Raw genomic sequence first — 41,780 nt, forward strand, 5'->3', positions numbered from 1 at the left:
GGCGAGGCCGGCGGAGCCTACGCGGTGCTCGGCCGGCGCTTGGCGGCCGAGCTGCGCCGCCGCGGCCTCGACGCGCGGGCGCTGCCGACCGCGGGCAGCGTGCAGAACCTCGCGCTGCTCGCCGGCGGACGCGCCGAGCTCGGGTTCGCGCTGGCCGACAGCGCCGACCTCGCCGTGCGGGCCGAGCACCGGCCGGTGGCGGCGCTGGCGCGGATGTACATGAACTACGTTCACCTCGTCGTGCCCGCGGGGTCCCCGGTCCGCGCGCCCGCCGGGCTGGCCGGACGGCGGGTGTCGACGGGGGCGGTGTCGTCGGGCACCGCCGTGACCGCCGGGCGGGTCCTGGCCGCGGCCCGGCTCGCCGTGCCCGCCCGCACGGTCGCGCTCGGCCTGGAGGCGTCCCTGCGGGCCCTGCTCGCGGGGGAGATCGCGGCGTTCTTCTGGTCGGGCGGCGTGCCGACCCCGGCCCTGGCCGCCTTCGCGCGGTCGACGCCGGTCCGCCTCCTCGCCCTGGACGGCCTCGTCCCGGCGCTGCGCCGCGCGCACGGCCCGGTGTACGAGGTCGCGGCCGTCCCGGCGGGCGAGTACGGGAGCACCGGCCCGGTCCCCACGGTCGGCACGCCGAGCCACCTGGTGTGCGCCGCGTCGCTGCCCGCCGCCGCGGCGTTCGCCGTCACGCGGATCCTGTTCGCCCGCCGGGACCGGCTCGAGGCCCCCGACGCGCCCGGCGGCCGCCTCGACCGGCGCTACGCGATCGGCACCGGCGCCGTCCCGCTGCACCCCGGCGCCGCCCGCTACTACCGCTCCGCCTACGGCTGACCCGCGTCCGCCCCGTCGCCGGAGGGCGGCCGCAGCCGCAGCTCGACGACGAGGCCCGCCGGGACGTTCGGCAGCAGCCGCAGGGAGCCGCCGCACGCGCGGGCGAGGTCGGCGGCGATCGCCAGGCCGAGCCCGCTGCCCGGGACGTTCGCGTGCCCGGGGCCGCGCCAGAACCGGCGGAGGGCGGCCGCGCGCCCCGCCTCGGGAAGGCCCGGCCCGTCGTCGGCGACGCGCAGCACGCATCCGTCCAGCCGCACCGTGACCGTCCCGCCCGCGGGGACGAACTTGTGCGCGTTGTCGAGGGCGGTGTCGGCGACGCGGGCGACGGCGCCGGGCACGGCGTGGACGCGGGCGGCCTCCGGCAGGCGCACCCGCAGGGTCAGGCCCATCGCGCCGAACACCTCCAGCCAGCCCGCCAGCCGGGGCCGCAGCTCGGCGGCCGCGTCCACGTCACGGGCGGCGAGGCCGGAGTCCACGCGCGCGAGCGTGAGCATCCCGTCCACCAGCGCGCCGAGGCGGTCGATCTCCGCCATCGCCTCCGCGTGCTCGGCGGCGCCGCCCGCGTCCAGGTGCGGCCGCAGGTTCTCCAGCCGCAGCGACAGGACGGCCAGCGGTGTGCGCAGCTCGTGGGAGGCGTCGGCGGCGAAGGCGCGCTGCCGCTCCAGGGCCGCCGACACCGCCTCGGCCATCGCGTCGAAGCGGGCGCGCAGCCGGCGCAGCTCGGCGGGCCCGGCGCCGGCGCCGACGCGCGCGTCCAGGCGGCCGCCCGCGATCGCTCGGGTGGCGCGGTCGAGCTCGGTGACCGGCCGCAGGATCCAGCGGGCCAGCCCCCGCGCGGCGAGCGTGGAGCAGCCGAGGACGGCGAGCCCGCCGAGCGCCAGCGCCGCCCAGACCAGGCCGATGTCGCGGCGGGCGCGGCCGGTCGGGGCGAGCAGCAGCACCGCCCCCGACACCTGCGCGTCCCGGCCGGACGGCTCGGCGACCAGCACCGCGCGGGGACCGAGCGGACCCAGCGGCGGCAGGTCCTCGGTCGTGCGGCCCGACAGGGCGGTGCGGGTGGCCGGGGCGTCGTCGACGTCCATGCGGCCCGCCTCGGCGACCAGCGCCCCGTCCCGGTCGCGGATCCGCACTGCCGCCCCGTACAGCTCGGCGTACCGGGTGATCTCCGGGAGCAGCGCGGCCCGGTCGCCCTCGCGCGCCGCCCGGTCGGCCAGCTCGGCGAAGCGCGTGGCGTCCGCGCGCCGGTCGAGCAGCAGCCGGGTCGCGCGGTGCGAGGCGTAGGCGAGCCCCAGCGGCACCGCCAGCGCCGCGACCACCAGGACGATCAGTACCGTGAACGTCGCGACGAGCCGCCGCCTCATCCGCCGCCGGCCCCGCCGCGCCCGCCGCCGAGCCGGTAGCCCGTCCCGCGGACCGTCTCCACGAGTTCCGGCCGGCCCGTCTTGGACCGGACGCCCGCCACGTGCACGTCCAGCGACCGCGACGCCGACAGCAGCGAGTCGCCCCACACCTCGTCGAGGATCTCCTCCCGTCCCCGCACGACGCCCGGTTCCCGCGCCAGCAGGGCCAGGACGTCGAACTCCCGGCGGGTCAGCGGCACGGCGCGCCCCGCGACGGTCACCGTCCGGGCGCCGAGGTCGATGCGGACGTCGCCGGCCGCCACGACGGGGGCGCGGTCGGGCAGCCGCCGGGTGCCGCGGCGGACCACCGCCTCCATCCGGGCCATCAGCTCCGCGGTCCGGAACGGCTTGACCAGGTAGTCGTCGGCGCCCGAGCGCAGGCCCCGCAGCACGTCCCGCTCCCCGGTCCGGGCGGTCAGCACGATGATCGGCACGGTGGACCGCCGGCGCACCCGGCGCAGCGCCTCCAGCCCGTCCATGTCGGGGAGCCCGAGGTCGAGCAGCACCACGTCGGCCCCGCCCGCCAGCCGGAGGGCGTCCACGGCCAGCGCCGCGCGCTCGACCCGGTGCCGGTGCCGGGTGAGCGCGGTGGCCAGCGCGCCCGCGAGCCGCTCGTCGTCCTCGACCAGGAGAACCCGCATGACGACCAGCCTAGGCGCGCACCGGGACATCGGCCGCCGTCCTCTCGCCGTCGGTCAGCGCCGCGTCCCGCGTCTCGCGCATGCCCAGGTAAACGGCGAGCGACACCGCCGCGCACCCCGCCACGTACCAGAAGAAGCCCGACTCGGCGCCGGCCTTCTTGAACCACAGCGCCACGTACTCGGCCGTCCCGCCGAACACGGCGTTGGCGATCGCGTACGGCAGCGCCACGCCCAGCGCCCGGACCCGGGTGGGGAACATCTCCGCCTTCACCACCGCGTTGATCGAGGTGTAGCCGGTGACGATGACCAGCCCGGCGAGCGCGGGCACGAGCGCCCCGCCGAACCCGGTGACGCTCCCGAGCGCCGTCATGAGCGGCACGGTGCCGACCGTCGCGCCGATGCCGAAGGCGATGAGCGGCGGGCGCCGCCCGATCCGGTCCGACAGGGCGCCCGCGAGCGGCTGGAGCAGCATGAACGCCGTCAGCGCGCAGAAGCTCACCAGGGACGCCGTGCTCTTGGGCAGGCCCGCGGTGTTGGACAGGTACTTGGTCAGGTACGTGGTGTAGGTGTAGTAGGCGATCGTCCCGCCCATCGTCAGCGCGATGACGAGGACGGCCTGCCGCCGGTGCGCGAGCAGCTCGCGGAGCGTGCCGCGGCCGCCGGCGTGCCCGTCCTGCTCCTCGTAGGCCGAGGTCTCCAGCAGGCGCCGCCGCAGATAGAAGATCACCGCCGCGCCGGCGGCGCCCACGGCGAAGGGGACGCGCCAGCCGTAGGACGTCAGCGCCTCCTCCGACATCGTCCGCTGCAGGACGATCTGCAGCCCGAGGCCCGCCAGCTGCCCGGCCGTCATCGACACGTACTGGAAGCTGGAGGCGAGTCCGCGCCGGCCCGGCGGCGCCGCCTCGGTCAGATAGGTGGCGCCGGCCGCGTACTCGCCGCCGACCGACAGCCCCTGCAGGAGCCGCGCCGCCAGCAGGACGAGCGCGCCGAGATAGCCCACCGCCCCATAGGTGGGCGCGACCGCGATGAGCAGCGCGCTCCCGGACATCAGCGACACCGTGAGCGTGAGCGCCGCCTTGCGCCCGCGCCGGTCGGCGTACCGCCCGAGAATCCAGCCCCCGACCGGGCGCATGAAGAACCCCACGGCGAAGATTCCCGCGGTGTTGAGCAGCCGCGCGGTGTCGTCGCCCTTCGGAAAGAACGCCGACGCGAAATAGGGGGCGAAACTGGCATAAACAAACCAGTCATACCACTCGACCATGTTGCCGATGGAGCCGCCGAACACGGCCCTCCACGGCATGCGGGCGGGAGACGTAGTCACGGGTGACCTCCTGCGTACGAGCCACGACAGCTCGGAGCCTCACCCGCGCCCAGCCCAGCGTCCACCCCAGAGCCCGGTTTCCTAACCTCCCGTTAAGCTCGGTCCCCAAAGCCGATCGGCAATGCGGAGATGAAGCCGCCAGGCCGACCCGGGGACCTGCTCACCTGGATTTATCGAGAGGAATTGCCTTTTCCGTGCCGGGAGCATCACCGGAAAGGTCGGGGAACTCCGAGAGACATGCGCCGGGCGGGCTGTGTGGAGGAGGCCGCCCGGCGTAGTCGTCGTTGGCGTTCGGGGTGGCGGTGGCGGCGCCGGTTCGCGTGCGTGGCCGGGTTGGCTATCGGAGCGCCGCTCCGGATATATTCGGAGCACTGCTCCGATAATGATCCACCCATGCTGAGAGGCGACGACGATGCCGACGACGATGAAGGCCATCCGGCTGCACGAGCACGGAGGCCCCGAGGTGCTGCGCCACGACGACGTCCCGGTTCCCGAGCCGAAGCCGGGGGAGGTGCTCGTTCGTGTTCACGCGGCCGGCGTCAACCCCCCGGACTGGTACCTGCGCGGCGGGCTGACCAACGTGCCCGCGAAGCTGAGGCCGAAGCTCGACCTGCCCGTGATTCCGGGGACGGACGTGTCCGGCGTCGTCGAGGCCGTCGCCGCGGACGTGGACGACTTCTCCGTCGGCGACGAGGTCTTCGGCCTCATCCGCTTCCCCGGCTTCCGGGGCGGCGGGTACGCCGAGTACGTGGCCGCGCCCGCGTCGGACCTCGCGCGCAAGCCGGCCGGCGTCGATCACGTGCACGCCGCCGGTGCGCCCATGGCCGGGCTGACCGCCTGGCAGTTCCTGATCGAGGTCGGGCACGATCACCCGTCGCCCTTCCAGGCGGCGCGGCACCGCCCGATGACGATCGAGCCCGGGACGAAGGTGCTCGTCAACGGTGCGGCGGGGGGCGTGGGGCACTTCGCGGTCCAGCTGGCGAAAGGGAAGGGCGCCCATGTCATCGCGGTGGCGTCGGGCGCGCACGAGTCGTTCCTGCGCGAGCTCGGCGTCGATGAGTTCATCGACTACACCAAGAGCCGTCCCGAGGAACTGGTCAGCGGCGCCGATCTCGTTCTCGACACCGTCGGCGGCCGTGAGAGCCGCCGTCTCCTGCGCGCGCTCAGGCGCGGCGGGGCCCTGTACCCGGTGTTCTTCGGCGAGTACGACGACGAGGAGAACGCGAAGCTGGGCGTGACGGTCTCGGGCGTCCAGGTCCGCTCGAACGGCGCGCAGCTCGCCGAGCTGGGGCGCCTGCTCGACACGGGCGAGGTCCGCGTCGCGATCGACGGGACGTTCCCGCTGGCCGACGCGCGGGTGGCGCACGAACGCGCGGCCCTGGGGCACATCCAGGGCAAGATCGTGCTCACGGTCGCCCGGTAAGGGTCCCCGACGCAGATCAACGGTTCGAGGTCGAGCCCCGCCGTTTCCCCTGGCACGACCGATACGGCCGGGGGAGGCGGCGCGTCCGCCCGCCCGGCCGCCCGGTGGGATCGGTCCGGAAGAGGTGCTCCCACGCGCCGGACCGGGACCGGCCATCGTGGATCTTCCGGTTTCGTCGGCGCGGGCGGTCCCCGTCCGGCTAGACAGGGGCCTCCGAGATCTTGAGGTGTGCGAGGAGCGACCTGTGATGTCCAATGCGTGGGAGAACGAGCTGGCCGGTGGGTTCGAGGCGTTGCTGGGACGGCCCCTCGGCGCGTACCCGGCGGAGGCGGAGTACGCCGTCTACTGCTGGGACGACGAGACGTCGGCCATGATGATGGAGAGCTTCCTCGGAGGGAGCCTCGACCTGGCGGCGATCGCGCGGGGCGAGCTGCCCGGAGGCGAGGGCGGCGGCGAGGGCGGCGGCGAGATGCCGTTCGGCTGGGATCAGTGGGACCTCGACCCCGGACGGTCGCTGTGGTTGTTCGACGAGGGCGCGTTCGAGCTGTTCGGCGCGGCGATCGGCGAGGAGTTGCGCGGCGTTTCCACCGTCCATGACGGGGCGTCGGCGGTCTCAGGGGCCGACTTCGCGCGCGTGCTCGCCGCGCATGGCGGCGAGCTGGAAGGGATCGAGGCCGGCGAGCTGGCGTTCCGGGGGCGGTGGCTGCAGCGCGCCCGCACCGACGGCACGCTGTTCGACGCGATGCGCACCGCGACGTGGACCATGGCCGGGCCCGAGCATCTCGCCTCCCTCAGCCCGGGAGCGGAGGTGGAACCGGAGCGGGACGAGGCCCTGGCCGGGGTCTCCGACGCGAGGCTTCGCGATCACCTGCGGATGCTGTGCCTGACGGCGCACTGGGCGCGCGGCGACGGCGCCTACTTCCTCGGTGCGGGCGAGTATCCGCCGGAGCTGCGGTGGATCGCCGACCAGCCGGGCCACGAGCCGGTGGCGGGGTGGGAGTTCGGAGAGGGGCAGGGGTCCTCGGGCGTCTTCGCTGTCAAGGCGCCGATCGGGCCTCAAAGCTGACGGACACGGTTCTGTCTGACGTCACATAGGTCCGGGGCCTTCCGCTCGGCCCGGCGCCGCCACCTGGGCGGGCTCGGTGCACGGGTGTCTCCGGCGCCGGGCTCGGGTGTGGGCACGAAAAAACCTACGTGGTAGTATGTCCTCCCCAGGTCAGGCAGAAATGAGTTCACATGCGCGAAGTCGTCATCGTCGATGCGGTCCGGTCCGCTGTCGGCAAGCGCAACGGCGGGCTGGCCCGCAAGCACTCGAACGAGCTGCTCGGCGACGTCCTCGCCGCGCTTCTCCAGCGAAACGGCCTCACCGGTGCCGAGGTCGACCACGTCGTCGGCGGATGCGTCCTCCAACTCGGCATGCAGGCCGCGAACGTCACGCGCAACGCGTGGCTCACCGCGGGCCTGCCGCTGGAGGTGCCGGCGGTGACGGTGAACGCCCAGTGCGGGTCGTCACAGGAGGCCCATCTGGTGGCGCAGGCCATGATCGCGGGTGGTCTCGCCGATGTCGCGATCGCCTGCGGCGTCGAGACGATGAGCCGGATCCCCCTCGGCAGCACCATTCCCGCGGACGGGTCGTACGGCGACCCCCGCGGCGGCAGGTACGCCGAGGTCTACGAACCCACGATCCAGTTCGAGGGGGCCGACCGCATCGCCGAGCGCTGGGGGCTGAGCCGCCGGGAGCTCGACGAGTTCGCGAAGAACTCTCAGGACCGGGCCGCGCTCGCGTGGGAGCGGGACCGTTTCGGTTCCCAGATCGTCCCCGTCGACGCCCCGGTCGCCGACGCGAACGGCGAGATCGTCGGAACGGCGACGATCACGCGGGACGAGGGGCTCCGGCCGACGACGCTCGAGGGCCTCGCCGGACTGAGGCTCAACCAGCCCGGCCGGACTCCGGCGAGCCTTCACACCGCCGGGAACTCGTCCCAGATCTCCGACGGGGCCAGTGCGGTGCTGCTGATGAGCAGGGAGAAGGCGGACCTTCTCGGGCTCCGCCCGCGGGCGCGCGTCGTCGACTCGGTCCTGGTCGGCTCCGATCCCGTCCTCATGCTCACCGGGCCGATTCCGGCGACCGCGAAGATCCTGGCGCGGACCGGGCTCGCGATGTCCGACATCGACGTCGTCGAGATCAACGAGGCGTTCGCCTCGGTCGCCTGCGCGTGGGCGAAGGAGTACGGCGCGGACATGGACCGGGTGAACGTCAACGGCGGAGCGATCGCCCTCGGCCATCCGCTCGGCGCGACCGGGACGGTCCTGATCACCAAGGCGCTCTACGAGCTCGAGCGCACCGGCGGCCGCCACGGGCTGATCACGATGTGCTGCGGCGGCGGGCTCGGCACGGGAACGATCCTCGAACGACTGCCCGAGGCCCGCCCGTGACCCCCACCGGCGCCGGATCGTCCGGCGTCAGCCTCAGGGGGGACGCGGCGTTCCCGCGGAACGCCCCCGACAGGGAAGGGACCCGATGATCGACACCACGCCGCGGCCTTGGATGACCGGCGACGCCGCCGACCTCTTCGAGATGGCCACGGACTTCTTCGACCGCGAGATCCCGGCGAACAGGGCGAAATGGGAAGCGCAGCACCAGGTCGACCGCGACTTCTGGCTCAAGTGCGGTGAGCTCGGCCTGCTGTGCGCGAGCGTCCCCGCCGAGTACGGCGGTGGCGGTGGCAGCTTCCTGCACCAGGCGACGATCCAGGAGGCCTACGCGCGTCTCGGCGACCGGTCGTGGGGCAACTCGATGCACAGCGGGGTCGTCGCCGACTACATCCACGAGTACGGGACGGAGGAGCAGCGGCGGCGCTGGCTGCCGAAGATGGCCACCGGTGAGCTCATCGGGGCCCTGGCCATGACCGAGCCGTCCGCCGGATCCGACCTGAAGGCGATTCGCACCCGGGCGGTGCGCACGGACCAGGGGTGGCGCGTCAGCGGGTCCAAGATCTTCATCACCAACGGCGGCAGCGCCGATCTCGTCGTCGTCGCCTGCTCCACCGACCCGTCGAAGGGCGCCAAGGGGATCTCCCTGATCGTCGTCGAGACCCGGGACGCGGCCGGCTTCACCCGGGGACAGCCCCTGGAGAAGATCGGTCAGCACGGCGCGGACACGAACGAGCTCTTCTTCGACGACGTCCTCGTTCCGGAGGAGAACCTCCTCGGCGCGGAGGGCGGCGGCTTCGCGATGATGATGCACAGGTTGCCGCAGGAGCGGCTGATCGTGGGCATCACCGCGGTCGCCGCGACCGAGCTGGCGCTCGCGGTCACCACGGATTACGTGAAGAACCGCGAGGCGTTCGGCGGCACCCTGATGGACAAGCAGCACATCCGCTTCGAGCTCGCCGAGTGCGCCACGCTCGCCACGGTCGCCCGCACCTTCCTCAACGAGTGCATGGCCACCCACCTGTCGACCGGGCTGGACCTCACCACGTCGGCGATGTGCAAGTGGTGGCTCACCGACGTCCAGTGCCAGGTGATCGACAAGTGCCTGCAGCTGCACGGCGGATACGGCTACATGACCGAGTACACGATCGCCCGGCTGTACGCCGACGCCCGGGCGCAGCGCATCTACGGCGGCACCAACGAGATCCAGAAGGAACTGATCGCCCGGTCCCTGTGACCCCGGCGAGAACGGCCGCCACGCAGCGGGACCGCGCCGTCCGGTGGGCGTGGTCCGGCATCGGAAACGATCGAAGGACTCCAGCATGACCGCCTCCGCGACCAGTGCCCCCCGGCACTTCGGCGACATCGACGCCTTCCGCGCCCGCGCCGGCGAGGAACTCGGCGTCGGCGAGTGGTTCGAGATCGATCAGGATCGCGTCGACGCCTTCGCCGAGACGACCGGGGACCATCAGTGGATCCACGTCGACCCCGCGCGGGCGGCCGAGGGTCCCTACGGCGCGCCGATCGCCCACGGCTACCTGACGCTGTCCCTGATCCCGGTCCTGGCCGGCCGGATCTTCACCGTCGGCGGCGTCCGGATGTCGATCAACTACGGGCTGAACAGGGTGCGCTTCCCGCAGCCGGTGACGGTCGGTTCCCGGATCCGGGCCCGCGCCGCCCTGGTCGGCGTCGAGGACACCGCCTCGGGCGTCCGGGCCGTCATCCGCTACACGATCGAGATCGACGGCCGGGACAAGCCGGCCTGCGTCGCCGAGCACGTCCGCCTCATGGTGCCGTGAGGGCCGCCGCCTGAGCCCGGCGCGCGCTCAGTCCTTCACCAGACGCACGACCGACACGAAAGAGGAGAGTCCATGGGTCGCTACGAGGGGCGGATCGCCCTCATCACCGGGGCCGCACGCGGCATCGGGTTCGGGATCGCCTCCCGCCTCGCCGCGGAGGGCGCGTCGGTCGCCGTGGTCGACCTCGACGCGGACGCGGCCGCCGAGGCCGCCGGCAGGCTGCCGGTGACCACGGGCGCGAAGGTCATCGACATCGCCGCCGACATCGGCGGGGGAGAGGCGGCCGAGGCGGCGGTCGCCCGGGCCGTGGCGGAGCTGGGCGGTCTCCACGTGCTGGTGAACAACGCCGGAGTGACCCGCGACAACCTGATCCACAAGATGACCGAGGACCAGTGGGACACGGTCATGGGCGTGCACCTCAAAGGCGCGTTCCTGATGTCCAGGGCGGCGCAGCGGCATTTCGTGGCGCAGCGGTACGGCAAGATCCTCAACCTCTCCAGCACCGCCGCGTTCGGCAGCCGCGGTCAGGCCAACTACTCGACCGCGAAGATGGGCGTGCAGGGCCTCACCCGCACGCTCGGCCTCGAGCTCGGCCCGTTCGGCGTCAACGTCAACGCGATCGCGCCCGGCTTCATCGCCACCGAGATGACCGACGGCGCCGCGCGCGGGCTCAAGCTGGGCGTCGAGGAGTACCGCCAGATCAGGGCCGAGCGGAACCCGGTCAGGCGCATCGGCTTCCCCGAGGACGTCGCGGCGGCGGCGGCGTTCCTGTGCAGTGACGAGGCGTCCTACATCACCGGGCAGACGCTGGTCGTCGACGGCGGCGGCAAGCTGTGAGCGGGGCTCCGGCCGGCACCTCGGAACGATCCTACGCAGTCGTATGCTCTATGCCCGGGAGGCCGGAATGCACTTCGCCCTTTCGGAGGATCAACGCGTCCTCCAGCACACGGCCGACGAGGTCACGGCGCGGGTGCTCGCGGACTCGCCGGTGGGGGACGCGCGCACGGACGGAGGCGCGCTGCGCGCCCGACTGTGGTCGACCCTGGTCGAGCTCGACCTCGTCGGGCTGCTGGTCCCCGAGCAGCAGGGCGGCGCGGGCGGTTCACTGACCGACGCCTGCGTCGTCGCCGAGGTGCTCGGCCGCCACATCGCGCCCGTCCCGTACGTCGGAACCGCCATCGCGGCGGCGGCGCTGCTCCGCTTCGCGGGCGGCCCGCGGGAGCCGCTCGCCCGTCTGTGCCGTGGCGAGGCGTACTCGGTCCTCCTCGGCGGACGGCTCCAGGATCCGGTCGGGACCGCCACCGTGGCGTTCGACTGGGTCGAGGGCGCTCGGGGCGTCGTGCTCTCCCCGGACGGGCTCGCCGCGGTGCACGACCTCCTGGACATCGACCCGCTCACGGACGTCGATCCGCTGCACCGCCTGTGCGGCGTGCGGCCCGTCCCGGCGGGCGCCGCCTCCGGTGAGGGGGCGCGCAGGGCGCGGGCGGCGGCGTGGACCGGAGCCGCGGCCCTCCTGACCGGTCTCGCCGACGGAGCGTTGCGCCAGGCGGCCGGCTACGCGCGGCAGCGCGAGCAGTACGACCGCCCGATCGGCTCGTTCCAGGCCGTGCAGCATCTCTGCGCCGACATGCTCGTCGACGTCGAGACCTCGCGCTCGATCACCTACGGCGCCTCCTGGGCGGCCGAACACGCCCCGATCGACGAGGCGGAGCGGGTGGCCGCGGCCGCCAAGGGCCATGCCGGCGCGGCCGCGATCAGGGTCTGCGAGAACGGCGTCCAGGTCCTCGGCGGGATCGGCGTGACCGAGGAGCACGATGCCCACCTCCGTTTGCGCAGTGCCCATCTGCACAACGCGGTATTCGGCAACACGGACGCGCCATTGATGCTGCTCGCCGGCCGCGTCCTCGACCAGGCATGAGGGCGATCACACATGGACCTTCGCGACTCCCCTGAAGAAGCCCGTTTCCGAGCACGGCTGCGCGCCTGGCTCGAGGAGAATCTGCCGTCCGAGCCGGAACCGGTCGTGCTCGCCGAGCGCTGGCCCTACATGCGCGAGTTCGGGCAGCTCCTGTACAGGAGCGGCTGGGTCGCCCTGTCGTATCCGAAGGAGGTCGGAGGCCAGGGGCTCGGGCCGATGGAGGAGGCGATCCTCAGCGAGGAGCTGGGCAGGGCCAACGCCCCCAGCCTGCTTCCGCTCGGTCACCTCGGGCGGCCCCTGCTCAGCCACGGCACCGAGGAGCAGCGGCGCCGTTACCTGCCGCCGCTGCTCGCCTCCGACGAGATCTGGTGCCAGGGGTTCTCGGAGCCGCAGGCGGGCTCCGACCTCGCCGCGCTGCGGACCCGTGCGGTCCGTGAGGACGGCGCGTGGGTGCTCAACGGGCACAAGACCTGGACGAGCTACGGCGCGTTCGCCGACTTCTGCCTGCTGCTCGCCCGGACGGATCCGGACGCCGTCCGGCACCGTGGAATCTCGGCGTTCATCGTTCCGCTGAGCACGCCGGGGGTGACCGTCCGCCCGATCGTGCTGGCCAACGGGGACGAGGAGTTCGCCGAGATCTTCCTGGACGACGTGCGCGTCCCGGCGGCGAACCTCCTCGGCCGGCCGAACGGGGGCTGGCGGATCGCCATGGACGTGGTGAACTACGAGAGGGGCGCCGTCGAGACCGGGTACCTGCCGAAGTTCGAGCGCTACCTCTCCGAGCTGGCCGCGGTCGTCAAGGCGCGGACGCCGGGCCCCGACCGGGCCACGCTGCGCGCGCTCGGCGAGTGCGCGGCCGCGCTGGAGACGCTGCGGATGCACTGCCTGCGCACCCTGAGCGAGCGCGTCTCGGGGGCGCCCCCCGGTCCGGAGAGCTCGGTGGACAAGCTGCTCATGACCGCGGTGGAGCAGAAGCTGATGGCGCTCGGCCTCAGCCTGCTGCCCGACGTCACCGCGCCGGGCCGCGCCGAGTGGTTCGACCGCTACCTCTACGGCCGTGCCGGCAGCATCTACGGCGGATCGGCCCAGATCCAGCGGAACATCCTCGCCGAGCGGCTGCTGGGCCTGCCGCGAAGCCCCGGATAGCCGGCGGGGCGCCGAGCGGCGGGGGCACCGGGGCGGACGGCCTCGGCCGGCGGTCCGGTGCCCGCGGTCAGGCGAGGACGCCGCGGACGGCGTACTCGGCCAGTTCCGCGGCGGTCCGCGATCGCTCGGCCGCGGTGTCCTTCGGCCCACCGGGGCGGAACCAGGTGTGCATCCAGTTCACGGTGCCCAGCATGGCCTTGACGAGGACGTTCACGTCGCCGCCGCGGAACACGCCGGTCTCGACGCCCTCCTTGACGACGGCCACGTAGTACGCCTCGAACTGCCGGCGCATCTTCAGGATCTGCGCCATCTGCTCGTCCTTGTTGCGGCCCTCGCTGGCGAGGTTCATCTCGATCTGGTACTGCGCCGGACCCATGTAGTTGGCCCGGTTCATGAGGTGCATCGCGTGGTGGTGCACCATCTCGCGCAGCTTCTGCTCCGGGCCGAGATCCTCCCGCTCGGCGGTCGGCCCGACCGCCTCCAGCGCCCACTCCAGCGCCTGCAGATGGATCCCGATGAACAGGTCGCCCTTGGTCCGGAAGTAGTGGTAGATCCGGCCCTTGGTGCAGCCGAGCACATCGGCCACATCGTCGATCGAGGTGGCCGAGTACCCCCGTTCCGAGAATGCCGTGGCCGCCGCGTCCAGGATCTCTCGCGCGCTCGCGTGCCGCTTGGAGTCCAGGTTCCCCGTACGTCCTTGGGCGAAGGTTCGCATGGCGACATACTACTCGGCCGGATGAAAGCGGAGGAGCGCCCGCCGTTTCCGCGGCCGTCATCTACCGGCCGTTCGCCGCCTCCCGCCAGCAGGGTAGGGCCAAGCGTGCGCGCGCCGCCTCCCCCACTCCCGTTTCCCGGCCGAAAGACGAGATCCGGCTGGTCCCGGGAACGGAAAAACCTACGTGGTAGTATGTTCGCGTGCGAACGCCGGACGAGGCTCGTCCGGCGCGGAGCATGTGAGGGGCGACTCGATGCGCGCTGACCATCCGCACACCGCGACGGGCGACCCGGGTCCGGGCGCGAGGAGATCCGGGCACGTCGACCCTGAGGCCGGAGTCGGCGGACTCCTCGAACTGGAACAGGTCGAGCCGCTCGTCTTCCGCGGCCGGGCCCACGCGGGCGAACGCGTCAGGTTGTACGGCGGCGAGGTCGCGGCCCAGGCGATGCTGGCGGCCGGCCGGACGGTGCCGCCGGGGCGGGCGCTCAACTCGCTCGGCGCCTACTTCCTTCTCCCGGGCGACTCCACGGTGCCCGTCACCTACGAGGTCGGGGTGGCGCGGGACGGGGGCACCTACAGCACCCGCACGGTGGAGGCGCGCCAGCCGGGCGGCCCGATCCTGCTGGCCACGGCGTCGTTCCAGAGTCCGGAGCGCGGGCTGGGTCATCAGGTGGCGCCTGATCCGGTACGGATGCCCGAGGATCTGCCGCCGCTGGAGGAGGCCCTGGCGTACGACCCGCCGACTCTGGCCTGGATCTCCGAGGTGACCGACAGGCTGCCCGTCGAGGTCCGGTTCCCCGACGGGGCCCTGCATCGTCCGGGCGCGAGCGGGCACATCGCCGCGCTGCGCGTGTGGCTGCGCACCCGGCACGCGCTCAAGGGCCCGCCGGACGTTCACGCCGCCGGTGTGGTCTACCTCTCCGACCTGCTGATGCTCGTGGCGAGCCTGCGACCGCATCCGCACCGCATCGCCGACGGGGACGTGTGGTTCGCCACGATCGGCCACTCGGTCGTCCTGCACGCACCGGCGCGCGCCGACGACTGGTTGCTCTACGAGGTCGAGAGCGACTGGGCGGGCGACGGGCGCTGCCTGACGCGCGGCCGGCTGTTCGACAGGGCCGGGAGCCTGTGCGCGAGCACGACCCAGGAGGCCGTCCTTCGCGTCCGCGAAGCGGGCTGAGCGGGGCCGGCGGCGGCCGGGGAGGCCGTTGACGTGCTACAACCTACTGAGTAGCATGTTTTTTTAGTGACGCACACCACTGCACCGACGTGCAGGACGCTCCGAGCCCAGGGCCTGCGCCCGGCCGGGTCAGACGTGCGGGTGAAGCGTCGCGAACACAGGTGCCGGGCGGACGACGCCCGGCGAGCCGAAAAGAGATGCCATGAGAACAACCCCCAGGGGCTCCGTCGCCGCACTCGCCACCGGCGCGCTCTGCCTCACGATGCTGGCCGCCTGCGGCGGCGACGGCGGGAACGCCGAGGCGAAGGGCGGCGCCGCCTCGTCGGGCGCGGCGAAGGCCGTGATCAGCGAGGCGGAGACGGCGTTCGCCGAGTACACCAGGCCGCGGCCAGCCTCCCCGGTCCCGCCGCTCCCGTCGCCGGCACCCGGCGGCAAGCGCCTGGCGGTGGTCACGTGCTCGCTTCCGGTGTGCGTCACCCTCACCCAGGGCGCCGAGGAGGCCGCGCGCAAGCTGGGGTGGAAGGTCTCGACGCTGCAGTCCAACAGCACGCCCCAGGGCTACGTCTCGGTGATGAACCAGGTGGCCGCGGACCCGCCGGACGCCCTCGCCTACATCCCGGCCGTGCCGGACTCCTCGATCCAGCCGCAGCTGGCCAAGCTCAAGGCCGCCGGTACGAAGATCTCGGAGATCGCCCCGCTCGGCGCCGGCCTGACGCCGGACGGTCCCGTCCGCGCCGTCGTGTTCGGCCAGAAGGACTCCGCGCTCACCGGAACGCTGATGGCCCAGTCGGTGGTGGCGGACGCGAACGGCCCGGCGAAGTCGGTGTTCGTCTGGGACCCGTCCTTCGTCGGGGCGTGGGGGCCGATCAAGGACGCCTACAAGAAGGTGATGAAGGAGGCCGGGGGTTCGGCCGGGATCCTGGACGTCTCGAACGCCAACATCGGCAAGACGGTCCCGGGCCAGATCGTCAGCTACCTCCAGGCCCACCCGGACACCAGGTACGTCGCGCTGGCGGTCGTCGACTACAACGCCGGGCTCGACGCCGCCCTCCGGGCCGCGGGCCTGGCCGGCAAGGTCAAGATCCTCAGCCGCGCCGCCGACGCGGCCTCGCTGAAGGCGATCCAGGCCGGGACCCAGTGGGCCTCGGTCGGGCTGGAGCTCGCCGCCGGCGGCTACCGCGCCGTCGACCAGCTGATCCGGCTGATGACGGGCGTGCCGCTCGGCGACCGGGCCGACGCCCCCGGATGGCAGCAGATCTACGTCAAGGGCAACGTGACCCAGACCAGCGACAAGCCCGAGCCGCCGGACTACGCGCGGACGTACTTCGCGGCTTGGCACGTGGGATGAGCGCGGCCGGCCCCCTCGCGCCGCGGGTCGTCCTGAGCCTCGGCTCGCTCTCCAAGACGTTCCCCGCCCAGAAGGCGCTGGACGACGTCGACCTGGAACTGCTGGCGGGGGAGGTGCACTGCCTGCTCGGGCAGAACGGTTCCGGCAAGTCGACCCTGATCAAGATCATCGCGGGCTATCACTCGGCGGATCCCGGGGCGACGGCCACCCTGAACGGCGCCCCGATGGCGCTCGGCGCCGCCGCGGCGCGCGATCGGGCGATGGCCTTCATCCACCAGGATCTCGGGCTGGTGCCCGAGCTGGACGCCGTCGACAACCTGGCGCTGGGCCAGCGGTACGCCGGCCGCTGGTGGCTGTCGGCCCGCCGCGAACGCCGTGCGGCGGCCCGGCTGCTGTCGGAGTTCGAGGTGGACCTCGACCCCGGCCGCCCGCTGGCCGCGGCCACCCCGGGCCAGCAGACGATGGTCGCCATCGTGCGGGCGGTGGCGGCGACCGACGGGGCGCCGGCCCTGCTGGTCCTGGACGAGCCCACCGCGTCGTTGCCGCAGCACCAGGTCGAGCAGCTGTTCGACCTGGTGCGCAAGCTCCGCGACCGCGGCACGGCGATCCTCTACGTGACGCATCGCCTCCGCGAGGTGTTCCAGATCGGGGACCGGGTCACGGTCCTGCGGGACGGACGGCGGATCACGACCCGGCCGGTCGACGGCGTCGGTGACGCCGACGAGCTCGTCCGGCTGATCATCGGCCGAACGCCGGCCGAGTTCTCGCCGCCCCTCCCGGCACCGGACTCGGAGGTGCTGCTGAGCGCGTCCGGCGTGTCCGGCGACCAGGTGGCCGACTTCTCCCTGGAGGCGCGGGCCGGTGAGATCGTCGGCGTCAGCGGCCTGATCGGCTCCGGATACGACCAGGCGCTCGGGCTGACCTTCGGCGCGCGCCGCCGGAGCGGCGGACAGGTGCGGCTGGGGGGCCGCGCTGTGCCGGCCCATCGGCCCGGCGCGGCGATCGCCGCCGGGATGGCCTACGCGCCGGCCGACCGGAAACGGCTCTCCACGATTCCCCAGTGGACCGCGCGCGAGAACGTCACCCTGCCTCGTCTTCCGGCCGCCGGGCCCGCGCGCTGGCTCGGCGGGCGGCTCGAACGACGCGAGGTCCGACCGTGGATCGAGCGGCTGGACGTGGTGCCGGCGGACCCCGACCGTCAGCTGGCCCTGCTGAGCGGGGGCAACCAGCAGAAGCTGGTGCTGGCGCGCTGGCTGCGCGTCGACGCCCAGGTCCTTCTCCTGGACGAGCCCACCAGCGGGGTCGACGCCGGCGCGAAGGCGTCGATCTACGAGGCGCTGGCCGGCATCGCGGCGCAGGGGCGGGCGGTGGTGCTGTCCTCCTCCGACGCCGAGGAGCTGTGCGCCGTGTGCGACCGGGTGCTGATCATGCGCCACGGCGTCGTCCGCGCCGAACTCGCCAAGGGCGACCTCTCGGTCGCGCGCATCGTCGGCGAGACGATCCGCGACTCCGCCGACGACACCCAGGAGGAGTGACACCCATGACCTTCGAACCCCAGGCCCTCACGACCGAGCCGAGCCCGCCGCCGGAGGACGGCGGCGCCGGGCGGCCGCGGGCGACCCGGCTCCTGCGCCTGGTCGCCGGCCGGGTGCAGGCGGCCCGCTACAGCGGGCTGCTGCTGTGCGCGGCGCTGATCGTCTTCTTCTCCCTCCAGCTGCCCGAGACGTTCCCGACGAGGGCCACGGTCACCGGCATCGCGGGCGACCAGTCGGTCACGCTGGTTCTCGCGCTGGGACTGCTGGTGACCCTGGCGATCGGCCAGTTCGACCTGTCGGCGGCCCAGAACCTCGGCATGTGCGCCATGATCTGCAGCGTCCTGATGGTGCGCCACCAGGTGAGTCCCGGCGTCGCCGTGCTGGTGACGCTGCTGATCGGACTGCTCGTCGGGCTGCTCAACGCGGTGTTCGTGGCGGTGATCGGCATCGACAGCCTGATCGCCACGCTGGGCATGAGCTCGGTGCTGCTCGCGGTCACCGAACAGGTCTCCAACTACCAGTTCGTCGGCCCGGTGCCCAGCGGGTTCCAGGACTTCGCGAACCACGAGATCCTCGGGTTGCCCAGCGTCGCCCTGTACGCCGTCGTGCTCGGCGTGCTCGCCTGGTACGTCCTCGAGCACACGCCCGTCGGACGCCGCGCGTTCGCGGTGGGGGCGAACCCGGACGCCTCCCGGCTCGCCGGTGTCCGGACCGTCCGGTACATCGCCGGCTCGTTCGTGGTGACGTCCCTGTTCGCCGCGGTCGGCGGAGTGCTCGTGACCGCGAAGATCGGCAATGTCGCCCCGACGCTCGGCCCGGCCTACCTGCTGCCGAGCTTCGCCGCCTGCTTCCTGGGCACGACCCAGCTCAAGCCGGGGCGGTTCAACGTCGGGGGCACCGTCATCGCGCTGCTGCTGCTCGCCATCGGCGTGAAGGGCCTGCAACTCAGGGGCGGTCAGTTGTGGGTGACCGACCTGTTCAACGGTGTCGCGCTGCTCGCCGCGGTGAGCGCCGCGGTCCTGAGCGGCAGGCTCCGTCCCAGGCTCAGGCGGCGCAAGCAGGCGCCCCGGGCCGAGGCCGCGCGGGCGCACTGACGAGCGGTACTGACGAGCGGGCGCGTGCCGCGGCCGCCGCCGGCGAGGACCGGCCCTTCACGCGCGATGCGCGTGAAGGGCCGGTGGCGTCCGTTACGCGCCGGTCCAGGCCGGTGCCCGCTTCTCGGCGAACGCCCTGGCCCCTTCCAGGGCGTCGGCGGAGGCGAGCACCGGCTCGACCAGCGCCCGCTGGGCGGCGAACGCCTCGGTGCTCGTGTGGTCGACCGACATCGCGACGATCTGCTTGCTGGCGCGGACCGCGAGCGGCGCGCCGGCCGCCACCGTCGCCGCGAGCCCGCGCGCCGCGGCCAGGGCGCCCGACGGCTCGGTGAGCAGGTTGACCAGCCCGTGCGCATGGGCCGTCTCCGCCGGCAGCGGCTCCCCGGTCAGCGCGAGTTGCATGGCCAGCCGGTAGGGGAGGGCCTTGGGCAGCCGCAGCAGGCCGCCCGCCCCCGCGACCAGGCCCCGCCTGACCTCGGGCAGGCCGAACCTCGCGTCCCGTGCCGCGACGATCAGGTCGGCGGCCAGGGCGAGCTCGAACCCGCCGGCGAGCGCCCAGCCCTCGACGGCCGCGATCAGCGGCTTGGCCGGCGGCCGCTCGGTGAGGCCGCCGAAGCCGCGGCCCGGGATGATCGGGATCTCCCCGCGGGTGAAGGCCTTGAGGTCCAGGCCGGCGCAGAAGGTGCCGCCCGCGCCCGTCAGGATCGCGACGGCGAGGTCGTCGCGCGCCTCGAACTCGTCGATCGCCGCCGCGATGCCCTCGGCCACGTCCAGGTCGACGGCGTTGCGGTCCTCCGGGCGGTTGATCGTGATGACGGCGATCCCGTCCGCGCACTCGAACGACACACTCATCGGGTTGCTCCATTTCCGCGCGCCGGTCGCCCGGCGCGCACGTCGTGCCGCCGTTCGGGGCGACGTCGTTGCAGAGCGACGCCGCCCCGAACGACGTCGCTCGGGGCGGAGCCGCCAGGGCGGGGCCGCTCAGCGCGTTCCGGTGAGCAGCGGCCACAGCCCGGGGGAGCCCGCGGACATCACGTCCCGCCCGAGGACTCCGGACCACTCCTCCTCGTTGCCCGCCTCGTCCCGCCAGGCCCACAGCCGGGTGGTGCTGTGCCGCAGGGAATGCTCCTCGGTGAACCCGATGGCGCCGTGGACCTGGTGCGCCAGCGAGGCGACCACACCGGCCATCTGACCCGCGACGACCTTGGCCGCGGCGACCGCCACGTCCGCGTCGCCCCCGGTGTCGTGGGCGAGCGCCGCGGCCTCCACGGCCACCGTGGCCAGCAGCACCTCGCCGGCCATCGCGGCCAGGTGCTGCTGAACGGCCTGGAACTTCGCGATCGGCCTGCCGAACTGCTCGCGCTCGCCCGCGTAGGCGAGGGCCAGTTCCAGCGCCCGGCGGGCGGCGCCGGCCATGAGCGCGGCGCGGGCGAGCGCGGCCCGGCCGCGGAACGCCGCCTCGGAGATCGGCGAGCCCGCGGGCACCTCGTGGACCCGGGACGGGGGAACGACGGCGTCGACCGCCAGGTCGTCGCGAGGCTCGCCGGCCAGGTTCGTCCCCTGCTCCGGCAGGAAGTCGCCGCGGCTCAGCAGAACCACGCGCCCGCCGTCGAGGACGGCGACGTGGTGGGCGTGCCGGGCCCAGGGCACGCGGGCGATCGTCCCGCGGACGGCGAGACCGCCCTCCTGCCGGTCCGTCCGCAGTCCGGGACCCGCGACCGCGGCGGTCATCGGACCGGAGGGCACCGTGGCGCCGCACCCGGCGATGAGCCAGCCGGCCAGCAGCGCGGTCTCGGCGAGCGGGACACCGGCCGAGGACTCGCCCAGCACCTTCAGCACGGCCACGGCGGCGGCGACGTCCCCGCCGGCGCCGCCGTGCTCCTCCGGCACCGAGATCGTGGTGACGCCGATCTGCTCCAGCGCGGTCCACAGCGCGGCGTTCCAGCCGCCGCCGGCGCAGGCCGTCACCGCGTCGAGGCCGCCCTGTGCGGCGCACGCCTCGCGCACGGTCTCCACGAGCGCCGAGATGATCTCGTTCATCGCACCCCCAGTTCCTTGGCGACGACGCCGCGCAAGATCTCGTTGGTCCCGCCCCGCAGGGTGAATCCGGGACCGTGCAGGATCGACTCGGCCAGCATCCGGGGCAGCGGCAGGCTCGACCCGGGGTCGGGAACGACCTGGCTCAGCAGCCGGACGGTGTCGGTGACGACGCTCTCGAACCGGGTACCGAGGTCCTTGACCACAGCGGCCTCCACGGCCGGTGCGGCGCCGGCCTCGAGCCGCCCGGCGACCGCGAGGGACAGCTGGCGCAGCGCCCACATCCGCCCGGCCACCGCGCCGACGCGCGCCGCGCCCGCCGGGTCGCCGTGCTCGGCCAGATGGCCGACGGCGGCGGCCAGCAGGGGGAAGGTCGACAGGATCCGCTCCGGGCCGCTGCGTTCCATCGCCAGCTCGCTGGTGACCTGCAGCCACCCCGACCCGGGCTCCCCGAGCACCCGGGCGTCGGGGACGAACACGTCGTCGAAGACGACCTCGTTGAAATGGTGCTCGCCGGTGAGCAGCAGGATCGGCCGGATGCGCACGGCGGGGTCGGGCAGCTCGATGATGAACTGGGTCAGCCCGGCGTGCCGGTCGGCCGTGCGGGGCTCGGTCCGGGCGAGGGCGATCATGGCGTGCGCCCGGTGCGCCCCGCTGGCCCAGACCTTCGTCCCGCCGAGCCGCCAGCCCCCCTCGACCCGCGTGCCGCGCGTGCGCACCGACGCCAGGTCGGAGCCGGTGTCGGGCTCGCTCATGCCGGCGGCGAAGAAGCACTCGCCACGGGCGATCCGGGGCAGGAACTCCTGTTTCTGCTCCTCGGTCCCGAACCTCAGCAGTCCCGGCCCGGACTGCCGGTCGGCGATCCAGTGCGCGGCCACCGGGGCTCCGGCCGCGAGCAGTTCCTCGGTGACGGCGAACCGCGCCAGCGCGCCGGAGGCCGACCCGCCGTAGCGCGCCGGGAAGGCCATGCCGATCCAGCCGCGCTCGCCCAGCCGCCGGCTGAACTCGTGGTCCCAGCCCCCGAGCCACTGGTCGCAGTGCGAGGCGATCCGGCCCGCCGACAGCTCGTCGGCCAGGAAGGCGCGCACGTCCGCCCGCAGGACGCCGAGTTCCTCCGGAAGCGTCACGGGCTCAAGGCCCCAGAGATCCTTCACTTGTCGCTCACTCTCCTCGGCGGGCGTTCAGCGCACTGCCCAGCGGCCCGTGTAGGCCGGGGGGTCGGTCTTGTCGAGGAAGGCCCGGTACGCGGCCGGGGCGTCCTCGGTGGCCAGGTTCACCGCCTGCGCCCGCGCTTCGTTGTCGATCGCGTCCCGCAGCGTCTGGGTGGTGCCCTGATGCAGCAGGGACTTGGACTGGGCGAGCGCCACCGGCGGAAGCGCCGCCAGCCGATGGGCCAGCTCGGCGGCGAAGGCCGCCAGCTCGTTCTCCGGCCTGACCCAGGTCACCAGCCCGAGCTCCCGGGCCTCCTCGGCGCCGATCATCTCGGCGAGCATCGTCAGGCGCTTGGCCTGCTGGAGGCCGGCGAGGCGGGGCAGGAACCAGGATCCGCCGAAGTCGATCGACAGTCCGCGCCGGGCGAAGATCTGCGAGAAGCGGGCGGACGCCGAGGCGACGACGAGGTCACAGGCCAGCGCGAGGTTCCAGCCCGCGCCCACCGCGACCCCCTCGACCACGGCGATCACCGGCTTCGGCAGCTCGCTCAGGGCGATCGCGATGTTGCCGACCCGGCGCATCACCGCGACCGGATGCTCATCGCGGGGCCCGCGGCCGAGGTCGGCGCCCGCGCAGAAGTTCCCGCCGGCCCCGGTCACGACGACGACCCGGACGGCGTCGTCGCCGGCCAGGTCCTCGAGCGCGGCGGCGAGCAGCCGCCAGCCCTCGGCGTCGATGGCGTTCTTGCGGGCGGGCCTGTTCAGGGTGAGGGTGGCCGTCGCGCCGTCCCGGGTGACGATCACCGGGCGCCGCTCGGCCGAGGGTGTCTCTGCGGTCATGTTCCACACCTTCGGCTAGCGGCCCTCGAACACGGGCGCGCGGCCCGCGCGGAACGCCGCCATCGCCTCGGCGGAGTCGTGCGTGCTGTGCACGACGGCCATGTGCGAGGAGATCAGGTCGAGTGCGGTCCGGACGTCGGCGCGCGCCGACTGGTAGGCCGCCCGCTTGATCATCTGCACGTTGATCGGCGGCTGCGCCGCGAGCCTGCCCGCGTAGCGCCGCCACGCCCGCGCGAAGTCCTCGTCGGCGTGCACGTGGTCGGCGAGGCCGATGCGGCGGGCCTCGTCGGCGTCCACGAAGTCCCCGGTCCACAGGAGTTCGAGCGCCTTGGCCATCCCGACCAGCCGGGGCAGGTAGTAACAGCCGCCGTCGCCGGGGACGAGACCGATCCGGATGTAGCCCTCCGACAGCCGGGCCGACCGGGCCAGCAGCCGGATGTCGCACATCAGCGCCATGTCCATCCCGGCGCCGACGGCGATCCCGTTCACGGCCGCGATCAGCGGCTTGTCCAGGTCCTCGACGGCGAGGGCGACCCGGTGGATGCGGTCGTTCAGCAGGGACTTGAGCGCGAGGGGCCCGGTGGCCTCCGCGGTGAAGGCGTCGAGGTCGATGCCGGAGCAGAAGGCGTCACCGGCGCCGGTGACGACGACGACCCGCACGGCGGGGTCCGTCCGCGCGGAGCGCAGCGCCTTCTCCCACTCGTCGATCATGCCGAGGGTGAAGGCGTTCTTCACGTGCGGCCGGTTCAGCAGGATGGTGCCGATCCCGTCGCGCACGGTGTATTCCAGGTCCGCCACTCAGGTCTCCTCAAGCGCAGCTTGGCAAAGGTGGTGTGTCGGGGCATACTACCACGTAGGTTTTTTTTGACCCGTCGCGCCGTGCGGCGGAGGTCGAGCGGAGGAGGCTCTCGGATGGACTATTCGGATTTGGCGCCCAGCCTGCTGGTGGAGGCGGACGGGCCCCTGCGGATCGTCACGATGAACCGGCCCGATGAGCTCAACTCGTTCGACGACGCGCTGCACGTCGCGATGCGGCGGGTCTGGGACCGGCTGGTCGATGACGACGACGCGCGCGCGGTGGTGCTCACCGGCGCGGGCCGGGTGTTCAGCGCCGGGGGCCATGTACCGAACTTCATCCGCAACCACCACGACCTGGACGCGCGGCGCCGCGACATCCGGGAGGGCGAGCGGCTGGCCCGCGCGATGATGTCGTGCGAGCTGCCGGTGGTCGCGGCGGTCAACGGTCCCGCGGTCGGGCTGGGATGCAGCCTGGCCACCATGTCCGACTTCGTGGTCATGGCCGAGGACACGTTCATGAGCGACCCGCATGTGAGCATCGGGCTGGTCGCCGGCGACGGCGGCGCGGTCACCTGGCCGTGGCTGACCAGCATGCTCACCGCCAAGGAGTTCCTGCTGCTCGGTGACCGGATCCCGGCCGCCGACGCCGCGCGGGCGGGGCTGTGCAACCGGGTCGTGCCGGCCGACGAGGTGCTGGAGACCGCGAAGGCGTTCGCGCGCCGGTTCGCCGCGCTGCCGGCCCAGTCGGTGCGCGACACCAAGCGCGCCCTCAACATGCACCTCCTCGACTCGGCCAACGGCGTGCTCAACTTCGCCCTCGCGGCCGAGTACGAGTCCTTCGGCACCGACGACATCAAGGCCAGCGTCGCCCGGTTCCTCGCCAAGAGCGACGGCAAGGGCGACGAGAACGCCGACGCCCAGGTGAACGCCTGAGGGCGCACCACGGCCCCGGCGTCGTCGATGAACCGCCCACGGGAGACCTGATGGACATCGCGGTGACAGATCACCTCCTTTCCACGACACGCGCCGTACGCCGCCGGCTCGATCTCGAGCGGCCGGTCGGGCGCGACGTGATCCTCGACTGCCTGCGCCTGGCGGTGCAGGCGCCCACCGGCGGCAACAAGCAGGCGTGGCGCTGGCTCGTCGTGGACGACCCGGGGGTGCGCGCGGACGTGGCGGAGATCTATGGGCGCCGCACCCTGGCGGTCATCGACCGGCGGTATCCGCACCTCAAGGATCCGCAGACCAGGCGCGTCTACGAGGGCGCCCGATACCTGGCCACTGTCCTGGCGCGGGTCCCGGTGCTGATCGTGCCGTGCGTCCAGGGGCGGCCCGACGACCCCGGCGCGCCGCATCCCGCCGCGTTCTACGGTTCGATCTTCCCGGCGATCTGGAGCCTGCAGCTCGCGCTGCGGTCCCGCCGGATGGGCTCGGTGCTGACGACGCCGTTCACGGGCGAGGACGAACGGCGCTACGCCGAGATCCTGCGGCTGCCCGCCACGATGACGCCCGTCGCCCTGCTTCCCGTCGCGTACACGATCGGTGACGAGTTCAAACCCGCCCGGCGTCCGCCCATCGAGACCATCACCCGCTGGAACGGGTGGACGGACCGACCTGAGAAGGATCTGCCGTGACGGAACGCCGGGCCCTCGACGGCCACGGGGAGATCGGCGAAGCGCCGGTCGCGGAGTCCCTGCGGCTGCTGCTGGACGAACGGGACATCACCAGGGTCGTCCTGCGGTACGCGCACGGAGTCGATCGCGGCGACGTCGACATGGTCGGGGCCTGCTATCACCCGGGCGCCCATGACGACCACGGCTATGCCAGCGGGACCGTCGAGGAGCTCACGGCGAGACTGCGACGGCGCCCGCCGGGACGGGGCGTCAGGCACCACCTCATCGGGAACGTGCTCATCGACGTCCGGGGCGAAGCCGCCGTCTCCGAGGCCTATTTCCTCTGTTACATGGAGGACCTCGACGGTTCCGGGACGGCCGCGCCCATCGGCCTGTTCGCCGGCCGGTACGTCGACAGGCTCGAGAGACGCGACGGCGCCTGGCGGATCTCGCGCCGCGTCTGCGTGATCGACTGGAGCCGCGAGCTGGGCGAGGCGCCGCCCGCGCCCCGGGCGGACACGTTCGGCTGGGGCTCCGCAGACGACCGCGACCCGGCCGTCGTCGCCTTCCGCGAACTGACCGCGCCCCGGCGCTAGGAGACCGGCCTTCGGACTCCCGGCCGCGCGGCCCCGCCGCCGCGCGATCCCCCGTAGCCGCGCGAGCGCGGCCCGGCCCGCCCTGCCGCCGGGCCGGGCTCGGGACCGCTCTTCCGTTACGAGCTACGCAGTAGTATGTTTTCTGGATAAGTCCGCAGGTGGGGCGGGGGTACAGCTAACTGGGACGAGCTGTTCGGCCGCATGGCACCGTCCCCCTCCGGAAGAAAGGATCTGCCGTGACACAACCGCGGGCCCTCGATGGCATCGTCGTCCTCGACCTCAGTCAGGTGTACTACGGTCCCTACTGCACCGCGCTGCTGGCGCAGCTCGGCGCGGAGGTCATCAAGATCGAGCCGTTCCGCGGCGAACCCGTGCGGTGGCGCGTCGTCGGTGAGCAGCAGACGGCCGCGTTCGACCTGCTCAACGGCGGGAAGAAGAGCCTGCGGCTGGACCTGAAGAATCCCCGCGGGCGCGAGCTGTTCCTGCGCCTGGTCGCGCAGGCGGACGTGGTCGTGGAGAACTTCGCCCCCGGCACCCTGCGGCGGCTGGCCCTCGGCTACGACGTCCTGGCGGAGGCCAACGAGCGGATCATCCTCGCGTCCGGACGCGGATACGGCGCCGGCACCCCCCAGGCCGAGCAGCGGGCCATGGACCTGACCATCCAGGCCGTGACCGGGGTGATGGCGGCGACCGGCTGGCCCGACCAGCCGCCGACCAAGGCGGGACCCGCGGTCGCCGACTTCTTCGGCGGCACGCACATGATGGGGGCCATCGCCGCGGCGCTCTACCAGCGCACGGTCACCGGACGGGGCCAGCACGTCGAGGTCGCGATGCAGGACGCCGTCCTCCCGTCGCTGACCTCCAGCATCGCCGGTTACCTCGACAGCGGCGGGACGCTCCCGGAGCGGACCGGCAACAGGCACGGGGGACTGGCGGTCTGCCCGTACAACGTCTACCCGGCGGCCGACGGCTGGGTGGCGATCCTGTGCATGACCGACGGGCACTGGCAGGCGCTGTGCGGGCTGATGGACCGCGCGGATCTCGCCGAGGACCCCGCGTTCGCTTCGCCGCCCGCCCGGGTGGCGCAGATGGACGGGCTCGACGAGATCGTCGCGAAGTGGACCGCGGAGCTCACCCGCGACGACGTGGCCGAGCGGCTGCAGTCGGCGGGAGTGCCCTGCGCGGCGGTGCTCGGCCTGTCCGACGTCATGTCCGGGCCCCTCGTCGGGGACGACGGCATGATCCGGCCCGTTCGCGCCCCCGACGGCCGGCCCTCGTACGTCTTCGGCAGCCCGCTGCGCCTCACGGACTCGGCGCCGCGCCCCGCCGAGCCGGCCCCCGCCCTCGGCGAGCACACCGAGGACGTGCTCCGGCGGCGGCTCGGGCTGGACGCCGCCGAAGTCCGGCGGCTGCGCGACGAGAACGTTGTCTAGGAGAACCCATGCCAGTTGACGAGACGCTGCTCGACTCGATCCGGACCGGGATCGGCTCGGAGCGCACCCACTCCCTCGGGGAGATCACCGCGCTGACGATCCGGCGCTACGCCCGCGCCATCGGCGAGTCGAACCCCCTGTACTACGACTCCGAGTTCGCCCGCGCCCGCGGGCACGCGGACATCGTGGCGCCGCCCAACCTGGTCACGGCGGTCAGCTCCTGGGACGAGGGCCCCGCCGCCGCCGACCTCCGTGCCGACGGCACGCCGAAGGCGCTTCAGCTGGAGGGCCTGCCCACCAGCGGCGTACGGGTGATGGGCGGGGGCGAGGACATGGAGTTCCACAACCCCATCACGGCCGGCACGGCCGTCGTGGAGCGGACGACGATGATCGACGCCGAGCTCGTGCAAGGGCGCAAGGGGCCGTTCATCGTCGTCCGCTACCGGCACGAATTCGTCAACGACGACGGACTCCCCTTGGTGACCTCGACACGGAAGGTTCTGCTCCGATGAGCGAATCGAGCACTACGACCAGCCGGGATCTCCGATTCGGCTCCGTCGGCGTCGGCGACCGGCTGCCCGAGATGCGCCATGTTCCGACCAGGCTGCAGCTGTTCAGGTACAGCGCGGTGACGTGGAACAGCCATCGCATCCACTTCGACCCCGACTACGCCGCGCACGAGGGCTATCCGGACGTCCTCGTCCAATCTCATCTGCACGGCGCCTTCCTGGTGACGTTGTGCACGGAATGGGCGGGGGCGAGCGGACGGCTGGCCAGGCTGGAGGTGTCGGTCCGGCGCTTCGCGGTTCCCGGTGACGTTCTCGTCTGCGCCGGTGAGGTCACCGGTGTCGAGCAGGTCGACGGAACCCACGGTCTGGTCCACCTCAGCGTCACCGAGACCCGGGAGTCCGACGCCACGGTGTGCGCCATCGCGACGGCCTCGGTCGCATTGCCGCTGTGAACACGAGTGAGAGGAAAGAGGGGAAAATGTCGGCGACACGCGACATCCTCCGGGTCGGAAACTGCTCGGGATACTACGGAGACCGTTTCGCCGCGGCCCGTGAGATGGTCGAGGGCGGTCCGCTGGACGTCCTGACCGGCGACTACCTCGCCGAGCTGACCATGCTGATCCTGTGGAAGACCCGGCGGCGCGACCCGGACGGCGGCTACGCGACGACGTTCCTGGCGCAGATGGAACAGGTGCTCGGCACCTGCCTGGATCGCGGCATCAAGGTCGTCACCAACGCCGGGGGGCTCAATCCCGGCGGGCTCGCGATCGAGCTCGGACGGCTGGCCGAGCGGCTCGGACTCCACCCGAGCATCGCCCACGTCGAAGGCGACGACCTCCTGGAGCGCATCCCCGAGCTGCGGCGGCAGGGGCATCCCCTGGCGCACCTCGGCTCCGGGAAGAACCTCGCCGATGCGGGCGTCGAGCCCGTGACCGCCAACGCCTACCTGGGCGGATGGGGGATCACCGAGGCGCTGCGCGGCGGCGCCGACATCGTGGTCTGCCCCCGGGTGACCGACGCCTCCCTGGTGGTCGGGCCCGCGGCGTGGGCGTTCGACTGGCGGCTCGACGACTGGGACCGGCTGGCCGCCGCCGTCGTCGCCGGGCACGTCCTCGAATGCGGTCCCCAGGCCACCGGCGGCAACTTCTCCTTCTTCACCGAGCTGCCGGACCGCGGGCGGCCGGGCTACCCGATCGCCGAGATCGCCGCGGACGGCTCGTTCGTGGTCACCAAGCACCCCGGCACCGGCGGCGCGGTGACCACCGAGACGGTCACCGCGCAGATCCTCTACGAGATCGGCGCGCCGGAGTACCTCAACCCGGACGTCGTCGCCCGGTTCGACACCATCGAGCTGTCCGACGACGGCGCCGACCGCGTGCGGGTCACCGGCGTCCGCGGGCTTCCCGCGCCCGACACCGCCAAGGTCTGCCTCAACTACCAGGGCGGCTACCGCAACAGCGCCACGTTCGTCCTCACCGGGCTGGACATCGAGGCCAAGGCCGCCCACGCCGTCCGCACTCTCGGCCTCGACCGGCCCGGTGGGCCGGACGCGTTCGCGGAGACCGACGTCCGGCTGCTTCGCACCGACGCCCCGGACGCGCCGGACAACGCCCAGGCCGAGGCCCGCCTCCGGATCACCGTGAAGGACCCCGACGAGCGCAAGGTGGGACGCCGCTTCTTCAACACCGTCGCGGAGTCGGGCCTCGCCGGCTACCCCGGCCTCTACCTCGAACGGGCCGAACGGTCGGCGAGCGCCTACGGGGTCTACTGGCCGGCGCTCGTGCCCGTCGACGTCCTCAGCCCCGAGGTCGTCTTCCAGGACGGGCGGCGGCTGCGGGTGCCCCGCCCGCCCACCGAGAGCCACGAAACGCGCCAGGGCGACGCCGCGCCGCGCGCGCCGCGGACGATGGACGGCGACACCGTCCTCGCGCCGCTGGGCCGGGTGGCCGGCGCGCGTTCCGGAGACAAGGGCGGCGACGCCAACATCGGTCTCTGGGCGCGCACGGACGAGGCGTACGCGTGGCTGCGCGACCACCTCGACGAGGACCGCCTGCGCGCCCTGCTCACCGAGGCCGCCGACCTGGACGTCGAGCGGTACGAACTGCCCAACATGCGGGCCGTCAACTTCGTCGTGCGCGGCCTGCTCGGCGAGGGGGTCGCCGCGACGACGCGTCCCGATCCGCAGGCCAAGGGACTGGGGGAATACGTGCGTTCTCGATTCGTGGAGATTCCGCGGGAACTGCTACCGGACGGCCACGCCGTCGCCGATCACTCTCGCGAGGCGGTGGGAACCCGATGAGCGTCTCCATGACCAAGCCCTGGACTCCGCTCACGGCCGAGACCCTCGCGCTGGTGCCGGGTTCGGTCGGCGTCTTCGAGGTCGCCGACGAGAGCGGCGTCATCGCCATCGACTACGCCGGCGGCAACAGCCTGTTCGGCCTTCGAGGGGCGCTCGGGGAATGGCTCGCCGAGCAGCGGGGCCTGTCGTTCCGCTACGAGCGGACCAACGCCTACCTCTCCCGTTATCGGGAGCTCGTGCAGGTCTTCGTCAACGACTCCGGTGCGGTTCCCCGGAACCTGGTGGGCCGTGACGTGCCCACCGGACACATTCGATCGAACTAGAACTGGAGGAGCGACCATGGGTTTCGCCATCACCGAGACACAGCGAACTCTGATCGAGAACGTCCGGCGTTTCGTCCGCAACGAGATCATTCCGCTGGAGTTCGAGCTCGATCCCGACGAGAGCGAGCTGAGCCCGGACGTTCTGGCCGGCCTCGTCGCGAAGACGAAGCAGATGGGGCTTTACAATCTTGACGTCCCGGAGGAACTGGGCGGTGTCGGCGCGGACACCGTGACGCGAACGCTGCTGGCCATGGAGATGTCCCAGCATCGCGCCGGTCTGTACTCGCCGTGTTACGCGGCCTTCGGCCAGCCCGACATGGCCCAGTTGTACGAGGCGACCGACGAGCAGAAGAAGCGCTACCTCTTCCCGATCCTGCGGGGTGAGAAGAAGTCCTTCTTCGGGCTCACCGAACCGTCCGGGGGAAGCGACCCGGCCCGGTCGATCCAGACCCGCGCCAAGCGGGACGGCTCGGACTGGATCATCAACGGCAACAAGACGTTCATCAGCGGCGCCGACTCGGCCGACTTCGGGCTGGTCTTCGCCCGCACCGGCGACCAGGAGTCGGGGCGCGGCGGCATCACCTGCTTCATCGTGGACGCCGACGCCCCCGGGCTCACCGTGCGGCGCGTGATCCACACCCTGCGCTCGGGGCACTACCCGACCGAGCTGGTGTTCGAGGACGTCCGCGTGCCGGCCGAGGCGGTCCTCGGCGAGGTCGGCCAGGGCTTCGCGATGGCCAACGAGCGGCTGACCAGGAACCGCATCCCCTACGCCGCCGGGTGTCTCGGAGTGGCGATGATGGCGCACCGCATGGCCGTCGAGTACGCCGGAACCCGGTCGGTCTTCGGCTCCAAGCTCGCCGACCACGAGGGCATCCAGTGGATGCTCGTCGACAGCGAGATCGATCTGCGCAGCGCGGCGGCCGTCACGCTGGACGCCGCCGAACGCGCCGACAGCGGCCGGCCGTTCCGCACCGAGGTGGCGATCGCCAAGATCGTCGCCACCGAGGCGGCCGGCCGGGTGGTGGACCGTGCCATCCAGATCCACGGCGGGTACGGCGTCACGAAGGACCTCCCGCTCGAACGCTGGTACCGCGAGCTGCGGATCCGCCGGATCGGCGAGGGCTCCACCGAGACCCAGCGGATGATCATCAGCCGGGACATGCTCAAGGGCCGCTACACGAGCTGGATGGACCGATGACCCCGGGCGTCCGCCCGTCCCGGCGGCGGGGACGCGGCGCGCGATGACCCCGGCCGAGCGGCTGGTGCGGATCCTGGCCGACCGGGCCGGGCTGACGATGAGCGCCGACGAGCTCGCCTCCGTCGTGCGCGACTACCCGGTCCTGCGGCACCAGGCCGACGAGCTGCACCGGGCCGTCACCGACGGCATCGCGCGCGACACCTCGACGCCGTCGGCGTTCAAGGCGGGCGGCGCGGCCGGGCCCGCCCGTCCCCGGGCCGCCGCCCGGACGATCCGGGACGCCGCGTCCGCGCTCCGCGAGGGGACGACGTCGGCGGTCGAGCTCACCGGCGACGTCCTCGCGCGCGTCGAACGTCTCGACGCGACGCTCGGGGCCTACGTCGGAACGTTCCGCTCCGCCGCCCTGGAGGCGGCGGAGCGCGCGGACCGCGACCTGGCCGCCGGGCGGGACCGGGGGCCGCTGCACGGAATCCCGCTGGCGGTCAAGGACGTCATCGCCACGGCCGAGGGGCCCACCCGGGCGAACAGCCTGGTCGCGCCCCGGTGGTGGCGGGGCGAGCGCGACGCGACCGCCGTGGCGCGGCTGCGCGAGGCGGGCGCGATCATCGTCGGCAAGACGACGACGAACGAGTTCGCCCTCGGGCTGAACGACCCCGCCTCGGGCTTCCCCATGCCGCGCAACGCGTGGGACGCCGAGCGCTACGCCGGGGGGTCGAGCTCCGGCGCGGCCATCGCGGTCGCGTCCGGCATGGCCCTGGGCGGGCTGGGCACCGACACCGCCGGCTCGATCAGGCATCCCTGCGCGCTCAACGGCGTGACCGGCCTCAAGGTGAGCCGCGGTCGCGTCCCGGTCACGGGGGCGGTGCCGCTGTCGCCGACGCTGGACACCGTCGGCCCCGTCGCCCGCTCCGCCTGGGACTGCGCCCTGATGCTCCAGGTGATCGCCGGCCACGATCCGGGGGACGCCGGCTCCGGCTGGCGGCCCGTCCCGCGGGATCTCGGCGCGCTGGACGGCTCCGTGCGGGACCTGCGGATCGGCTGGCCGAAGCGCTACTTCTTCGAGACCGGCAACGTCGCCGATCCGGTCAGGACGCGGGTGACCGAGGCCATCGAGGTGCTGCGGGACGCGGGCGCCGAGGTGGCGGAGGTGAGCCTGCCCCACGCCGACCTGGCGAGGGTCGGGGCCCACATCGTGCTGCTGTGCGAGGCGTTCACCCGTCACCGGGACGATCTCGCGGAGCACTGGGACGACTACGGGCGCTTCGTCCGTGGACTGCTCGCGCGAGGAGGGCTGTACGGCGCGGCGGACTACATCCAGGCGCGAGAGATCGGGAAGGTGTTCGCCCGCGAGGTGTCGGAGGCGATGCGCGGCCTCGACGTGCTGATCACGCCGACCATGCCGACGGGCGCGCGGCTCCTCCAGGAGACCGATCCCACGATGATGGACCGCTGGTCCAGCGCGTCGTTCACCGCGCAGTGGAACCTGGCCGGGTTCCCCGCGTGCGCCGTGCCGGTCGGCTTCGACGGAGCCGGCATGCCCGTCTCCATGCAGATCATCGGACGGCCGTTCGACGAGACCACCGTCCTTCGCGTGGCCGACGCCTACCAGCGGCTGACCGACTTCCATCTGGCGGCCCCGGCACAGCCGGGGGAGTGACCCGTCCCCAACAGAACAACCCACCACCCCACGCCGACGGCGCGACCGACGCGCATCCGCATGGTCGTACCCGAGGAAAAGGAGACCACATGTCCGACAACCCAGCATCCGGGGCCAACCGGCAGGTGGCGACGAGCCCCTACGGGCCCGAGGACGAGATCGGCCGGCTCAACCTGATGAGCCCGGAGTCCCGCGCCGCCGTCATCAGCCGCATCGACGCCACCCAGATGTTCGACCTGTCCGTGGACTACTTCATCGGGATGCCGTCGTGGCAGCTCGTCGGCGACCCCGCCTACCAGATCTGGATGACGCACACGCCGCACGGCACCGTCAACGACGAGCTCCCGGGCGTCACGCGGGAGATGACCGAGTACATCGGCTACTCCGGTGACGCGATGTCGATGTACACGCACACCGGTACCCACATCGACACGCTCAACCACTACGGCTACAACGGGCGCATCTACAACAACTTCACCGAGCGGGAGCACCTGGGGACCCGGCACTGGCGGGTCTCGGGCGCCGACAAGATGCCGCCGATCGTGGCCCGGGGCGTCCTGCTCGACTTCCCCCGCCTGCGCGGTGTGGACATGCTCCCCGACCGGTACGGGATCACCCCCGAGGACGTCGACGAGTGCCTGGCCGCGCAGGGCGTCGAGGTCCGGCTCGGTGACGTCGTGCTCGTCCGGACGGGCAGGATGAAGGCGTGGCCGGACGCCACCGAGTGGGGCGACAACCCGCCGGGGCTGAACCGCGCCGCGGCGGTGCACCTCGTCGAGCGGGGCGCGATGATCATCGGGTCCGACACCATGTGCGTCGAGCAGGGGCCGTCGGACGACCCCGACAACTACACGCCGGTGCACACCTATCTCCTCGCCGAGGCGGGCGCCCCCCTGATCGAGGTGCTCGACCTGGAGGAGCTCGCCGCGGCCGGGGTGCACGAGTTCGGATTCTTCGCGGCGTGCCTGCGCCTGCGCGGCGCCACCGGATCGCCGCTGCGCCCGTGGGCCTTCCCGTTCCGTCAGGACTGATCCGGACCCGAACCGGTGGCGCGGCGCCGCACCCGTGCCGGCGCGCCGCGGCGCCGCGCCGTCCACCCGAACGTTCCCGGCAAACCAAAGCACGACGAGTACAAGGAGAGACCATGCGAGACGCTGTCGTCGTGGCGGCCGTCAGGTCCCCCATCGGCAAGCGGGCGGGAGCGCTCTCGGGCGTCCATCCCGCCGACCTGTCCGCGCGAGTGCTGTCGGCCCTCGCGGACCGCGCGTCGCTGGACCCGGCGGTCGTGGACGACGTGATCTGGGGCTGTGTCAGCCAGGCCGGTGAACAGACCTTCGACATCGCGCGGACGGCGGTGCTGTCCGCGGGCTGGCCGGAGTCGGTCCCCGGCACCACGGTCGACCGTCAGTGCGGCTCGTCTCAGCAGGCCGTCCACTTCGCCGCCGCCGGCGTCGTCGCCGGGCACTACGACGTCGTCGTGGCCGGCGGCGTCGAGTCGATGTCCCGGGTCCCCATGGGATCGGCCGCCGGCGACCGGTCCCCGCTCGGGGAGCTGTACGCGAAGCGCTACGGGGACGGTCATCCGAACCAGGGGCTCGGAGCCGAGCGGATCGCCCGCGAGTGGTCCTTGGACCGCGGCCGGCTCGACGCCTACGCCGAGCGCTCTCACCGGCGGGCCGCGGAGGCGATCGCCGCGGGGGCCTTCGACGCGCAGATCGTGGGCATCGGGACCCCCGGCGGAGTCGTCCGCGCCGACGAGGGAGTGCGCCCGGACTGCTCGGTCGAGGCGCTGGCCCGGCTGCGGACCCCCTTCCTCGAGGGCGGCGTCATCAGCGCCGGCAACAGCTCCCAGATCAGCGACGGGGCCGCCGCCCTGCTGATCACCACCTCGGAGGTCGCGAGCGCGCGCGGATGGAGGCCCCTCGCCCGGATTCACACGGCGGTCGTGGTGGGCAGCGAGCCGAACATCATGCTGACGGGGCCGATCCCGGCGACGGCGAAGGCACTGGCGAAGTCCGGCCTCGGCCTCGGCGACATCGGGGCATTCGAGGTGAACGAGGCGTTCGCCTCGGTGCCGCTCGCCTGGCAGGCCGAGTACGGCGTTCCCGAACCGGCGCTCAACCCGGTCGGCGGCGCCATCGCGCTCGGCCACCCGCTCGGCGGATCCGGCGCCCGCATCGCCACGACGCTGATCCACCACATGGCCGGCAACGGAATCCGCTACGGGCTCCAGACGATGTGCGAAGGGGGCGGCCAGGCGAACGCGACGATCTTCGAGCTCGTCCCGTGAGCGGCCGGGGCCGGACTCCCCGGGGCTCGGCCCCCCGGGGGGCGCCGGTCAGCGTTCGACGGCCAGCCGGACGCCGAGGCCGATGAAGATCCCGCCCGTCGCCTTGTCGATACGGCGGCGGGCGCCCTCCCGGCGCCGCAGCCATCCGCCGATCCGCCCGGCGAGGACGCCGACGAGACCGTCCACGACGAACTCCATCGCGATCAGCACGGTGCCGAGGATCGCGAACTGGATCCAGACGTGCCCGAGCGACGGCGCGATGAACTGGGGGAGGAACGCGATGGTGAAAGTGACCATCTTGGGGTTGAGCAGGTTGGTCAGCAGGCCGTTGAGGTAGGCCCGGCGCCCGGACATGCCGCCGCCGCCCTCCGCGGCGACCTCCGCGTCGACCCCCTGACGATGGCGGAGCATCCGCACGCCCAGGTAGATGAGGTACGCGGCGCCCACCACGCGCACCGCGGTGAAGGCGGCCGGGACCGCCGCGAACAGCGCGGCCAGGCCCGCCGCCGCGACCGCGACGTGGACGGCCTCGCTGGTGGCCACCCCGGCGGTGGCGAGCAGCCCGGCGCGCGGCCCGCCGCGCATCCCGCAGCCGAGGATGAACAGCATGTCCGGGCCGGGGGTGATCATCGCGATGACCGTGGTCAGCGCGAACGCGAGCAGAAGGTGCTGGTCGATCGGCATGATCCGATCCTGCCATCGGGTCCCGTGCGCTCGCGAGGCGGGATGCGCGGACGCAAACGACGGGACCGTCCGGGCATACCGGACACGGGACCCCTCCCGGGCGCGCGCGGCTACCGTTGGTCCCGAGCGGCGAGCAGAGTGGACCGCGCAGAGAGGACGAGGGGACATGGCATCTCCCATGCGGAGCCCCCTGGGCAAGGTCGACATCCTGCCGAAGGAGACCGGCAGCCTCGCGGCCGGGCTTCCCCCCGCCCCGGCCGGCACGCTGTTCGTCATGGGCGCGAACGGCGGGATGTGCGTCGCGCCGGACGCCGGGTTCACGCTGGTGTTCGGGCGCTGCGAACCGGACGTGCACGTGTGCGTCGGCGCGAACGACCCGCACGTGAGCCGCCTGCACGGCACCATCAGCCGCGAGCACTCCCGGTGGGTGCTGCACAACGCGGGCAGGCTGGCCATCCGGTTCCCGGGGCAGCGGCTGGTGCTGGGCGGTCACCGGGCCGAGCTTCCGGTGGCGTACACGCCGCTGTTCATCGTCGCGCCCGAGCAGGAGCACCTGCTCGAGGTGCGGATCGCCGCCGGGGCCGGCGCCGGGGCGCGGGACCGGCACGAGGCGCCCACCCACAACCCCGACGGCTGGAGGCTCGGCGAGGACGAGCGGCTCGTGCTGGTGTGCCTCGGGCAGCGCTACCTGCGGCAGGACCCCTGGCCGCAGCCGCTGACCTGGGCCCAGGTCGCCGACGAGCTGAGCCGGCTGCGCCCGGGGCAGAAGTGGAACGCCAAGAGGGCCGCGCGGATCGTCACCGAGGTGCGCAGGCGGCTCAGCCGCAAGGTCGACGGCCTCCTGGAGGAGGACATCCCGCCGCCGATCGGCAACACGCTCAATCACAACCTCGTCACCGAGCTGCTGCTCACCGCGACGCTGTCGGCGGAGGACCTGCGGCTGCTGGAGGAGCCGGCCTCCACCGGCTGAGGCGGCGCCGGCGTCAGCTCTGGGCGAGGGCGGCGGCGGCCTCCCCGGCCAGATCGGTGCCGAGCGAGCACATGCGGCCGACGGGGTCGTCCCCCTCGACGACGAGGTGGACCACCTCGACGATCTTCTGGTCCTCGTCGGCGGTGAAGGTGCGGTAGACGACGCGGACGAGGCACGACCCGTCGCCGTCCCCTCCCGGCTCGACGAACGCGCGGTAGCCGCCCAGCCGGGTGGGCCGGCCGTCCCTCGAGCCGAGGGGCTGCCCCTGGTCGAAGCGCAGCTTCACCTGCAGTTTGCGAGTCGTGCTGTGCCACTTGCACGACCAGCGGGCGAACTGGACGTCGGGGTCGCCGGCGTCGATGCCGGGTACCCGGTCGAGCGCGCGGGGGCCGAGCAGCGCGCAGGCGTCCCGTTTCGCCAGCGAGGCCGCCGGCAGCGGCGGGGAGCGGCGGGCGATCGGGCCGCGGCGCAGGACGGCGGTCACGCCCGCCGTCGCGACGTCGGCGATGGCACAGAGCGGCGCGGGGCCCTTCTCCTCCTGGTGCGCGGCGATGTTGATCTTGGTGCCGCCGTCGGGGGCGGGCAGCAGGACCGTCCGGTCGCACTCGTCGTCCTCGGCGGGCTCCGCCACGACGCGGAACCCGCCCACCGTCCGCGCCGCCCCGGCGGTCTCGGGAGGCGACCAGGCGTCGAACTCGACCTTCACGTCCACGACGCTGTTCGCGCCGGACCGCACGACCACGTCGCACCGGTCGAAGTTGCCGTAGTGCCGGTCGAGCTCGGTCTCGCCGAACCGCCCGAACGCCGAGGGCGTGACCAGGGCGCAGGGCTCCGCCTCGCGCGGGTCGCCGAGAAGGGAGGACGGCCTCTTCGGCCGGGGCGCCGGGCCGGCCTCGTCGGAGAGCGGCGAGGTGAGCGCGAGCGTCAGCGCGATCGCCGCCGCGGCGCCCACCGCGGTCACGAGCCACGGATGGCGGCGGGCGTAGCGCGGGCCCTTCGCCCACCACGCCCGCCCGCCGGGCTCGCCGGGCCCTCCGGGGAAGGGAGGGCCGCCGGGGTCCTCTGTCGTGGCGTAGGGGATGGGGGGCGGTGCGGCCCCGGCCATGGCGCCGAGCGCCTCCCGCGCCTCGGCGGGGGAGGGCCGTTCCGCCGGGTCCTCGCGGAGCATCCGGTGCAGGACCTCGCGTAAGGACGCCGCGTCGGGGGACGTGGCGGCGCCGGCGGCGCCCGGCGGCGCACCGGTGATCAGCGCGTGCAGGGTGGCGCCGAGCGAGTACACGTCCGACGCGGGCTCGGGCCGCCCCTGGACGACCTCGGGCGCGGCGTAGCCGGGGGTGTGGGAGACGGCGGCGTTCGGCGTGAGCGTCTGCCGGGCGCCGGTCCGGTAGGCGGCGCCGAAGTCGGTGAGCTTGGCCGTGCCGTCCGCCTTGATGACGATGTTGCCGGGCTTGACGTCGCAGTGGACGATGCCCTCGGCGTGCAGCGCCGCGAGCGCGTCGGCGATCTGCGCGCCCACCCGGGCCGCCTCCTCCGGACCGACCGGGGGGCGGCCGGCGAGGCTCCCGCCCGGCACGTACTCCAGGACGAGCCAGGACGTCGCGCGCCCCCGGACCCGCACGCGGATGGCGTCGAACAACGTGACCACGTGGGGGTGGCTGAAGCGGGCCAGGGCGCGGGCCTCGGCGCGCAGATGGCCGAAGGCGTCGTCGTCGTCGCTGTTCAGGGCGCGTTTGAGGATGACCTGCCGGGGGAGCAGCATGTCCTCGGCGAGCCAGACCTCGCCCATCCCGCCGCGGATGGGTCCCCTGACGAGCCGGTAGCGTCCGGCCACCTCCGCACCTGATCGCACGGTCTCTCCCTCCGCCCGGACGCCGACAGGCCGTGCACGATCAAAGCTACTGGGTGACCGGGCGGGCACACACGGTTTTGGCGGATGCGTCCAGATCAACCCTTGACGGTCAGCAAGGGGCGCAGTTCGGCGACAGGGGCGGCGACGCCGCCGCCGCGCAGGCTGGACACCACGGGGCCGATGTCCTTGTACGCCCACGGCGCCTCCTGCTTGAGGTCGCGCCGCCACGCGGCCATGACGTCGGAGCGGCGCGCCACCACCGGGTTCCGGTGGTCCAGCGGTGTGACGACGCGGAACTCGCGCAGGAACGCCTCCAGTTCGGCGTCGTCGCCGCGGGCGGCCGCGCCGCGTGGGACGCGGCGCCCGGCGCCGTGGCAGGCGCTGGCCAGGGTGCGCGGGTCGCCGTGCCCGCGCAGGACGAAGCTCGACGCGCCCATGGAGCCCGGGACGATGACGGGTTCGCCCCACAGGGCGTACGGGCCGCCCGCCATCGCCGCGTGACCGCCCGCCGGGGTCGCGCCCTTGCGGTGCACCACGCGATCCCCGTCCTGCCAGAAGAGGTTGTGGGGCGCGTCGTACAGCAGCCGGGACGCCATCTCTCCGCATTCGGCCGCGAGGCCCGCGCGCATGGTCAGCGCCAGGAAGAACCGGTTGCCGACGGCGAAGTTGGCGGCGTTGCCGAACGCGTCGAGGTAGCGGCGCCGGGCCGGTGCCGAGCGTTCGTCCAGCAGGAACGGCAGGATGCCGTTGCGCGGGCGGGCCAGCCCGGCAGGCCAGCCGGCCCGGAGCCGGTCGAGCGCGGTCGCGTTGGCCTGGTGGCCGAGGGACAGGGAGCCGCTGTGGACCATTAGCACGACGGTGCCCGGGGTGAGGCCCCACGCGTGGGCGGCGGGCCCGTCGTGCACCTCGGAGACGTACTGCAGTTCGGCGAAGTGGTTGCCGCCGCCGATCCCGCCGATGACGCTGTCGTGGCCGGAGCCCCCCGCGCCGCCGATCCAGCCGGCGAAGTCCCGCGCCGTCGTCACCGGGTGGCCCGGCGCGTGCACGCGGTCCAGGGAGTCCTCGGCGTCCTCGGCGGACAGGCCGCGCCAGCGGGCGGGGCCCGCCAGGAGCAGGCCGGGCAGCCCGTCCCGCAGCAGGCCCTCGCGCTGGGCCGGGGTGAGCGCGATCCGCCGCCCGCCCTCGAAGAACAGGTGCCGCAGCCGCCGCTCCAGCGCGTCCAGCCGCGGCCGGACGCGGTCGGCGCGCAGCGTGGTGACCTCCAGCCGCATCCCGCAGTTGACGTCGTTGCCGACCGCCTGCGGGAGCAGCGCGTGCTCGGTCTCCAGGACCGTGCCGATCGGGATGCCGGCGCCCTTGTGGAAGTCGGGGGTGAGGGCGGCGCGGACGATGCGGGGGACGGGGCCGTCGTAGCCCGGCGTCGCCTCGGCGAGACGCCCGAGCGTCTCGGCGGTCTCCAGGACGGCCAGCGCCTCGCCGACGGCGGCCGGTTCGAGCGGGACGTCCGGGGCGGCGCAGATCTCCACGGGGACGCCGTGCGGGTTGGGGAGGCTGAGCCAGTGCTCGCTCGTGCGGACGAGCCGGTGGTCCTGACGCGTGGACATGGGGGATCCTTCGGGGCTGCCGGATGCGCGGAGGGCGCGCAGGGGAGTGGGGCCGCCCGCGCGGGCGCGGCGGCGCGGCGGGCGTGGCGCCCGCGGAGTCCTCGGGTTCAGCAGCCGCGAGGTCGTCCCGACGTTACAGCCGGCCGTCGGCCGCCGCCACCGGTTTCTCCCGGGCCCCCGGCTCGGGGGCGCCGGTGTAGCTCGTCACCATCCGCGCGATGACGTGGGCGACCCGCGCGGGCGGCGCGGACGGCAGCATGATGTGGCTCATCGTGAGCCGCACGGCCGCGTCGGTGATCTCGACGATCGCGTCCCGGCCGAGATGCGGCCACCGCGCCAGGGCGTGCTCGGCGAGCCGGGCGCTGGCCGTGAACAGCACCGGCTCGGCCCGGGTGGTGAGCAGCGGCAGGAGCTCGTCGCCGCCCGCCCCGGTCAGCACCGCCTTCGTCAGCGGGTCGTCCGCCGACATCTCCAGCGTGTACAGCACCGCCGCGGTGACGGCCGAGTAGAGGTCGTCGTGCTCGGACAGCACGCGGTCGATGCCGTCGAGGTAGCGGTCGTTGTCGCGGATCACCACGGCGCGCGCGAGGCCCCACTTGCCACCGAACTCGTTGTAGACGGTCTGCCGGCTCACCCCGGCCGCGTCGGCGACGTCCCGCATCCGCACGCCCCGGTAGCCGCGCTCCACGAGGAGGTCCGCGGCGGCGTCGAGCAGGGACTCGCGCACGGAGCGGCCTGCGGTGCCCATGGCTGGTTCCTCCGGATGCTGGTCAGCGGCTCGTTCCCATTATCCTTCCGCCGGCCGGGTCCGACTATCGAACGAAGGGCCGGATGCGGCGGTCCGCGCGGACCTCGGCGGGCGGCCCCGAGGCGATCACCCTCCCGGCGTCCAGCACGTGCAGCTCGTCGCAGACCCCGAGGACCGGCTCCAGGCGGTTCTCGACGACGAGCACCGCCAGCCCGTCGGCGGCCAGGTCGCGCAGCAGCACCTCCAGGGCGCGCCCGTGGCGCACCGGGAGGCCGGCCCACGGCTCGTCCAGGAGCAGCACGGCGGGGTCGGCGGCCAGGGCGCGGGCCAGGTCGCCCAGCAGGACGACCTCGGCCGGGGCGCCGGCCAGGGGCAGTCCCGCGTGCCCGCCGAGCCCGACGCGGTC

The 41,780-nt window shown here is 73.4% G+C and carries 40 protein-coding genes; 26 read left to right on the plus strand and 14 right to left on the minus strand.

What is annotated here, in order from left to right:
• Positions 1-819 (plus strand): TAXI family TRAP transporter solute-binding subunit (locus tag E1291_RS12540; RefSeq protein WP_131737943.1); only part of this gene is annotated, 819 nt, incomplete at its 5' end.
• Here E1291_RS12540 and E1291_RS12545 read toward each other — a convergent pair.
• From E1291_RS12545 to E1291_RS12555, 3 genes are read right to left on the minus strand one after another with little or no spacing between them, the layout of a single operon-like run.
• Positions 810-2,180 carry a sensor histidine kinase gene (locus E1291_RS12545; protein ID WP_131737944.1) on the minus strand — a complete coding sequence of 457 codons (1,371 nt, stop codon included), beginning with the start codon at positions 2,178-2,180 and terminating at the stop codon, positions 810-812. The genes E1291_RS12540 and E1291_RS12545 overlap by 10 nt on opposite strands.
• Complete coding sequence (locus tag E1291_RS12550; protein ID WP_131737945.1) at positions 2,177-2,860, minus strand: response regulator transcription factor; 684 nt, start codon at positions 2,858-2,860, stop codon at positions 2,177-2,179. The genes E1291_RS12545 and E1291_RS12550 overlap by 4 nt, the downstream gene beginning before the upstream one ends.
• Before the next feature lie 10 nt (positions 2,861-2,870).
• Complete coding sequence (locus E1291_RS12555) at positions 2,871-4,181, minus strand: MFS transporter (protein ID WP_242614112.1); 1,311 nt, start codon at positions 4,179-4,181, stop codon at positions 2,871-2,873.
• A 412-nt stretch (positions 4,182-4,593) separates the two neighbouring features.
• Between E1291_RS12555 and E1291_RS12560 the strand changes: the two genes are divergently transcribed.
• The 8 genes from E1291_RS12560 to E1291_RS12595 all read left to right on the plus strand — a co-directional run bounded on the left by E1291_RS12560 (position 4,594) and on the right by E1291_RS12595 (position 12,900).
• Positions 4,594-5,604, plus strand: a complete 1,011-nt coding sequence (locus E1291_RS12560) for an NADP-dependent oxidoreductase (RefSeq protein WP_207400704.1) — start codon at positions 4,594-4,596, stop codon at positions 5,602-5,604.
• Between the two features lie 247 nt (positions 5,605-5,851).
• The gene (locus E1291_RS12565; RefSeq protein ID WP_131737946.1) at positions 5,852-6,670 is read left to right on the plus strand and encodes a hypothetical protein; all 819 of its coding nucleotides are present in this window, start codon (positions 5,852-5,854) and stop codon (positions 6,668-6,670) included.
• 170 nt (positions 6,671-6,840) lie between these two features.
• Positions 6,841-8,040 (plus strand): acetyl-CoA C-acyltransferase, encoded by a 1,200-nt coding sequence (locus E1291_RS12570; RefSeq protein ID WP_131737947.1) that lies wholly within the window; start codon positions 6,841-6,843, stop codon positions 8,038-8,040.
• 85 nt (positions 8,041-8,125) lie between these two features.
• Positions 8,126-9,274: an acyl-CoA dehydrogenase family protein gene (locus tag E1291_RS12575; RefSeq protein ID WP_131737948.1), complete on the plus strand. Its 1,149-nt coding sequence runs from the start codon at positions 8,126-8,128 to the stop codon at positions 9,272-9,274.
• Positions 9,275-9,359: 85 nt separating this feature from the next.
• Positions 9,360-9,836 (plus strand): MaoC family dehydratase, encoded by a 477-nt coding sequence (locus tag E1291_RS12580; RefSeq protein ID WP_131737949.1) that lies wholly within the window; start codon positions 9,360-9,362, stop codon positions 9,834-9,836.
• A gap of 72 nt (positions 9,837-9,908) precedes the next feature.
• Entirely contained in the window at positions 9,909-10,673 is a 765-nt protein-coding gene (locus E1291_RS12585; RefSeq protein ID WP_131737950.1) for an SDR family NAD(P)-dependent oxidoreductase, read from the plus strand.
• Between the two features lie 67 nt (positions 10,674-10,740).
• On the plus strand, positions 10,741-11,754 hold the full coding sequence (locus E1291_RS12590) for an acyl-CoA dehydrogenase family protein (protein ID WP_165495091.1): 1,014 nt from the start codon (positions 10,741-10,743) through the stop codon (positions 11,752-11,754).
• Positions 11,755-11,766: 12 nt separating this feature from the next.
• Positions 11,767-12,900: an acyl-CoA dehydrogenase family protein gene (locus tag E1291_RS12595; protein WP_131737952.1), complete on the plus strand. Its 1,134-nt coding sequence runs from the start codon at positions 11,767-11,769 to the stop codon at positions 12,898-12,900.
• A 67-nt stretch (positions 12,901-12,967) separates the two neighbouring features.
• On the opposite strand, the gene E1291_RS12600 is transcribed toward E1291_RS12595, so the two are convergent.
• Positions 12,968-13,615: a TetR/AcrR family transcriptional regulator gene (locus tag E1291_RS12600; protein ID WP_131737953.1), complete on the minus strand. Its 648-nt coding sequence runs from the start codon at positions 13,613-13,615 to the stop codon at positions 12,968-12,970.
• A 253-nt stretch (positions 13,616-13,868) separates the two neighbouring features.
• Between E1291_RS12600 and E1291_RS12605 the strand changes: the two genes are divergently transcribed.
• The 4 genes from E1291_RS12605 to E1291_RS12620 all read left to right on the plus strand — a co-directional run bounded on the left by E1291_RS12605 (position 13,869) and on the right by E1291_RS12620 (position 18,772).
• Entirely contained in the window at positions 13,869-14,795 is a 927-nt protein-coding gene (locus E1291_RS12605; RefSeq protein WP_131737954.1) for an acyl-CoA thioesterase, read from the plus strand.
• 202 nt (positions 14,796-14,997) lie between these two features.
• Entirely contained in the window at positions 14,998-16,143 is a 1,146-nt protein-coding gene (locus E1291_RS12610; protein ID WP_131737955.1) for a sugar ABC transporter substrate-binding protein, read from the plus strand.
• Positions 16,140-17,678, plus strand: coding sequence for a sugar ABC transporter ATP-binding protein (locus E1291_RS12615; RefSeq protein ID WP_165495092.1), 1,539 nt, complete (start codon positions 16,140-16,142; stop codon positions 17,676-17,678). Before E1291_RS12610 ends, E1291_RS12615 begins: the two co-directional genes overlap by 4 nt.
• A 5-nt stretch (positions 17,679-17,683) precedes the next feature.
• Positions 17,684-18,772, plus strand: a complete 1,089-nt coding sequence (locus E1291_RS12620) for an ABC transporter permease (RefSeq protein WP_131737957.1) — start codon at positions 17,684-17,686, stop codon at positions 18,770-18,772.
• A gap of 93 nt (positions 18,773-18,865) precedes the next feature.
• Here the strand turns inward: E1291_RS12620 and E1291_RS12625 are convergent, their stop codons facing one another.
• From E1291_RS12625 to E1291_RS12645, 5 genes are all read right to left on the minus strand, one after another.
• Positions 18,866-19,624, minus strand: coding sequence for a crotonase/enoyl-CoA hydratase family protein (locus tag E1291_RS12625; protein ID WP_131737958.1), 759 nt, complete (start codon positions 19,622-19,624; stop codon positions 18,866-18,868).
• Between the two features lie 129 nt (positions 19,625-19,753).
• Complete coding sequence (locus E1291_RS12630; protein WP_131737959.1) at positions 19,754-20,812, minus strand: acyl-CoA dehydrogenase family protein; 1,059 nt, start codon at positions 20,810-20,812, stop codon at positions 19,754-19,756.
• On the minus strand, positions 20,809-21,963 hold the full coding sequence (locus E1291_RS12635) for an acyl-CoA dehydrogenase family protein (protein ID WP_131737960.1): 1,155 nt from the start codon (positions 21,961-21,963) through the stop codon (positions 20,809-20,811). Before E1291_RS12635 ends, E1291_RS12630 begins: the two co-directional genes overlap by 4 nt.
• 27 nt (positions 21,964-21,990) lie before the next feature.
• Positions 21,991-22,800, minus strand: a complete 810-nt coding sequence (locus tag E1291_RS12640) for an enoyl-CoA hydratase/isomerase family protein (RefSeq protein WP_131737961.1) — start codon at positions 22,798-22,800, stop codon at positions 21,991-21,993.
• Positions 22,801-22,815: 15 nt separating this feature from the next.
• On the minus strand, positions 22,816-23,598 hold the full coding sequence (locus tag E1291_RS12645) for an enoyl-CoA hydratase/isomerase family protein (RefSeq protein WP_131737962.1): 783 nt from the start codon (positions 23,596-23,598) through the stop codon (positions 22,816-22,818).
• A 114-nt stretch (positions 23,599-23,712) separates the two neighbouring features.
• On the opposite strand from E1291_RS12645, the gene E1291_RS12650 reads away from it, so the two are divergent.
• The 12 genes from E1291_RS12650 to E1291_RS12705 all read left to right on the plus strand — a co-directional run bounded on the left by E1291_RS12650 (position 23,713) and on the right by E1291_RS12705 (position 35,519).
• A complete protein-coding gene (locus tag E1291_RS12650; RefSeq protein ID WP_131737963.1) occupies positions 23,713-24,531 on the plus strand; it encodes an enoyl-CoA hydratase/isomerase family protein in 819 nt (272 codons plus the stop codon).
• Between the two features lie 50 nt (positions 24,532-24,581).
• Positions 24,582-25,232: a nitroreductase family protein gene (locus E1291_RS12655; RefSeq protein ID WP_131737964.1), complete on the plus strand. Its 651-nt coding sequence runs from the start codon at positions 24,582-24,584 to the stop codon at positions 25,230-25,232.
• Positions 25,229-25,807 (plus strand): nuclear transport factor 2 family protein, encoded by a 579-nt coding sequence (locus tag E1291_RS12660; protein WP_131737965.1) that lies wholly within the window; start codon positions 25,229-25,231, stop codon positions 25,805-25,807. Before E1291_RS12655 ends, E1291_RS12660 begins: the two co-directional genes overlap by 4 nt.
• Positions 25,808-26,043: 236 nt before the next feature.
• Positions 26,044-27,240, plus strand: coding sequence for a CaiB/BaiF CoA transferase family protein (locus E1291_RS12665; RefSeq protein WP_131737966.1), 1,197 nt, complete (start codon positions 26,044-26,046; stop codon positions 27,238-27,240).
• Positions 27,241-27,248: 8 nt separating this feature from the next.
• Positions 27,249-27,752, plus strand: a complete 504-nt coding sequence (locus tag E1291_RS12670; RefSeq protein WP_131737967.1) for an FAS1-like dehydratase domain-containing protein — start codon at positions 27,249-27,251, stop codon at positions 27,750-27,752.
• Positions 27,749-28,201 (plus strand): MaoC/PaaZ C-terminal domain-containing protein, encoded by a 453-nt coding sequence (locus E1291_RS12675; RefSeq protein ID WP_131737968.1) that lies wholly within the window; start codon positions 27,749-27,751, stop codon positions 28,199-28,201. The genes E1291_RS12670 and E1291_RS12675 overlap by 4 nt, the downstream gene beginning before the upstream one ends.
• 26 nt (positions 28,202-28,227) lie before the next feature.
• On the plus strand, positions 28,228-30,048 hold the full coding sequence (locus E1291_RS12680) for an acyclic terpene utilization AtuA family protein (RefSeq protein ID WP_131737969.1): 1,821 nt from the start codon (positions 28,228-28,230) through the stop codon (positions 30,046-30,048).
• An 8-nt stretch (positions 30,049-30,056) separates the two neighbouring features.
• Positions 30,057-30,371: a DUF7508 domain-containing protein gene (locus E1291_RS12685; RefSeq protein ID WP_131737970.1), complete on the plus strand. Its 315-nt coding sequence runs from the start codon at positions 30,057-30,059 to the stop codon at positions 30,369-30,371.
• 16 nt (positions 30,372-30,387) lie between these two features.
• Positions 30,388-31,572, plus strand: a complete 1,185-nt coding sequence (locus E1291_RS12690) for an acyl-CoA dehydrogenase family protein (protein ID WP_131737971.1) — start codon at positions 30,388-30,390, stop codon at positions 31,570-31,572.
• A 43-nt stretch (positions 31,573-31,615) separates the two neighbouring features.
• Positions 31,616-33,229, plus strand: coding sequence for an amidase (locus tag E1291_RS12695; protein ID WP_131737972.1), 1,614 nt, complete (start codon positions 31,616-31,618; stop codon positions 33,227-33,229).
• A gap of 89 nt (positions 33,230-33,318) precedes the next feature.
• Positions 33,319-34,260, plus strand: coding sequence for a cyclase family protein (locus E1291_RS12700; protein ID WP_131737973.1), 942 nt, complete (start codon positions 33,319-33,321; stop codon positions 34,258-34,260).
• 113 nt (positions 34,261-34,373) lie between these two features.
• Positions 34,374-35,519, plus strand: coding sequence for a thiolase family protein (locus E1291_RS12705; protein ID WP_131737974.1), 1,146 nt, complete (start codon positions 34,374-34,376; stop codon positions 35,517-35,519).
• A gap of 48 nt (positions 35,520-35,567) precedes the next feature.
• On the opposite strand, the gene E1291_RS12710 is transcribed toward E1291_RS12705, so the two are convergent.
• The gene (locus tag E1291_RS12710) at positions 35,568-36,203 is read right to left on the minus strand and encodes a LysE family translocator (RefSeq protein ID WP_131737975.1); all 636 of its coding nucleotides are present in this window, start codon (positions 36,201-36,203) and stop codon (positions 35,568-35,570) included.
• 166 nt (positions 36,204-36,369) lie between these two features.
• On the opposite strand from E1291_RS12710, the gene E1291_RS12715 reads away from it, so the two are divergent.
• The gene (locus E1291_RS12715) at positions 36,370-37,173 is read left to right on the plus strand and encodes an FHA domain-containing protein (protein ID WP_207400705.1); all 804 of its coding nucleotides are present in this window, start codon (positions 36,370-36,372) and stop codon (positions 37,171-37,173) included.
• Between the two features lie 13 nt (positions 37,174-37,186).
• Here the strand turns inward: E1291_RS12715 and E1291_RS12720 are convergent, their stop codons facing one another.
• From E1291_RS12720 to E1291_RS12735, 4 genes are all read right to left on the minus strand, one after another.
• Positions 37,187-39,022, minus strand: coding sequence for a serine/threonine-protein kinase (locus E1291_RS12720; protein WP_131737976.1), 1,836 nt, complete (start codon positions 39,020-39,022; stop codon positions 37,187-37,189).
• A gap of 95 nt (positions 39,023-39,117) precedes the next feature.
• On the minus strand, positions 39,118-40,626 hold the full coding sequence (locus E1291_RS12725) for an RtcB family protein (protein WP_131737977.1): 1,509 nt from the start codon (positions 40,624-40,626) through the stop codon (positions 39,118-39,120).
• Positions 40,627-40,759: 133 nt separating this feature from the next.
• Positions 40,760-41,374, minus strand: coding sequence for a TetR/AcrR family transcriptional regulator (locus E1291_RS12730; protein ID WP_131737978.1), 615 nt, complete (start codon positions 41,372-41,374; stop codon positions 40,760-40,762).
• Positions 41,375-41,438: 64 nt separating this feature from the next.
• A partial coding sequence (locus tag E1291_RS12735) for a P-loop NTPase family protein (RefSeq protein WP_503108238.1) occupies positions 41,439-41,780 on the minus strand: 342 nt, incomplete at its 5' end.

The organism is Actinomadura roseirufa, assembly GCF_900659635.1.
In the GTDB taxonomy this organism is placed as follows: Bacteria; Actinomycetota; Actinomycetes; order Streptosporangiales; family Streptosporangiaceae; genus Spirillospora; species Spirillospora roseirufa.

Excerpts from the sequence above, each read along its gene's own strand:
- E1291_RS12545 (WP_131737944.1), bottom strand. The coding sequence starts at position 2,180 with ATGAGGCGGCGGCTCGTCGCGACGTTCACGGTACTGATCGTCCTGGTG.
- E1291_RS12550 (WP_131737945.1), bottom strand. The coding sequence starts at position 2,860 with ATGCGGGTTCTCCTGGTCGAGGACGACGAGCGGCTCGCGGGCGCGCTG.
- E1291_RS12560 (WP_207400704.1), top strand. The coding sequence starts at position 4,594 with ATGCCGACGACGATGAAGGCCATCCGGCTGCACGAGCACGGAGGCCCC.
- E1291_RS12565 (WP_131737946.1), top strand. The coding sequence starts at position 5,852 with ATGTCCAATGCGTGGGAGAACGAGCTGGCCGGTGGGTTCGAGGCGTTG.
- E1291_RS12570 (WP_131737947.1), top strand. The coding sequence starts at position 6,841 with ATGCGCGAAGTCGTCATCGTCGATGCGGTCCGGTCCGCTGTCGGCAAG.
- E1291_RS12575 (WP_131737948.1), top strand. The coding sequence starts at position 8,126 with ATGATCGACACCACGCCGCGGCCTTGGATGACCGGCGACGCCGCCGAC.
- E1291_RS12580 (WP_131737949.1), top strand. The coding sequence starts at position 9,360 with ATGACCGCCTCCGCGACCAGTGCCCCCCGGCACTTCGGCGACATCGAC.
- E1291_RS12585 (WP_131737950.1), top strand. The coding sequence starts at position 9,909 with ATGGGTCGCTACGAGGGGCGGATCGCCCTCATCACCGGGGCCGCACGC.
- E1291_RS12590 (WP_165495091.1), top strand. The coding sequence starts at position 10,741 with ATGCACTTCGCCCTTTCGGAGGATCAACGCGTCCTCCAGCACACGGCC.
- E1291_RS12595 (WP_131737952.1), top strand. The coding sequence starts at position 11,767 with ATGGACCTTCGCGACTCCCCTGAAGAAGCCCGTTTCCGAGCACGGCTG.
- E1291_RS12600 (WP_131737953.1), bottom strand. The coding sequence starts at position 13,615 with ATGCGAACCTTCGCCCAAGGACGTACGGGGAACCTGGACTCCAAGCGG.
- E1291_RS12605 (WP_131737954.1), top strand. The coding sequence starts at position 13,869 with ATGCGCGCTGACCATCCGCACACCGCGACGGGCGACCCGGGTCCGGGC.
- E1291_RS12610 (WP_131737955.1), top strand. The coding sequence starts at position 14,998 with ATGAGAACAACCCCCAGGGGCTCCGTCGCCGCACTCGCCACCGGCGCG.
- E1291_RS12615 (WP_165495092.1), top strand. The coding sequence starts at position 16,140 with ATGAGCGCGGCCGGCCCCCTCGCGCCGCGGGTCGTCCTGAGCCTCGGC.
- E1291_RS12620 (WP_131737957.1), top strand. The coding sequence starts at position 17,684 with ATGACCTTCGAACCCCAGGCCCTCACGACCGAGCCGAGCCCGCCGCCG.
- E1291_RS12625 (WP_131737958.1), bottom strand. The coding sequence starts at position 19,624 with ATGAGTGTGTCGTTCGAGTGCGCGGACGGGATCGCCGTCATCACGATC.
- E1291_RS12630 (WP_131737959.1), bottom strand. The coding sequence starts at position 20,812 with ATGAACGAGATCATCTCGGCGCTCGTGGAGACCGTGCGCGAGGCGTGC.
- E1291_RS12640 (WP_131737961.1), bottom strand. The coding sequence starts at position 22,800 with ATGACCGCAGAGACACCCTCGGCCGAGCGGCGCCCGGTGATCGTCACC.
- E1291_RS12650 (WP_131737963.1), top strand. The coding sequence starts at position 23,713 with ATGGACTATTCGGATTTGGCGCCCAGCCTGCTGGTGGAGGCGGACGGG.
- E1291_RS12655 (WP_131737964.1), top strand. The coding sequence starts at position 24,582 with ATGGACATCGCGGTGACAGATCACCTCCTTTCCACGACACGCGCCGTA.
- E1291_RS12670 (WP_131737967.1), top strand. The coding sequence starts at position 27,249 with ATGCCAGTTGACGAGACGCTGCTCGACTCGATCCGGACCGGGATCGGC.
- E1291_RS12675 (WP_131737968.1), top strand. The coding sequence starts at position 27,749 with ATGAGCGAATCGAGCACTACGACCAGCCGGGATCTCCGATTCGGCTCC.
- E1291_RS12680 (WP_131737969.1), top strand. The coding sequence starts at position 28,228 with ATGTCGGCGACACGCGACATCCTCCGGGTCGGAAACTGCTCGGGATAC.
- E1291_RS12685 (WP_131737970.1), top strand. The coding sequence starts at position 30,057 with ATGACCAAGCCCTGGACTCCGCTCACGGCCGAGACCCTCGCGCTGGTG.
- E1291_RS12690 (WP_131737971.1), top strand. The coding sequence starts at position 30,388 with ATGGGTTTCGCCATCACCGAGACACAGCGAACTCTGATCGAGAACGTC.
- E1291_RS12695 (WP_131737972.1), top strand. The coding sequence starts at position 31,616 with ATGACCCCGGCCGAGCGGCTGGTGCGGATCCTGGCCGACCGGGCCGGG.
- E1291_RS12700 (WP_131737973.1), top strand. The coding sequence starts at position 33,319 with ATGTCCGACAACCCAGCATCCGGGGCCAACCGGCAGGTGGCGACGAGC.
- E1291_RS12705 (WP_131737974.1), top strand. The coding sequence starts at position 34,374 with ATGCGAGACGCTGTCGTCGTGGCGGCCGTCAGGTCCCCCATCGGCAAG.
- E1291_RS12710 (WP_131737975.1), bottom strand. The coding sequence starts at position 36,203 with ATGCCGATCGACCAGCACCTTCTGCTCGCGTTCGCGCTGACCACGGTC.
- E1291_RS12715 (WP_207400705.1), top strand. The coding sequence starts at position 36,370 with ATGGCATCTCCCATGCGGAGCCCCCTGGGCAAGGTCGACATCCTGCCG.
- E1291_RS12725 (WP_131737977.1), bottom strand. The coding sequence starts at position 40,626 with ATGTCCACGCGTCAGGACCACCGGCTCGTCCGCACGAGCGAGCACTGG.
- E1291_RS12730 (WP_131737978.1), bottom strand. The coding sequence starts at position 41,374 with ATGGGCACCGCAGGCCGCTCCGTGCGCGAGTCCCTGCTCGACGCCGCC.